This is a genomic window from uncultured Veillonella sp. (assembly GCF_900545795.1).
Taxonomy (GTDB): Bacteria; Bacillota; Negativicutes; order Veillonellales; family Veillonellaceae; genus Veillonella_A.
Genome location: NZ_URAR01000003.1, coordinates 115,344 through 162,716, shown reverse-complemented (window position 1 = coordinate 162,716; position 47,373 = coordinate 115,344). Strand labels below are relative to the sequence as shown.

General features: G+C 39.5%; 37 protein-coding genes, 1 pseudogene and 1 riboswitch (1 of these 39 cut by a window edge). Of the genes and pseudogenes, 32 read left to right on the top strand and 6 right to left on the bottom strand.

Annotation, left to right across the window (positions count from 1 at the left end):
* The 3 genes and pseudogenes from QZR90_RS02935 to QZR90_RS02925 form a co-directional block, all read left to right on the top strand.
* Positions 1–423, top strand: a pseudogene (locus QZR90_RS02935) (glycosyltransferase family 1 protein); the annotation flags it as partial.
* 91 nt (positions 424–514) lie between these two features.
* A complete protein-coding gene (locus tag QZR90_RS02930; RefSeq protein WP_295788576.1) occupies positions 515–1,690 on the top strand; it encodes an O-antigen ligase in 1,176 nt (391 codons plus the stop codon).
* A gap of 100 nt (positions 1,691–1,790) precedes the next feature.
* Positions 1,791–2,543: a glycosyltransferase family 25 protein gene (locus QZR90_RS02925; RefSeq protein ID WP_295788574.1), complete on the top strand. Its 753-nt coding sequence runs from the start codon at positions 1,791–1,793 to the stop codon at positions 2,541–2,543.
* A 151-nt stretch (positions 2,544–2,694) separates the two neighbouring features.
* Here QZR90_RS02925 and QZR90_RS02920 read toward each other — a convergent pair whose 3' ends face one another.
* Positions 2,695–4,260, bottom strand: coding sequence for a polysaccharide biosynthesis protein (locus QZR90_RS02920; RefSeq protein WP_295788572.1), 1,566 nt, complete (start codon positions 4,258–4,260; stop codon positions 2,695–2,697).
* 437 nt (positions 4,261–4,697) lie between these two features.
* Here QZR90_RS02920 and QZR90_RS02915 point away from each other — a divergent pair, with 437 nt between their 5' ends.
* The gene (locus QZR90_RS02915) at positions 4,698–8,072 is read left to right on the top strand and encodes an autotransporter outer membrane beta-barrel domain-containing protein (RefSeq protein ID WP_295788569.1); all 3,375 of its coding nucleotides are present in this window, start codon (positions 4,698–4,700) and stop codon (positions 8,070–8,072) included.
* A gap of 173 nt (positions 8,073–8,245) precedes the next feature.
* Here QZR90_RS02915 and QZR90_RS02910 read toward each other — a convergent pair whose 3' ends face one another.
* The 3 genes from QZR90_RS02910 to QZR90_RS02900 form a co-directional block, all read right to left on the bottom strand.
* Positions 8,246–9,520: an OFA family MFS transporter gene (locus QZR90_RS02910; RefSeq protein ID WP_295788567.1), complete on the bottom strand. Its 1,275-nt coding sequence runs from the start codon at positions 9,518–9,520 to the stop codon at positions 8,246–8,248.
* Between the two features lie 336 nt (positions 9,521–9,856).
* Entirely contained in the window at positions 9,857–10,786 is a 930-nt protein-coding gene (gene fba / locus QZR90_RS02905; RefSeq protein WP_295788565.1) for a class II fructose-1,6-bisphosphate aldolase, read from the bottom strand.
* 202 nt (positions 10,787–10,988) lie between these two features.
* Complete coding sequence (locus QZR90_RS02900) at positions 10,989–11,921, bottom strand: RluA family pseudouridine synthase (RefSeq protein ID WP_295788563.1); 933 nt, start codon at positions 11,919–11,921, stop codon at positions 10,989–10,991.
* A 164-nt stretch (positions 11,922–12,085) separates the two neighbouring features.
* Here QZR90_RS02900 and QZR90_RS02895 point away from each other — a divergent pair, with 164 nt between their 5' ends.
* The 11 genes from QZR90_RS02895 to QZR90_RS02845 all read left to right on the top strand — a co-directional run bounded on the left by QZR90_RS02895 (position 12,086) and on the right by QZR90_RS02845 (position 21,681).
* Positions 12,086–12,580, top strand: a complete 495-nt coding sequence (locus QZR90_RS02895) for a YajQ family cyclic di-GMP-binding protein (RefSeq protein WP_295788560.1) — start codon at positions 12,086–12,088, stop codon at positions 12,578–12,580.
* Positions 12,581–12,820: 240 nt separating this feature from the next.
* Positions 12,821–14,026: a cobalt-precorrin-5B (C(1))-methyltransferase CbiD gene (cbiD, locus tag QZR90_RS02890; protein WP_295788558.1), complete on the top strand. Its 1,206-nt coding sequence runs from the start codon at positions 12,821–12,823 to the stop codon at positions 14,024–14,026.
* Positions 14,008–14,640 (top strand): precorrin-6y C5,15-methyltransferase (decarboxylating) subunit CbiE, encoded by a 633-nt coding sequence (gene cbiE / locus QZR90_RS02885; protein ID WP_307984884.1) that lies wholly within the window; start codon positions 14,008–14,010, stop codon positions 14,638–14,640. The genes cbiD and cbiE overlap by 19 nt, the downstream gene beginning before the upstream one ends.
* Before the next feature lie 107 nt (positions 14,641–14,747).
* Entirely contained in the window at positions 14,748–15,317 is a 570-nt protein-coding gene (gene cbiT / locus QZR90_RS02880) for a precorrin-6Y C5,15-methyltransferase (decarboxylating) subunit CbiT (RefSeq protein ID WP_295788552.1), read from the top strand.
* Between the two features lie 104 nt (positions 15,318–15,421).
* Positions 15,422–16,183 carry a precorrin-4 C(11)-methyltransferase gene (cobM, locus tag QZR90_RS02875; RefSeq protein ID WP_295788588.1) on the top strand — a complete coding sequence of 254 codons (762 nt, stop codon included), beginning with the start codon at positions 15,422–15,424 and terminating at the stop codon, positions 16,181–16,183.
* Between the two features lie 167 nt (positions 16,184–16,350).
* Positions 16,351–17,652 (top strand): cobalt-precorrin 5A hydrolase, encoded by a 1,302-nt coding sequence (locus tag QZR90_RS02870; RefSeq protein ID WP_295788551.1) that lies wholly within the window; start codon positions 16,351–16,353, stop codon positions 17,650–17,652.
* 29 nt (positions 17,653–17,681) lie between these two features.
* On the top strand, positions 17,682–18,371 hold the full coding sequence (gene cobJ, locus QZR90_RS02865) for a precorrin-3B C(17)-methyltransferase (protein WP_307984883.1): 690 nt from the start codon (positions 17,682–17,684) through the stop codon (positions 18,369–18,371).
* Positions 18,368–19,147: a precorrin-6A reductase gene (cobK, locus tag QZR90_RS02860; protein ID WP_295788549.1), complete on the top strand. Its 780-nt coding sequence runs from the start codon at positions 18,368–18,370 to the stop codon at positions 19,145–19,147. Before cobJ ends, cobK begins: the two co-directional genes overlap by 4 nt.
* Positions 19,134–19,799: a precorrin-8X methylmutase gene (locus QZR90_RS02855; protein WP_295788548.1), complete on the top strand. Its 666-nt coding sequence runs from the start codon at positions 19,134–19,136 to the stop codon at positions 19,797–19,799. The genes cobK and QZR90_RS02855 overlap by 14 nt, the downstream gene beginning before the upstream one ends.
* A gap of 47 nt (positions 19,800–19,846) precedes the next feature.
* Complete coding sequence (locus tag QZR90_RS02850; RefSeq protein ID WP_295788586.1) at positions 19,847–20,842, top strand: iron ABC transporter permease; 996 nt, start codon at positions 19,847–19,849, stop codon at positions 20,840–20,842.
* Positions 20,843–20,895: 53 nt separating this feature from the next.
* Positions 20,896–21,681, top strand: coding sequence for an ABC transporter ATP-binding protein (locus QZR90_RS02845; RefSeq protein WP_295788584.1), 786 nt, complete (start codon positions 20,896–20,898; stop codon positions 21,679–21,681).
* Positions 21,682–21,864: 183 nt separating this feature from the next.
* Here the strand turns inward: QZR90_RS02845 and QZR90_RS02840 are convergent, their stop codons facing one another.
* Complete coding sequence (locus QZR90_RS02840) at positions 21,865–22,812, bottom strand: ABC transporter substrate-binding protein (protein WP_295788547.1); 948 nt, start codon at positions 22,810–22,812, stop codon at positions 21,865–21,867.
* Between the two features lie 2 nt (positions 22,813–22,814).
* Positions 22,815–23,837 carry a sirohydrochlorin cobaltochelatase gene (locus QZR90_RS02835; RefSeq protein WP_295788545.1) on the bottom strand — a complete coding sequence of 341 codons (1,023 nt, stop codon included), beginning with the start codon at positions 23,835–23,837 and terminating at the stop codon, positions 22,815–22,817.
* A gap of 147 nt (positions 23,838–23,984) precedes the next feature.
* Positions 23,985–24,197: riboswitch (cobalamin riboswitch) on the bottom strand.
* Positions 24,198–25,007: 810 nt separating this feature from the next.
* On the opposite strand from QZR90_RS02835, the gene QZR90_RS02830 reads away from it, so the two are divergent.
* From QZR90_RS02830 to nrdD, 17 genes are all read left to right on the top strand, one after another.
* Positions 25,008–25,877, top strand: coding sequence for a sirohydrochlorin cobaltochelatase (locus QZR90_RS02830; RefSeq protein ID WP_295788543.1), 870 nt, complete (start codon positions 25,008–25,010; stop codon positions 25,875–25,877).
* Between the two features lie 478 nt (positions 25,878–26,355).
* Positions 26,356–27,222: a sirohydrochlorin cobaltochelatase gene (locus QZR90_RS02825; RefSeq protein ID WP_295788541.1), complete on the top strand. Its 867-nt coding sequence runs from the start codon at positions 26,356–26,358 to the stop codon at positions 27,220–27,222.
* Positions 27,223–27,322: 100 nt separating this feature from the next.
* Positions 27,323–28,030 (top strand): precorrin-2 C(20)-methyltransferase, encoded by a 708-nt coding sequence (cobI, locus tag QZR90_RS02820; RefSeq protein WP_295788538.1) that lies wholly within the window; start codon positions 27,323–27,325, stop codon positions 28,028–28,030.
* Between the two features lie 234 nt (positions 28,031–28,264).
* Positions 28,265–29,719, top strand: a complete 1,455-nt coding sequence (locus QZR90_RS02815) for a cobyrinate a,c-diamide synthase (protein WP_295788582.1) — start codon at positions 28,265–28,267, stop codon at positions 29,717–29,719.
* A 216-nt stretch (positions 29,720–29,935) separates the two neighbouring features.
* Positions 29,936–30,478: a cob(I)yrinic acid a,c-diamide adenosyltransferase gene (cobO, locus tag QZR90_RS02810; protein WP_295788536.1), complete on the top strand. Its 543-nt coding sequence runs from the start codon at positions 29,936–29,938 to the stop codon at positions 30,476–30,478.
* 211 nt (positions 30,479–30,689) lie between these two features.
* A complete protein-coding gene (locus QZR90_RS02805; protein WP_295788534.1) occupies positions 30,690–31,082 on the top strand; it encodes a class II SORL domain-containing protein in 393 nt (130 codons plus the stop codon).
* A gap of 157 nt (positions 31,083–31,239) precedes the next feature.
* Positions 31,240–32,469, top strand: a complete 1,230-nt coding sequence (locus QZR90_RS02800) for an aspartate kinase (protein WP_295788532.1) — start codon at positions 31,240–31,242, stop codon at positions 32,467–32,469.
* Between the two features lie 257 nt (positions 32,470–32,726).
* The gene (locus QZR90_RS02795) at positions 32,727–35,639 is read left to right on the top strand and encodes an insulinase family protein (RefSeq protein ID WP_295788530.1); all 2,913 of its coding nucleotides are present in this window, start codon (positions 32,727–32,729) and stop codon (positions 35,637–35,639) included.
* 180 nt (positions 35,640–35,819) lie between these two features.
* A complete protein-coding gene (locus tag QZR90_RS02790) occupies positions 35,820–36,263 on the top strand; it encodes a hypothetical protein (RefSeq protein ID WP_295788528.1) in 444 nt (147 codons plus the stop codon).
* Positions 36,264–36,405: 142 nt separating this feature from the next.
* The gene (locus QZR90_RS02785) at positions 36,406–37,614 is read left to right on the top strand and encodes a hypothetical protein (protein WP_295788526.1); all 1,209 of its coding nucleotides are present in this window, start codon (positions 36,406–36,408) and stop codon (positions 37,612–37,614) included.
* A gap of 29 nt (positions 37,615–37,643) precedes the next feature.
* Entirely contained in the window at positions 37,644–39,278 is a 1,635-nt protein-coding gene (locus QZR90_RS02780) for an LptA/OstA family protein (protein ID WP_295788524.1), read from the top strand.
* Positions 39,279–39,530: 252 nt separating this feature from the next.
* Positions 39,531–40,415, top strand: coding sequence for a UTP--glucose-1-phosphate uridylyltransferase GalU (gene galU / locus QZR90_RS02775; protein ID WP_295788522.1), 885 nt, complete (start codon positions 39,531–39,533; stop codon positions 40,413–40,415).
* A gap of 336 nt (positions 40,416–40,751) precedes the next feature.
* Positions 40,752–41,636: a hypothetical protein gene (locus QZR90_RS02770; protein WP_295788520.1), complete on the top strand. Its 885-nt coding sequence runs from the start codon at positions 40,752–40,754 to the stop codon at positions 41,634–41,636.
* Between the two features lie 29 nt (positions 41,637–41,665).
* Positions 41,666–42,184 carry a biotin transporter BioY gene (locus tag QZR90_RS02765; protein ID WP_295788518.1) on the top strand — a complete coding sequence of 173 codons (519 nt, stop codon included), beginning with the start codon at positions 41,666–41,668 and terminating at the stop codon, positions 42,182–42,184.
* Between the two features lie 203 nt (positions 42,185–42,387).
* A complete protein-coding gene (locus QZR90_RS02760) occupies positions 42,388–43,740 on the top strand; it encodes a beta-ketoacyl synthase N-terminal-like domain-containing protein (RefSeq protein WP_295788516.1) in 1,353 nt (450 codons plus the stop codon).
* A 43-nt stretch (positions 43,741–43,783) separates the two neighbouring features.
* On the top strand, positions 43,784–45,250 hold the full coding sequence (locus QZR90_RS02755) for an AMP-binding protein (RefSeq protein ID WP_295788514.1): 1,467 nt from the start codon (positions 43,784–43,786) through the stop codon (positions 45,248–45,250).
* A gap of 368 nt (positions 45,251–45,618) precedes the next feature.
* Positions 45,619–47,373 carry the 5' portion of an anaerobic ribonucleoside-triphosphate reductase gene (gene nrdD / locus QZR90_RS02750; RefSeq protein ID WP_295788511.1) on the top strand. It continues 396 nt past the right edge of the window, so 1,755 of the gene's 2,151 nt are visible here — the first part of the coding sequence; its start codon is at positions 45,619–45,621; its stop codon lies beyond the right edge, outside the window.

Below are 47,373 nucleotides of genomic sequence, written 5' to 3'. Positions count from 1 at the left end.
GAGGATGCGCGCGAGTTTGAGGCTATTATAGAAGAATATAAGAATACGCCTAATTTGGAATTTTGGCACAAGAACTTAATCGGGCCCGAGTGGGAGGATGCATTACTCAGTGTGGATGCTATTTTAGCGCCTTATGGAGCGGAGCGGTATCGCTATCACTGGAGTGCTATGCTCTTTAATGCCATTGGGTATTATAAGCCGATTTTACAGTCCCCAGAAATTAATCCAGAAGTAGTGTCTACCTATGATATTGGCGAAGTAGTGGACCTTACGAGTGAAGATATTTTTGCGAAACAATTAGAGCTCTTTGTAAATGGGTTTAAAGATCGCCTACCCCTATATGAGCAGGGCCTCCAAGCAGCGAATGCTGCTTATAGTCAGGCAGAGTTAATTCGTCATATTATTGGTCAGATAGCACGCTAAGATTGGCAAGAATAATGTCGCTGTTTTATTGATTTCAAGTGAAATGTGCACATGCAATGGTTCTACATGCATTTATGCATTGGAGTTAAAAATGATTAACACATATACTATTGGTAGTATAATTTTATATTTAATGGTAGTAGCCCTAGGCAATTCCGCGTCTAACGCGCTGATTAGTAATACCTTTGCTTTGGGGATTCTATTTACTATATATGGTTTAATAAAAGCCAAGGATTTTAAATTATTTAAAGTGTCCCCTCTGATTTATATAGGGATGGGCTTATTTTATGGTTTAATTATTATTGCTTCGTTAGCTTTGAAGGATTATCCTAGTCTCAACATTGCCCTAAATTACCTGTCCTGGGCGTTACCTGGTGTAGTAGTTCTATACATGGTGCGTAAGCTTACGAAGGAACGATCTGTAGAGTTTGGCTTAATTACGTCCACTATTTTTCTAGGAGCGCATTCCCTCTTTGAATATTATGAAATGGGGGAAGTGGGACGCATTGATGGATTTTATGGATCGCCTAATACTTTGGGGACCATGTTTGCTTTAGTTTTGCCATTTTTAGTGGCGTTTTTTATAAAATATATAAAGCAAAGGCACTATCTATATAGTGTTATTACTTTACTTACTATTGGTTTAGGAGGCGTGTCCTTATTTTTAACAGCTTCGCGCGGTGCTATGCTAGGTCTAAGCCTAGGCTGTATGATTACAATCCTTCTTCTATCTTTACGTGCGGCCGTGAAACAACGGCGCTTTGTACCATTTGTACTTTCATTGGTAGTAATGGCTGCAATAGTTTATTTTGGCCCTCAATATCATGATGATTTATCTCGTAATTATGATATGGAACGCGTGTATTTTTGGATTTCAAGCTATCATATGTGGCAGGATTCACCTTGGTTTGGTATTGGTTTAAAAAACTGGGTTACCCAGTATTATGGCCATTATATTTTGCCTGTAGCACATGAGCAAAATGTACCTCATGCACATAGTATGTTTATGTGGTTTTTAGCTACTACTGGCACTGTTGGGACTATCGGTTTTGTAGCCATGACCTTAGGCATATTGAGCCTTCTATGTAAAATCGTATGGCAAAAGCCAGGTAATTTTCTATTTGTAGCTATGCTAGCGTCTTTCTTCGTTTTATATGGTCAAGGCATAGTTGATGCTGGTTTGATCTTAAAGCCTGTAAGTCGCTTATTTTTCCTTTTGTTAGGCATAACCTTAGGGAGTTTACCTCTTCGTGAAAAGAACCCTTAGATAGAACAATAGGGGTAGTAAATAATGACAAATCGTTATACAATAGGTGATGAGATAAGGCGAAGTGTCATAGTGAATTAATTTTAAAATAGGAAATGTCATGTACTATTACTTTATATCTAATAAAAATAATATAGAGCGTAGAGAAAATGTGGCCTATGAGTGTAAGAAAATCGGTGTAGAACCAATCTTTTTTGATGCCATTATGGGGGATGACTTATCTGCTGATGAAATAGGGCAGAATATAAATAAGGATATTATTTTAGGGAAACCTGAAATAGGCTGTGCTTTGAGTCATCTTGAGATAATCAAGCGATTTTTAGCTAGCCAAGAAGAGGTATTGTTTGTTTTTGAAGATGATATAGGCTTTTGTAATGATATTGCATATAAAGACTTTCAAGAAATAGAAGACTTTGTTCGCCATCAAGAAAAGCCAGCGGCGCTTTGTTTATATAAGAGCTCCTATCAGTTTAAACAAGTGAAGTCATTAAGTAATTGTCGCATATATTCCGCTTTTAGTTTTACTTTGGCTCATGCATATGTAATAAATCGTGCGGCTGCTGAAATTATTGTGGAATTGCAGACGCCAATTAATTTTGAAATTGATGTATTCCAGAATTACTATTTACTGAAGGGCTGTCAGTTGTATTCCTTAGACAAAGATTTAGTAGTGCAGAAAAACTGTATTCAGTCCACGATTGGTGAAGAGCGCGCTCGGCGTAATAGAGAGTTTAAAAAACATAAAAAAGGAGTGTTTTTTGCGCTCTATAAATCCTTGTCCTTAAAAGAAAAAATGTTATTTTGGGGACGTAAGATTTCAAAAGAAATATATCGACCATTTAGACCTAAATAGAATTTTAGGGATAAAATAAAAAACACCACCATAACTATCTAGTGCGTTATGGTGGTGTTTTTGTTGTTAATAGAAATAAATAATAAGTTAGAGAATACTATGTAGAGAATAAGTATTTGGAAAATAGTAGTCAGAAAATGGCATGTAGAGCTTATTTATCTCTAAAAAACTTCCCAATCAATGGCATACGCTCTGCATCATGTTTATTAAGCCCTTTTAAGAGGAACATAATAATGACATAAATGATGCCACCGATGAAGGCTGTAATAGCCATAGCGAAGAATTTATACATAATACTTTCCAGTGGTGGATACATGAAATACATGGCCACGCCCATGATAATGGCGCTTACAATATTCTTCCAGAGTAGTGAGAAGTCTAGGAAATAGCCTGTATATTTTTTGATCCAAATTAAGTTAAGTAAGGCGGCGACGCCAATGTCAGCCACAGTGGCCCAAGCGGCCCCCGTAATACCCATCCAAGGAAGGGCCGTTAAATTCCAGTTTAAAATGACCTTACAAATCGCTGCAATCCCCATGTTGATAACAGGTAAGGTTGGTTTACCTAGGCCTTGTAAAATACCGGTAGTAACTTGGTGTAAGCCTAAGAAGAAAATAGCGATGGCTGTAATTTGTGTGGCCCCTGCTGCACGTGGTGCATTGTAAATAACACTCACAACTGGTTCAGCTAATACATAGAGCATCAATGTGAACGGTACGGTAGACATAAAGCTAATGCGCATAGCACCGGCTGTGCGGTAGTATACATTTTGCTTATCGCCCATAGCATTCGCATTAGAAATAGCTGGTACAATGCTAGTTGCCAAGGCTGCCGTAATGATGGTAGCTAAGTTGATGAGTGGCACAGCCATACCTGTAAGATAACCGAAGAGCTCAGTTGCCTCGTTCATGCTAAAGCCGGCAGCAGCTAAACGGCGTGGCACGATAATTAAGTCAAGATTCGATACGATCGGTAACATTAAGCTAGCCAATGAAATTGGTAAAGCCAGTTTAATGAGACGTTTGATAATGGACTTGGCTGATTCCACAGGGCCATCTGGTTGTTTATGCCCATCTTCTGGCGCTGTAGGTAATTTGTAATAGTAGTAGAGTAGGACTAGCAAGGCTCCAAAGGCACCAATGCCGGCCCCCATACTAGCGCCTCCTGCAGCAGCTTCTAAGCCATAAGGTAGAAGCAAGTAGCCAGCACCAAGCATGACGATAACGCGCAAGAGCTGTTCAATAATTTGGCTCACCGCAGTAGGTGTCATCAGTTGCCAACCTTGTAAATAGCCACGGTAACAGGAAATAAGTGTTACAAAGAAAATGGCCGGTGCTAAGGCGATAAGTGCTAGGTAGGCTCGACTGTCGACGATAATGCCAGAACTAATAAGCCAATCCGCACCAAAGTACATGAGAATACTGAAAAATAAGCCTGTGCCAAAGAGAAGATTAAAGGAAAGTTTAAATACTTTGTGAGCTCCTTTGTAATCGTAGCGGGCTAGTTTTTCAGCTGTTACAATTGAAATGGCTATAGGAATACCAGCGCTCGAAAGTTGTAAGGCGAGTAGGTAAATCGGGAACGCCATTTGATAAATCCCAATACCTTCACCACCGAGGACGCGGGAGAGTAAAATCCAGTTTATACTGCCAATTGCTTTTACTACAAAGCCAGCGATTGTTAAAATCAGCGTGCCTTGTAAAAAACGGTTAACCATGTTAAATTTGCTCCTAATCTGTGTGATTAATTTGCTTTGTTGCAATAAAGTTATTCCTGTTTAGAAATAACTATCTCAATATTAAATTTTAACATAGTTTTACAGTCTATGCATTAAGATTTTGAGAAAGGCTCAGGCTTTTGATTATTTATTATATGTTATAAAAATATGAAATAAAAGTGAAATATTTCATGTTGTTTTTAAAAAATCTATCGAAATTTAAAACGGCACGTTGTATAATAATCAAAAGGGATAAAATAAGTTATAATTGAGTAAATTTTTGTTACAAAAATGATAACTCAATTAGGTGTTAGTGAGTGTGCGAGTTTAGTTTGACACAAAGTCGATAATAATAAAAAGTGTTAGGCATTGTTTCTAGCAATATAAAAAAGCTATGTAAAAGACTTTGTGAGCAACTATTCTAGGAGGAGTTTTAAATGAGTAGCAAGAAGTCCAAGTGGCTCAGGGTGTGTATTTTAAGTATGTTAACTTGTACTGTTGTAGGGGGTGCGAATGCAGCCACATATCCATTGTCAGAGAATACGTTAGGCGGTACTTATGAGAATCTTACACAACAGCATTTTCTACGAGTTGATGGAGATCGAGTAATAAAAGCGACAGAGGATATTAATTTTTTATCTTCTACTAAACTTGACAATACTGGAGAAAATGATACTTCGATAGGTATTATTGAAGGATATAGTACGTCTACCGAAGGCACTTTAGAATTAGATATGCAGGGGCATAATTTAAAAACAGGTCCTTATGGCTCATTAGTGCAAATATATAATAATAGAAATAATAAGCATCTAGCTATTACTAATGCTGATAATGTAGATGTTACAATTGGTCGAGGTAATTTAATTTTTATAGATAAGGGGGCAACTAACAGTTCTGTAGCCATTGATGCCAATAATATTATATTTAATAAATCAGATTCTAATAGTACGTATCCAATATTAACGGTAAATGGCAATAATAATATAGATTTACAGGCTCGTGATAGTGTAGTTATGAGCACAGAGGGAAAATATTTTAGTAATTTGATTAATGTTAAAAGTATGGGGGCTGTGAACATAACGGCAGGGAATGATATAAGTTTAAATGAGCAGAATATTAATGCCGGCCCTTTGTTTATATTGGATAGCAATTCGAAAGTAGCATTACAGGCAGGGCGAGATATTGACTACAATAATATGGGGTCTAATCATATTTTGCTAAGTGGGGGAAGTCAGATTACTTCGCAAGCAGGACGAAATTTGACATTCACTAATCTAGATAAAAATGAGTCAATAAATATGATTATTGCTAGAGACGCAAGTAAAGGCTACTTTATTGCTGATAAAGAAATTCGTTTTAATGAATTAAGTTTAGGTCCTTATCCATTGATAGTTTCTAGAGATAATAGTTCTCTTTCTTTTGATAGTGAAGATTTCTTTAGTAATTCACATCAAGTGCTTTCCTCACGTACTAATTCTAATATATTAGTACATACAACTCATAATATTGAGCTTCATACAGAAGGCTTTGATGTAGCCAGTATGTATCCTAATGCTAATCGCAGCATGATAATAGCTAATACCAATGGTACGATTATATTAAGCGCAGATAATGAGATTAATTTTTCTATAGATCGTGGGGATACAGCTGTAAGCTCTAAAAATAGTGGTACATCTACCTTGGAGGCCGCTCACGGGATTAACTTAGTTACAGGTGGCACTACAGATAATCCTCGGGAAGCAACTATATATACAGACAATGGCTTTATTAATTTAACAAGTGGTGATAAACCAACTACACTGACGAACCAAGGCTCTATTGGTGCCTATGCGACTAATGAAGGGCTTATTAATTTCTATAGCCCAACTATAGCTCAGACTGGCGAAGGTGTGGTAGCCATTAATAAAGGTACAGTTAATTTCCAGGAGGACGTAGATTTTACTACGACTAGAACAGGTGCTACAGCTGGTGATGAAGGGGTTGTCAACTTCAACAAGCAAGCTAATATTTACACCACAGGTACCGGTGCTGTGGCCAATACTAAAGGTGTAGTTAACTTTAATGACCATGTACTCATAGACGGAGCTGCTACAGGTGCTACAGCTAGTGATGAAGGTGTTGTCAATTTCAATAAGCAAGCGATAATTAACGCCAGTGATGAAGGCTTAGTGGCTATTAATTTAGGGCGCGTCAATGTAAAAGATGCTTTATATCTTCCAAACTCTGAAACAGTTATGCGCGCCGAGTCTAATGGTGTAATCGATGCGAGCTCCAAGCAGAAAGTTAAACAATTATCAGGTAATATTTTAGCTCACGGCGGGACTGTACTACTTAATTTAGATACAGCTGACTCCTACTTAACCGGCTATACTAGAGCATCAGATATAGGGGCGACTGAAACTACTGAAGGGTCATTGGCGCAGCTAGATGTAAGTTTATCTAATGGGGCCATTTGGAATGTCACTGACCATAGTTCGTTGACGAAGTTGACGAATCATTCGTTAGTGAATTTAGTGGATGCGAATCATAATGGCAAGAGCATTACAACTAAAGAATTGAGTGGCACTGGTACGATGTCCATGAATTTAGATTGGCATACTAACCAGGGCGCTAAAGCTGTATCTGCTCATAGCGATTACATTACAGCTACAGAAAAGGCGAGTGGTACACAAGCTATTGTGACCGATAAAGCTCTTATGCACTTAGAAGATATGGCTGTGACTGATCGCTTATACTTTGCTACCTTGAAAAACAGTGAGGCTACGTTCACCAGTCCTATTACACAACGAAATGTAGATAAAGGTCATTTATATGATTATATTATTGGCATCAATAGTGAAACGATTGGTGACACAACAGATTGGTACTTTGGTAGTGTAGCTTCTGTAGAAAGTCCTTTAGTTGGCGCTACAGCAAAAGCACATGATGGCTTATATGATTTAGCTTTAGACATTGATACATTGAACAAACGCTTTGGTGAAGCTCGTTATGTGCGCTATGAAGAGGAGCCTCGAAAAGACCCACATGGTATTTGGGCTCGCGCCACTCATATGAACTTAGGCCATGATACTTACAATGGACATGCTAATCGCTATGAAATTGGCCGAGATTATTTAATGGAATGTGAAGATGGTGCCTTCGTTCATCGCGGTGGTAGCTTTAACTATTTGAGAGCCACTACTTCTTATGATGGTGGCAGCACGAAGTTCAAACGTTATACAGGGACTTTGTATCACACTTGGTTAGGCAATAAGGATCATTATTTAGACTTAGTAGGCCGTGTAGGTAAAATTCATGCGAAAACAAAGGCTTACTTAGTTGATGGTGAACAATCTAAGGCATCTTTTGGTACTTGGTATCAACAGCTCAGTGCTGAATGGGGCCGTCGCAAAGCCTTAAATGAAGATTGGTATTTTGAACCTCAAGTGCAGTTACAATACACGCACATTAATAGCAAAACCTATACAACCAATGATGGCATTACGAACCATTTAGACCATACCAATAGCTTGATTGGTCGTTTAGGTTTCCGTTTAGGCCACCATATTGATGAAGATACATCCTGGTACTTCAAGGCTGATATCCTTCATGAATTTGCTGGTAACCGTTCCTTCTACTTAACATCTATTAATGGCTTAGAGCGCATTCATTATGATGTGACAAACCATGATACTTGGTATGATATTGGCTTAGGCATCAACTCTGAAATGAGCCATAACCGCAGCATTTGGTTAGAAGTAGAGCGCAAATTTGGAGGCTCTTACTCCAAAGCATGGGAGATTAATGGCGGCATGACTTGGCGATTTGAATAAGATTTGACCAATAGTTGACCAATGGTTGGCTAATAGTTGACTAATAGTTAAAATGAGTTTGCTATAAATTTTAAGAAAATGAAATAAAAAATAGAATAAAAGAATAAAACAAAATAAAAAACAGGCTAACACACTTGATGAACTCTGTGTGTAGCCTGCTTTTTTATTTATATTTATGCTTGTGGTTCTAAGCCATCTACTGTTTCTACAGTATTTTCAGCCGTTACCATTTCAGTATCGTTATGTGCTGTAGAGGCATCGAAGTGACGATCTTTGCTGTAGATTTTTAAGGCCACTGCAATAATGAAGTTTAATACGAATAAGCCACTGAATACATAGAGTGGGCCACTATAGCTAGCCGTGCTTTCGCGAAGGAAGGATACTAGCATAGGACCAGCGATGCCGGCCATGCCCCAAGCGGTGAGGATGCGGCCATGAATGGCACTGAGTTGTTTAGTGCCGAATAAATCGCTTAAGTACGCTGGCATACAAGAGAAGCCACCACCATAGCAAGTAATAATAATGAACACTAAGATTTGGAAAATATAGGCTGTTGATGTAAAGCCTAAGAAGGCAAAGGCTGCAATTTCAATGACGAAGAATAGAATATACGTGGCTGGGCGACCTAAGTAGTCAGAAATTGTAGACCATACAATACGTCCTAGTCCATTTAATAAACCAATAATACCTACCATAGATGCTGCTTCGGTGGCACTCATGCCAACGACTTCTTGGGCCATAGGGGAGGCTACAGCAAGTAAGCCAATGCCGCAAGTAATGTTGATGAAGAAAATCCACCATAAAGCTGGAAATTGCCAAGTGCGTACTGCTTCATGGGTTGTCATCCCGCGATTTAAAAGCGCCGAGGTTTTAGTTGTTTCTGTAGTAGTCGGCGGTTTTAAGTATAGGGCAGATAAGGCCATGATAATAATGTAAGCAGCGCCTAAAATGCGGAAGGTACTTACAAGGTCATATTGGCTTGTTAAATATTGCATTAAAGGACCTGCAATAAGAGCGGCAAAGCCGAATCCCATAATAGCCAGGCCAGTGGCAAAGCCGCGATTGCGAGGGAAGTATTTAACTAGAGTCGATACAGGTGTAATATAACCTACGCCAAGGCCCACACCGCCAATGACGCCATAGAAAATATATAAGAGCATTAAATTATGAGCTTCTAAGGCGAAGGATGTACCAATCATGCCGATACCAAAGAATATGGTGCTGAGTAGACCACTTTTTTTAGGCCCCATTTTTTCTACAAAACTTCCTAATAAACCAGCTGATAAGCCGAGGAATAAAATGGCTAAAGAGAAGGTCCAAGTAGTTTCTTTTAAGGTCCAACCCATTGTGGCCATAATAGGGCGAGTCAGTACACTCCAAGCATATACACTGCCGATACAAATGTGAATACCAATGGCGGCTAAAGCAATAAGCCAACGATTACGCATATTTATCATCCTTTCTAAGGAAAGGGAGATACTCAGCGCCTCTTATATAGGTAGCTTGGCTTAGCTTGGTAGTGAATTTGACTAAAAGCTAGGTCTGTATGTCCATTACAATTTTAAAATAGTACCTATAAAAAGAGACCGCCTGAGCAATCTCCTGCCCAGACGGTCGGCTTATTCGCAATGTACAATACATGTGGTTCATTCCACTAATCCGTCAGCATTATACATCTGTTTAAATTGTGAGCTCATTATATCAATTACATCGAAGAGAGTCAATTTACTCATAATCAATTTAAGCATTACTTTAATTAATAGACGGAATGTACAGCTTTTAAATTATAATTTTCCAGAAGAACCAAGTACATTTTTAATTTTGTGCTGTACCATGGATTTAATAGCAGCACGAGCTGGTCCTAAATATTTACGAGGGTCAAACTCAGAAGGAGCTTCTACGAAGCATTCGCGAATGGATGCTGTCATAGCAAGGCGAAGGTCTGTGTCGATGTTGATTTTACATACAGACATGCTAGCTGCTTTGCGAAGCATATCTTCCGGCACGCCTTTAGCGCCAGGAATATTGCCGCCGAATTGATTACATTTGTCTACGAATTCAGGTAGCACAGTAGAAGCACCATGAAGAACGATAGGGAAGTTAGGTAATAATTTACCTACTTTTTCTAAGCGTTCAAAATCAAGGTAAGGAGTGCCTTTGAATTTGTAAGCACCATGGCTAGTACCAATGGCGATAGCTAAGGAGTCAACGCCGGTGCGCTCTACGAATTCAGCTGCTTGATCTGGGTCAGTGAAAATAGCGTCTTTGTCGCTTACGTTTACATCATCTTCAACGCCAGCAAGACGACCAAGTTCGCCTTCTACTACTACATTATGAGCGTGTGCATACTCTACAACTTGTTTTGTTAATTTTACATTAGTTTCAAAATCATGTTTGGAGCCGTCGATCATAACGGAAGTGAAGCCGCCGTCAATACAAGCTTTACAGATTTCAAAATCGTCGCCGTGGTCTAAATGAAGGGCGATAGGAAGACCGCTGTCTTCAAGAGCTGCTTCAACAAGTTTTACTAAGTAAATATGTTTAGCATATTTACGAGCACCAGCAGATACTTGCAAGATTAAAGGGGATTGCTCTTCTTTCGCTGCGTCAACGATACCTTGTACAATTTCCATATTGTTAACATTGAAGGCACCGATGGCATACCCACCTTCATAGGCTTTTTGGAACATTTCAGTAGTTGATACTAATGGCATAATTTTCCTCCTTGGACATCAGTCCATACATAAAATAGTTGGCAGATTACTTTAGGTATATCTGTCATATTTTAGTTGAAAGTTTACATCAATTTCAGTATAGCAAGAAGCGCCGTAAAGGGCTACTACAATTTATGCATAGCAAGCTGTGGACGGAGTATAATCTTTGAAAATTTTGACTCTATAATTTGCTTAGAATTGTTTAAAAATACATAGTTAGTAAGGGTTTCCAATTCTCAGGAAGCTCTGCTTGAAGTTGCAAAATCTGATTTGTCATAGGGTGGACAAATTGAAGCCCACTGGCGTGTAGTGCTTGTGTAGTAAGTAAATCTAAAGAACCACCGTATAGATCATCGCCTAGTAAAGGATAGCCTAAATAGCTCATGTGCACACGGATTTGGTGCGTTCGCCCTGTGTGAAGTATGAATTTTATATGAGATAATCGCTTGCTAACAGCTAGTCGCGTTATATCGGTGCGAGCCGGTTTGCCATAGATGGAACACTGCCGCTCGATAATGCTGCCAGGCTTGCGACTAATAGGCCAATGGACGCTTAATTTTTCGCAAGGGAAGGGGCCTTCACAAAGTCCTTCATAGGTTTTTTGAATATAAATCCGCTGTTTAGTAAAGGCGTGTTGCACTAAGGCATTTTTGGCTAAGATAACGAGGCCAGAAGTATCTTTGTCGAGACGATGGACGGGGTGAAAGGCAGCCGTTGTTTGACCTGTACGCTGATAGTAATAGATGACGCTATTCGCTAAGGTATGATGGCGCTCCGTCGAAGTGGGGTGCATGAGCCAACCAGTGGGTTTATTGATGACTAAGAGATGGTCATCTTCAAAAACAATGGGTGGCTCCATAGGCCAAGGTTCAAACTGTGGTTCAGCTTGCCAATAAATGGCTAACTCATCGCCGCCTTTTAGCAAGCTGTCCCAATGGGCTCGCTCTTGATTGATAAAAATGATGCCGTCAGTGCGAAGGCGGCGACGCAAGGCTTGTGAAACGCCTTCACGGCGCACCGCGTGATTGACGGACGTGCGAATCACTTCAGGATCGATTGTCAATTGGAGCAATGGTTTTTCTATTATTGATTTATCATCTAAAAATATATTTTTTTCTGTAGAATACGAGTTCATAGTATACCTCATTTTTTTAGTATCATCTCATTGTATCGAAGAGTGATGAAATGCACAAGGATTACCAAATTATAGTGAATTGCTATTTTAACAATATTCAAAATGGAGATAAAAATGGTATAATATACCTATAGTTTTTATTAGTATACTAGGAGGAGTCATACATGGCTAAAGATTGTTCATTTGACGTTGTATCAGAAGTAAATATGCAAGAAGTGGATAATGCAGTAAATCAAGCAAAAAAGGAAATTGGCACACGCTATGATTTCCGCGGTAGTAAATCTGAAATTACTCTTGAAGGAGAAACGATTAAAGTTATCTCTGATGATGAATATAAACTCAATGCCGTTGTGGATGTAATTAAAGGCAAAATGGTAAAGCGTAATGTGGCGCTTAAAAATTTAGATTATGGTAAAGTAGAACCAGCTTCTGGTGCTACAGTGCGTCAAATCATTACCATTAAAAAAGGTATTGATAAAGAAACGGCTAAGAATGTAGTTAAAATGATTAAAAATATGAAGTTAAAAGTGCAAGCGCAAATTATGGAAGATCAAGTGCGCGTAACTGGTAAGGATAAAGATTCTTTGCAAGAAGTAATTCAAATGCTTAAGCAACAGGATTTACCAGTGGAGCTACAATTTGTAAACTTCCGCTCTTAATTGTGTGGGATTGTCAAGACAAATTGTATTTTCATGAGGCTAGAAGAGCAGCGTATATCGCTGCTCTTTGCTTACTTTAGGGCCTGGATTGAGATGTCGCTGAGGGTCATGAAATGAGCTTATGGAATGAGATAGAAATGAGAGTCATGAAGTGAGCTTAAAGTGGGGACTATAAAGTGACTTATGGAATGAGTCAATACAATGAGCGCAAGTAGGATACATGTGTGAAAGGACGAGTCAATGGCACAAAAGGAATTGCGTGGTGGCTATACCACAGGAGCCAGTGCAGCGGCGGGCATGAAGGCGGCCTTACTGGCCTTATTACAGGATGAATATGTAAGCACTGTGTCAGTGTTAAATCCTCAAGGCGTAGCGTTAGAATTGCCCATTAATGATGTGCGCGTGCTGTCACCTCATAGTGCGCAGGCCATTGTCATTAAGGATGGTGGCGATGACCCTGATGTGACTCATGGTGCACAGATTATTACCACGATTGAGCTCACCACAGATGATGGACTTCAGTTTAGAGCTGGTCATGGTGTGGGCACAGTGACTAAATCGGGTCTTGCTTTGGAGCCTGGCGAGCCGGCTATTAACCCAGGGCCACGGACCATGATGGCACAGGTGTATGAAGAATTTCGAGAGACTATTAAAAGTATTAATGAGATTAAGCGTATTAAGGGCAGAGAGACAGCTGAAGGCATTAAAGCGAGTAAAGGCGTAGATATGGTTGAAGGAGGCTATAAAGGTTTACTTGTTACTGTATCGGTGCCAACAGGGCTAGAATTAGCTAAAAAAACATTAAATGGTACATTGGGCATAGAAGGTGGTATTTCCATCATTGGTACCACTGGAATTGTAAAGCCCATGAGCGAAGAAGGGTTTAAAAATTCTTTAATCCCTCATTTACAGGTGATGAAGGCCAGTGGTTATAAAACAGCTGTGCTCGTGCCAGGGCGCATTGGTCGTGACCTAGGGGAGAAGCAATTGGGTATTCCTGCGGAGCAGATGGCTGAGACGAGCAATTTTATTGGCTTTATGTTAGAACAAGCAGTACAAATAGGCTTTAAGCGTATTTTGTTGATTGGCCACATTGGTAAAATTGTAAAATTAGCTTCTGGCAGTTTTCATACGCACAATCGCATGAGCGATGGGCGCATTGAAACCTTAGTGGCTTATGCAGCGTTAGAAGGCGCTTCACAAGCTGTGGCGCAGGAGATAATGGATTGCCAGACTACAGAAGCAGTACATACTATTTTAGAGCGAGAAGGTTTGACAGCGGTGTATCAGCGTGTAGCGGATCGAGCCGCTTTGCGCAGCGCTCGCTATATTAGTGGTGATGCAGACGTGGGCGTTATTATTGCCAATTTAGACGGCACTATCTTAGCTTGTGATGCACAGGCTACGCAGTTTTTACGAGAGGAGGGCTGGCATTGCTCTATGTAGTAGGAATTGGGCCAGGTAATCCTGATTATGTAGTGCCTAGGGGGCTACAATTAATTAAAGAAGCCCCCGTTTTAGTGGGCAGTGAACGGGCCTTAGCTGATTTTGCTCAGCCTCATCAAATTACATATGCCATAAAGGGCTCTTTGTCTGATTTAGTACATTGGATTAAAGAACAATTAGGCGAACACGATGTGGTGGTCTTAGTTAGTGGTGATACAGGTTATTATAGCTTATTGCCTTACTTGAAGAAGACCTTGCCAGATCAGCCCATGGAAGTTATTCCTGGTATTAGTGCGATGATATTTGCTTTTGCAAGGATTCAAGAAGTTTGGCAAGATGCCGATTTATTGAGTTTTCATGGCCGTGTGCCACCAGAAGAGGCACTTCGTTATGAGCCCCATCGCAAATTAGGCTTTTTAACTGATAAAGTTCACAATGGAGCGGCTATTGCTCAAATTTTGCATGACCATGGTTGGCCTAGTGATTGCCGCATAGTTGGTTGTGAACGGCTGAGTTATGAAGATGAACATATTGAGGAATTGACGATTCAAAGTATGAGTCAAACAACGGGATTTGAACATGCTGTAATTATTGCCTTCGCTCATAAAAATTAAGCACCAGTGGTAATTGATGACAAATGGAAATCAAGAGAACATGGCAAAATACATGGCAATTAACAATATATGGCAATATAGTTTACTAGATAGAGGCAGAGAATTGTATGTTTTTTGGAATTAAAGATGAAGAGTTTATTCGCGGCGATGTGCCCATGACGAAGCGTGAGATTCGCATGGCCGTGCTGAGTGAGGCACATATAAAGGAAGATAGTGTAGTTCTCGATGTAGGGGCTGGTACTGGATCTATTTCCATTGAAGCCGCCTTAGGGGCACCACAAGGGCATGTATATGCTATTGAACGCTTTGCGAAAGGCGTAGCCTTAATTGAGCAAAATAAAGAAAAATTTAATGTGAAGAATTTAACTGTGATTGAGGCTAAAGCGCCGGAGGGAATGGATTCCTTACCACCATTAGATGCTGTAATTATTGGTGGTAGTGCTGGTGGCATGGAGGCTATTTTAGATGCCGTAGAAGGGCTATTAAAGCCTGGTGGGCGTTTAGTTGTTACAGCTGTAACAATGGAGACTGGTTACACTATATTAAAAGCCTTAAAAAATCGCCCTTATACATATGAAGGGTATCAAATGAGTGTAAGCCGATTTAAAAAAGCTGGCCCATATCATATGATGGATCCTTTGAGTCCTATTTTTATTGTAGTGGCCGAGAAACAATAAGGAGGTCAGAGATGGAAAATTTATTGCAAGATGCAATTAATAGTACGCAGTTGACTTCTGCCAAGCAAGACACAGAAAAGGCTGAGGACCTAACTGAAATGTCTATGAGTAGTGTGTATTTTGTAGGCGCAGGTCCTGGGGACCCAGAGCTCATTACGAGAAAGGGCTTTCGCCTAGTAAGTACGGCAGATATTGTGATTTATGCAGGATCTTTAGTAAATCCGGAGATTTTAGATGCATGTAAAGAGAGCTGTCATATATACAATAGTGCCACTATGAATTTAGATGAAGTATTAGCTGTTATGAAAGCAGGCGCAGCAGAAGGTAAAATGATAGTTCGTTTACATACTGGTGATCCTGCCATTTATGGGGCTATTCAAGAGCAAATGGATGCTTTAGAAGAGGCAGGTATCTCCTATGAAGTTGTGCCAGGCGTGAGCTCTTTTTTAGCTACGGCAGCTGCATTGAAACAAGAGTATACACTTCCTAATGTGTCACAAACGGTTATTATTACACGTATGGAAGGGCGTACTCCGATGCCACCAAAGGAGAAATTAGCTCTGTTAGCAACTCATGAAGCGACTATGTGTATTTTCCTCAGTGTGCAGATGATGGATAAAGTGGTAGCTGAATTAATTAGTGGTGGCTATGCGCCATCTACACCAGTGGCCATTGTGGTGAAGGCGTCTTGGCCTGACCAGCGCATTATTCGTGGTACATTGGAGAATATTGCTCAAATAGTAGCCAAGGAAGGTGTATTGCGTCAAGCTATGATCGTAGTGAGCAAAGTGTTAGATAGTGATTATGAATTGTCTAAACTATATGATAAAGGTTTTAGTCACATGTACCGGAGCTCCAAAGAATAAGCTGCGAAGATATAAATACGAGAATACGCTACGAAAATAAGTTATGAAAATAAGTTATGAAAATATAAATACGTAAATAAGCTAGGAAGATATAATTATGTGAAAGCTTTCAGGCGTGAAAGTATAAAGTGTAAAGTATATATTGTAAAGTATGGGAGGTGAGCTAGGTGAAGACAGCCATCATTTCAGTTACTCGTAGTGGTGCTGAATTAGGGCAAAAAGTGAAGCAACAATTACTGCGATTGGCCTCAGCGGAGGATTATATTCACAGTTATGAAAAAGAAGGCCGTGAGAGCCATGGAAAAATATGCCAAGTTGGTACAAGCAAAGACCATACAAGTAGGGCAGATTTAAGCCAAGATTGTATGGATCAAGACAATTCACTTAAGGCACATATAAGTAATGGCCCTATTGGTAAAGATAATGCAGTCAAGGCATATATGAATGAAGACTATATCAGTCAAACAAGGGCTAACATTAGTGATAATATTAGTGATAAAAATGGCGTGACAACATTTAGCAGTTTATCCTCATTAATGAAAGACTTGATGGGGCAATATGATCGTTTGTTGTTTATTATGGCGACGGGCATTGTGGTGCGCATGATAGCCCCTTATATTAAACATAAATCAGTAGACCCTGCTGTAGTTGTAATGGATGAGCAAGGTCAGTTTGCTATTAGCCTACTGTCCGGTCATCTAGGAGGCGCCAATGAGTGGACTGCTGAGCTAGCTCAATTAGTTAGTGCCACACCAGTCATCACTACAGCGACTGACGTCAATGGTTTACCGGCTCCCGATGTATTGGCTAGAAAACTGTCAGCTGCTGTAGAGGATTTTTCTGTATTAAAAGAAGTAAATGCGGCCATTGTAGCAAAAGAAATAGTGCCATACTATTTAGATGATACTTTATATTTCTCTAGTTATTATAAAAAGCTGGCAAAAGAAATGGGGATTGCGGTACAGTGTTTTAACCCATTGACCGTTACTGGTCGGGCTGCTTGCGGCAATCTTGATGCGGCACAGGTTGTTATTACTGATTTAGTTATCCCTAGGGGACCGCGCACTTTAGTATTGCGCCCTAAATCAATAACTTTAGGCATTGGCTGTCGCCGAGGCACTTCGGCTGACTATATTAAAGCAGCTATATTAGATGCATTGGAGAGCATTGGACGGAGTCTTTACAGTGTTCAAAGTATAGGCTCCGTTACGGTCAAATCTGATGAAATTGGATTATTACAAGCAGCTAGGGAATTGAATATACCGATTCATTTTCACACCCCAGAAGCGATAGAATACATTATTGAGTCCCAAGGACTGGAAGAGTCCAAATTTGTAAAAGAAACGATAGGAGTAGGCAACGTATGCGAGACAACAGCACTATTAGAAGCGAAGAGTCAAACATTATTACTAAAGAAAACCAAGTATCAGGGCATAACCATAGCCATTGCACAGGTTCAATCCAAGTAATTGGCATTGGCCCAGGCAATGAAGAGTTTATGACACCTCAAGCGAAGGAGGCTATTTTAGCAGCTGATCGCGTAGTAGGGTACTTAACCTATTTGGATTTAATCAAAGATTTGATTAAAGATAAAGAGACCGTTGGTACAGCTATGATGCAGGAAGTGGACCGCTGTCAACAAGCTGTTGATTTAGCTAAAGAGGGGCATCGCGTAGTCGTTGTGTCTAGTGGTGATTCTGGCATTTATGGTATGGCCGGTCTAGTGATGGAGCTTGCTAATAAAGTGCCTGCAGCGGAGCGGCCTGCAGTGGAGATTATTCCAGGCTTAAGTGCTGTTAATGTGGCGGCAGCTGTATTAGGAGCACCGTTGATGCATGATTTTGCAGTTATTTCCCTTAGCGATTTAATGACTCCTTGGGACCTTATTAAAAAGCGCGCAGCTTTGAGTGCTGAAGGGGATATGGTTATCGCTTTATACAATCCACGGAGCAAGAAGCGCATTACTCATTTAGATGAAGTGCGCGACATAGTACTTCGCTTTAGAGATCCTAAAACGCCTGTAGGCATTGTGCAAAAGGCAGGTCGTGCAGGGCAGCATATGGTTATTTCAGATTTGGAGAATTTTACTAAAGAAGAAGTGGACATGCAGACCTTGGTAATTATTGGCAATAGTCAAACCTATGTGGAGAATGGCCGTATGATTACGCCACGAGGCTATAAATTATGATTTGGGTCATTGCAGGTACATTAGATGGTCGTACCTTAGCAGTTGATGTACAAACATACACGAAAGAACCTGTGTTAGTATCTGTAGTCAGCCAATATGGGGCGCAATTAGCCGCTCATGAGGGCATTGAAGTTCATACAGGACGGCTTGATAAGGAGGCTATGAAAGAGCTCATTGAAGAGAAAGATATTCGATTACTCATCGATGCGAGTCATCCGTATGCAGCTATTGTAACGGCGACGGCACGAGAGGCCGCAGATGAGATGAAAATACCTTTTGTTCGTTTTGAGCGCCAAGAGATTCCCTTACCGACGTATGATAAGTTATATCACGTACCTAATGAAGCAGAAGCGGCACAATTAGCAGGCACTTTAGGAGAGCGCATTTACTTAACTACAGGGAGTAAAACGATGCATGTATTTGCATCGGCTCCGGCACTGCAGGATAAAGAGGTATGGACTCGCGTTCTACCTACGGTGGAAGTATTGCAAATGATGGAAGACTTAGGCATTTCACCAAAGCGTATTATTGGCATGCAAGGGCCTTTTAGTTATGACATGAATCGCATTATGTTTGCCGATACAAAGGCTGATGTAGTGGTGATGAAGAATTCAGGCCTTGTAGGTGGTTCAGATACAAAGCTACAAGCGGCTATGGATTTAGGTTTGGCCGTGGTAGTAATTGATCGCCCTAAGCCAGCAGAAGGCGCTCGAACTATAACTGAAATTAATGAATTTTATACACTATGGGAGGAACTAAAGAATGGATTACATTAAAAATCCCAAGGCAATTGAAGATAAAAGTATGGAGCTAATTTATCCGTATGTAAAGGATTTAAATTTAACGGATGATGAAATTCGCGTATATTCTCGTACCATTCATGCATCAGGGGATGTGGAATATGCGCAGCTTGTTCGCACGAGCCCAGATGCTGTAGCCAAGGGCATTGAAGCTATTGAGCGCGGTGCGCATATATATTGCGATGTAGAGATGGTGCGCACGGGCATCAATAAAGCTGCGTTGGCCTTGCGCGGCAGTGAAGCACATTGCTTAATTAAGGATGAAAAGGTCGCTGAAATGGCTAAAGAATTAGGCGTAACACGGTCTATTGCAGCGATGAGAACCTTTGGCAAATCCTTAGAAGGGCAAATTGTGGCTATCGGCAATGCGCCAACAGCACTGTATGAAGTATTGCGCCTTGCCCTAGAAGAAGGGGTTAAGCCAGCGCTTATTATCGGTATTCCCGTAGGCTTTGTAGGGGCCGCAGAATCTAAGGACTATTTAATTGAAGTGTCCCCAGTACCTTATATTACAGTTAAGGGCAATAAAGGGGGCAGCTCGATTGCTGCCTCCGTAGTCAATGCCTTACTTTATACTGGTGTAAAGCGAGATGGTATGCTATTTGTAAAGGGGAAGGATGAGAAGTAATGACTTCATCATCAAAAAAGGACTCAGTTGGGACCGGCCAATCTGAATTGCTTACGGCAAAAGGCCGTAAGGTTAAGCGCTTAGCTTGGGTTATTGTATTTTTATCGCTGGCCATTATTTGTTCCATTTTATCGCTTATGTATGGTGCTGCTGATATTCCTTTGCATAAAATTTGGCACACCCTATGGAGCTCACAATTAGTGGATACAGAGGATATGGTGATTTGGAACATTCGCTTTCCTCGCAATATTGTGGCTGCTTTAGTGGGTGCTAACTTAGCTGTGGCTGGGGCTATTCTGCAAGCAGTTATGAAAAATCCCCTGGCAGATCCGCAGATTGTAGGGGTCTCTTCAGGGGCTGGTTTAGCTGGCGTCATAGTGTTCATATTATTTCCTAGTTGGGAGTATTTGGTCCCTTTAGTTGCCTTTGTAGGTGCTCTAGGAGCCGCTTTGATGGTCTATGCATTGGCATGGAAGAATGGAATTCGTCCTACCCGTATTATTTTAGCTGGCGTAGCAGTGGCGGCCTTTTTAGGTTCGGGCATTTCTGCTTTACTGGTATTTTATGGTGATCGCGTACAAGGGGCACTCTTGTGGATGGTAGGGGGCTTTTCAGCTCGAAGCTGGCCCCATGTATACATGCTGGTCCCTTATACGATAGGTGGACTTCTCTTAGCTTTTTTAGGGGCGAAGCGATTGACCATTTTAAGTTTAGGCGATGAAACGGCCAAGGGCTTAGGTCTTCCTGTAGAGCAAACACGCTTTCTTATGACTGCTGTAGCGGCTTTACTGGCTGCTAGTGCAGTCAGTGTGGCAGGTTTAGTGGGCTTTGTAGGGTTAGTCATTCCTCATGTGGCACGAATGATTATTGGCAATGATTACGCGTATTTGTTGCCTGGCTCAGCTTTTTTAGGCGCTACAGTGCTAGTGGCCTGTGATACTTTAGGACGGGTTGCCTTTACTCCTATTGAAGTGCCTGTAGGTATTATTATGGCCTTTTTAGGTGCGCCTTTCTTCTTGTATTTATTGAGGAGGGATGCGTAATGAAATCTAGTTTTGAGTCCACTGTAGAGAGCTTTGATGTGGCTAAAACCGATATTCCTGGTGCTATTACAGTGCAAGATGTGACTATAAATTTTGGTGAAAAGCAAGTATTAAATTCCATTTCCTGGACCATTCCTAAAGGGCGTATTACTACTTTAGTAGGGCCTAATGGATGCGGGAAAAGCACTCTTCTAAAATGCATTATGGGCAGTATTAAACCCCTTAAAGGGCAAATCAGTATAGATGGGCAGTCTTTAGAAGCGTATACGGCGAAGAGTTTAGCTAAGGTGGTGGCATTTTTGCCACAGTCTCCAGAAGTTCCACAAGATATGGTGGTTGAGGAATTAGTCCATTGTGGACGCTTTCCTCATCAAAATTGGTGGCGCAGTACAGCTAAGGAAGACCGTGAAGCAGTGGAAGCTGCCTTAGAAGCTACGAAAACTTTACATCTAAAAGATCAGTTGATTAGCTCTCTCTCCGGAGGTGAACGGCAACGCGTATGGATTGCCATGGCCTTAGCGCAACAAAGTGATATTTTATTGTTAGATGAGCCAACGACCTATTTAGATATTAATCACCAATTAGAGATTTTAGAATTACTAAAGCGCTTGAATGAGGAACAAGATTTGACCGTGGTCATGGTACTTCACGAATTAAATCAAGCTGCAGCTTACTCTCATGAGGTGGGGGTACTATATGATGGAAGCCTCGTATCAGTAGGTGCGCCGCAGCAGGTATTTACTACAGAGCTATTAGAAACTGTATTTTCTGTTAAAGCGTCCATTGAAACTAATGATAAGGCACCATATATAAAGTTTGAAGGATTATTAAAGGATTAAAATTTTATTTCTCTAATAAGATTAGATTTTAAAGGCTCTAATAAGATTAGCTTTCTAGGGATCTACTGAGACTAACCTAAAGTCGGCTAGCTTTGAAAGATTATGAAATATCGGCGTTAATACTAAATAAAAAGGAGTTCTCCCTCTGCGGAGAACTCCTTTTGTGTATGTGCCATACTTCTTTTAAAATGTAACTTCTTTATCGTACGCTAATTTAACGAGCTCCGCCATGGCTTCTGGTGTATGGAGACCAGGATTGAGCAAGAAGCGATTCGATGGCAAGTAGAAGACTTTGTGATTGCGCACTGCTTTTAAGTTTTGCCAAGCAGGATTATTAGTCATTTCTTTTTCCATGGTTTTAGTAATATCTTCTTTTTTGCCCATAGTAGAAATGAAAATAATATCTGGGTCATCTACGGCCAATTTTTCTAGAGAGTAGGGAATGGTCTTAGCGGTTTTATCATAATCACCTTGAAGGACTATATTATTCATGCCTAATTCTTTGACCATAGAGGCCGTAATGGCTAAGTCTGTCTCCGCTGTAACAGCTTTTGCTGTAGCGCGGAGAACTGCCACTTTAGCAGGTTCCTGCTGTTGTGCCACAGATTTAACCGTGTCGATTTTTTTATTGTAATCAGCTACAACGGCTTGTGCTTTTGCTTCATTATGGGTTAGTTCGCCTAAGAAGAGTAGGAGCGGCGCATTATCCTTAATACCATCATAGTTAATGAGGATATAAGGGAGCCCATTGCTCTTTAGTTGGCCTTCGTATTTGCCATGCTGATTGCCTAGGCCTAAGACTAAATCAGGTTTTAAACCTAACAAGGTTTCCATGTTAATATTGGCTGTAGTGCCAATCGATGGTAAGTCTTTAAATGTATCTGGCACTGGCTCTGTGCTATCTACTCGATCGATGGATTGACCACCTACCGCATCTAATAGATAGAGTACGGAATTACTAAGTGTGGCAATTCGTTGCGGATTAGTTGGCACCGTGTATTGTTGGTCTTTATATGTAATAGTGCGCGTTGCATTATCTGTAGTGGAGCTAGTTTTGCTACAGCCCACTAAGGCGATGATTGCTAGCAGAGTTAAGCAAGTGGCGAGGAAAATGCGAGTTAATTGTTTCATTATTAATCCTCAGCAGTTTCTTCTAGGGCTTGCCAAGCTTCATCAGCGCGCTCTGTATAAATGTGGCGAATGTTTTGATTTTCACCTAGGCCATGTAAATACGTATCAACGGTAAAGCCCGCATCAAGTAATTGTGATTTATGGGAATCTGGCTCATCACCGGCCATGTCATTTGTGGCATGGTCACCAGCTACCATCATGAATGGCATAAGTGTTACATGGTTGATTCCCTTTGCTTTGAGGATAGGGATGATATTTTCTAAACGAGGTGTCCCTTCTACTGTGTAAATATAGGTATTTTTTAGACCTGCAGACTCTATACGGTCTTGAATCACTGAATAATAGGCGTTAGAAGGATCTGGTGTGCCATGTGCCATGATGAGAACTGCATCACTAGGGCCTTGTTTAGGGAATTGCGATGCTACGGCTTGAACTACTTCGGCTACATCATCGTCTTGGTCTTCTTGCCCCATCCAATACATAAGTGGAGTACCCATGGTCATAGTTTTGAAATTATGTTTATACCCATTGAATACAGCTGCTTTGTAATTATATTCAATGCCAGGGATTACATCTAATGTAGCAAGTGCTACGCGGTTATAGCCTTCTGCTTTTAATTGGTCAAGCGCTTCTTCTGGGGTAGGGAAGGTAAGGCCTTCATTAGCTTTGATGCGGTCAATAATAATATGTGAGGTAAAGGCGGTGACAACTTTTACATTAGGATGTTGGTCCTGGATTTCTTTTACTGTAGCGCTAATTGTTTTATCGCGTGTATCCTTGAAGGTTGTGCCAAAGCTCATAACCACAATGGCATCCTTATTTGGCTGCGCTGCTAGTGTTGGGTCAGTGGTATGATATGTTTTTACTCCTAGTTGAGTCGCTTCTAGAAGAGCCGGTGTTGCTGTTTTTACTTCAGAGCTTAAGGTGTACGCGGCGCTAACCTCGTTACCTACGAGGCTCATGCCAGTTAAAGCGGCTACGGCTAGTGTAGTAGCTAATGTTTTTTTCCATACCTGTGTTTTCATAATTATGTCCTCCCTATATAAAAAGAACCTTCACCCAAGGACGGTGGAGGTGAAGGCAAGCAAAATAAGTCCTTTATTGGCACAGTCTATGAACCAACTAAAAGAACTATACATCGACATTGATCTACCTCGCCATCGCTCGTGGGTTTACGGTAATCCATTTTAGGCAGTTCTTCTGGCTCGAGTTCGTCGTGATCATCACCTTCCCAGAGACTTGGAACCTAGCAATTGGTTAGCTGTGGTTAGTAGTCATGATTCCAGTGGCATTTGATGGCACTCCCTCATACAGCGGCGGGACCGCGTCAGCGTTTACTGAACTTCTCTATTAAGTATTACTACACCTAAAATGGTCATATTAAGTTAAATTCATCATAGCAAAAGGCTAAACTATATGTCAAATGAAAGCATAGTATAAATAAAGGTCATAGAGTATATGAAGCTGTATATTTTAATTGGTAATGAATAGATTATAGGCTTACTTAATATCCCTATTGGAGAATAAAGCGATGCATTCTTGTTGGTGATGAATTAGATGCTGTTTAGCGTATACTAGTGGGGGATGAATTAGAAAAGGATTACTACTGCTAGAATAATTATTGAAAATAATTGTTAGTAAAAATAGAAAATACAGGGTATAATTTCATAAAATAGGCTAAGATTTAGTGTTTATTTAAAGAAATAGATGCATAAATTTTTTGTAAACAAGAATAAATATTCAAATGTTTGAATAGAAATACATTTGTATTCTTAAGTAATAATAAGAACTGATTGGAGCTTTTTTCTCACTAGGACCGAAGTGAAGAAGAAAAATATAAGTCTGTTTCTAATTTAATATACTTTGTCTTAACTGAGCCTTTTGGACTGTAGAATACCCTTGTGAAGTATTTGTATCGATTTTAATCGAACTGAATCGTCAAACTTAGATTTACTTTCTTAAGAGATGATGAAATTTTAAAATTATCAATGATAATCAACGATAAAATACAAAATGAGAAAAGTTCTCATTGACTTTAATTGAAAATTAACGTATTATTATACCAACGAAAGAAGATGGAGCATATATAAGAGTTCTAATTAATAAAGAGAATTATGACCATTTTCTATAACTTTAAGGTATTCCCATCGAGAGCGATGGTTAATATAGGTATATTAGTATCGGAGGATTATTCAATGAGTACGAAGGGTATCATTTTAGCAACATTTGGTTCAATTTATGGAGAAGCCGTAGAAAAGTCTGTAGGCTCCATGGAAGCAAAAATTAAAAAAGCCTATCCAGATGCAATCGTGCGCCGTGTATTTTTAGCTGATGCATTGATTGAAAAATGGAATGATAAATATGAAGTACCAGTGCAATCACTTAATGCAGCACTGAATGATTTAAAAGATAAAGGTGTAAACGATGTGTTTGTATTGCCATTTGCTTTAGTGGCTGATCAATGCTATCAGAAGATGCGCAAGGCCATTGCAGCGTTTAACTATGGCAGTGATCGCAATGCAATGCGCATTCACGTAGGCAAACCTTTATTGAGCTCTTTAGGTGTTAAAAACTATGCTGACGATTATGTAGCAACCATTGATGCCATTATGAAGCATGTTAATATTCGTGCTTTAAATAAATCTGTATTGCTTATGGCTAATGGTCAAAATCAATTAGAATTTAGTGCGTTGCAGTTAAAATGTTTATATGGCAATGGTCAAAATGTGGCTGTATTCACCTCTAATGGATTCCCTAATTTTAAACAAGCGTTGACTTTGTTAGAGCGTCTTGACCATAAAGAAGTTCTTGTGGTGCCTCTCGCTTTAATTGGGTCGGAGCATTTGATGGACTTCTTAGGTGGTGATCGTTCTGATTCAGTAGCTACATTACTAACTGAAGAAGGTTATGGGGTAGCCATTTGGAATGAAGGCCTTGGAGAAAATCCATTTATTCAAGAATTGTTCCTCAAACATTTGGCACAGTCAGTGCGTATGATTGAGCGCAAACAACAGGCAGTGAATCAAGAGCGTAGTGCAGCTAAAGCTAATCATTTAGCAGTATAATAATTTTGTCATTGTAGTGTAGATTTGATATACAGTAGTAATATATAAATAAAAGCGGTCCTTTTTGAGGACCGTTTTTTGTAGTTATAATGAGATGAGTTTTGTTAGTTGTAATGGGATGTGGATTGCCAGTTCTACTATGATGTGTTTTTTAGTTACTATGAGATATGTTCTTTGCAGTTATATTGAAATGTAAAGTATAATAAGTAGTAACGCTTAATAATTTGTATTGTACGTATGTAGCAAGTTGTGAAGTATACAGATAATACATTGTATAGTTCATAGAGAATGAATTGTATAGTTTATAGGATATACATTGTATTAAATACTACTGTAATTAGACATAAAATACGCTGAGTGGCGTCCTTTACGCAGATAATAAATTGTATTAATAATACTGTCATAAGGTTATAAGTTATACTAGATATTAAAGTGTAGTAAAATTATATATTAGTTAATAGATATGAAGGAGACTTTTATGAAGCAGGCCATTTTACTCGTTGCATTTGGCACTACTGTAGAGCATGCTAGAAAGCGTCAAATTGATGCGGTTGTAGAATATATACGCAATCAGTATCAGGCGTACGAAGTGAGATTAGCTTTTACGTCCCGTATTATTGTAAAGCGATTGCGTGACCGTGGCGAGGTAATCAACACTGAAATCAGTGCTTTGGAGGCACTCATTGCAGATGGCTTTGAGGAGATTATTGTACAGCCTTTGCATTTTACTGGTGGAGAAGAGTTTGATAAATTAAAGCAAAATATATTGGCCTATGAAGGTCAGGGCAGTCTTAAAAGTCTTCGTGTAGGTCGCCCTTTATTATATTTTATGGGGCAAGAAGAACGGCCAGATGATTATGATATACTCATAGATGAATTTATTCGTCCGTGGCTGGCTGAGCAAAATCTTAAGGATGATGAAGGCCTTGTGTTTATCGGCCATGGTGGTCTTAATGTGGGTAATGCCTGCTATGGTGTATTGCAATTAAAACTATGGCAGCAAGAGTTACGTCATGTGCGTATTGCGGCTTTAGAAAATTATCCTATGTTAGATGATGTTGTTATACCTTGGGCGTGGCCTAATGAGCAGGTGCCTAAGCGGATTCATCTACATCCCTTACTATTAGTTGCTGGAGATCATGCATTGAATGATATTTTTGGCGATGATGAAGATAGTGTAGAACAGCAATTGAAAGCTTATGGATATGAAGTGGTGCGCCATGAAAAGGGTTTAGGCGAATATGAATGGATACAGAAAATATATGCGGCTCATTTGGCTGATGCCATCGAAAAACGCTATGAAGGGCGCTCAAAACATCGTCCAGCGATACCAAATATAAAGTAAGTGATACGAAACATAAAGTAAGAAATATTAATTGTAAAGTGATGGAAGATAATATAGTTTAGACTTAATAACATAAGGCTTATATGTAAAGGAGTATATAATGAAGGGTAAATTGTACGGAATTGGTGTTGGTCCAGGTGATTCAGAATTATTAACTGTAAAGGGCGCGCGTCTTATTGGTGAAGCGGATGTGATTATTACCCCTAAAACAGAAAAGAAAGATGGGTCGGTGGCACTTAATATAGCGAAGCCTTATATTCAGGACCATACTGAAATTGTACCAGTAGTATTCCCTATGGTTTTGAATGATTCAGAGCAACAAGAAGGATGGGAAGAGGCGCGCCGCATTATTGGTGGGCTTCTCGATGAAGGCAAACAAGTTGTATTTTTAACTTTAGGTGATCCTATGTTTTATAGCACCTATATGTATGTATATCGTTTGGTAGAGCAAGCGGGGTACGAAATTGAAACAGTGCCTGGTGTAACGGCGTATTGTGCGATTGGTGCTCGCTTAGGGTATCCTATTGTAGAAAAAGAAGAAGTATTGGCTATTGTGCCAGCTACAGCGCCAAAGGATAAAATTGACAAAGTTCTTTCAGTGGCAGATGATACGGTAATTATGAAAGTATATCGTAATTTTGGTGAAGTACAGGATACGTTAAAGAAATATGATATGGCTGATAATGCAGTTATGATTAGCCGCTGTGGCCTCGATGGAGAAGAGATTTATGAAAATGTTGCGTCCTTGCCACGAGATTTAAAATTAAACTATTTATCTACTATTTTAACTAAGCGCAAAAATCGTTAATTATATAGATTAAGGTAAAAGTATTTAATTTAGTTTGAGTACGCAGACCATTAATTAAGAGTTAAGTGTGCATCTTATTAAGTAAGTGTTTAGTTTAAAAGCATTACTTACCATTTTATTATTGTTTATTTTTAGGCTCTGTATTTTGTAGTCTAAGGAGTGATGTGATTGGATTCATTAGACGCTAAAAAAATATTAAAAGCAGCACCAGATGCATTGATTCGAAAAGCTACAATGGCTGATGAAGATAATGTAGGTCAAATCTCTTGTCCTCGTGTTGTTATAGCTGGCACTAATTCAGGTGTTGGCAAGACTACGATTGTGGCAGGTATATTGCGATGCTTAGCTAATGAAGGGCTACAAGTGCAGGCCTTTAAAGTGGGGCCGGATTATATTGATCCAGGCTTTCATAAGGAAGCCAGTGGTCGCGATTGCTACAATTTGGATACCTGGCTGGTACCGGCTCATAAATTAAGTGGTTTCTTTGCAAAGACGAGTGAGTCCGCTCACATTGCTATCATTGAAGGTGTTATGGGCCTCTATGATGGGGGACGAGATGGTGTAAGCTCTACGGCAGATATTGCTAAGCGCTTACACGCACCAGTGGTACTCGTCATTGATTGTAAAGCTATGGGTGAAAGCGCGGCTGCTATTGCTAAAGGCTTTCGTGATTATGATAAAGACCTATTGTTTAGTGGCGTCATATTAAATCGCATTGGTAGTGCTAATCATGAAGCTATGATACGTCAGGCTTTAGAGCGATTAGATATTCCTGTGCTAGGTGTTATTCGCCGTGATGAGCGCATGAAATCGCCTGAACGTCATTTAGGTCTAACGCCTGTTACGGAGCTAGATGTGAGCACTACTTTAGAGGTCATCAGTGAATGCATGGCAGAGAGTATAGACTTTCCAGCTTTGCTAGACGTCGCACAATCGGCAAAGCCCTTAGTTAAAGACCTTGCTATTGAAAGTGAGGCGGACATATCAGCAACAGTAGCTCCACATGAGTTAGCTGTGGACAAAGTCGCGCCTAATTTGATAGCGTCTGTTCGAATTGGTATTGCTCATGATGAAGCTTTTTCTTTTTACTATCCTGCCAGCTTAGAGGCATTGGAAGCACGAGGTGCGGAGCTCGTTTATTTTAGTCCCTTGCGGGATAAGACCTTGCCTAATGTGCAAGCCTTAGTTTTTGGCGGTGGTTTTCCTGAAATGTTCTTATCCCAGTTGAGCCAAAATGAAGCTATGAAGCAGGCGATTTGCGAGGCTTCCGCCAATCAAATGCCTATTTATGCTGAATGTGGTGGACTCATGTACTTAACAGAAGCTGTAGTAGATTTTGAAAAACAGGAGCTCCCTATGGTAGGGCTTGTGCCAGCTATTTGCGCTATGCAAGATACTTTGCAACGAGTGGGCTATGTAGAAGCTACAGCTTTGCAAGATACTATATTAGGTCCTAAGGGCATGACTTTGCGAGGCCATGAATTTCATTTCTCCACTATGGAATTAAGCATAAACGAATTAGAGTTTCCTTGGGCCTTTCAATTTGAAGGAGGACGGCAACGTCAAATCTATACAGGTGGTTATAGCAAGGGCTCTTTATTAGCTTCTTATTTGCATATTAATTTTGCCGGCAATGATGAGGCGGTGGAGAGCTTTTTAAGTGCTGCAAGACAGTATGTAGGCAAGTAAGTGTATGCAAAAGTTAAAATTAAATGATATAGACTAAATAGATACATATATGAAACAAGCTATAGATGAAGCAAGTTAAAGAGAAAGCATGGTGTAGATGAGTATGCTATAGAAACATGCTTTAGAAGTAGGTTATAAATTAAACTATTAAAAATAGAATGCTATAAATTATAAATAGAATACTATAGATAGATGTTAGATTGTATGAGGTAGAGTATGGACGGATTAATTTTAGTCAACACAGGGCCAGGTAAGGGTAAGACTACGGCAGCTCTAGGTACTGCTATTCGAGCAGCTGGGCAGGGGCTACGGGTGTTGATTTTACAATTTATAAAAGGCTCCATGAGATATGGTGAACTCAACAGCATTGAAGCGCTTCAGAAAGCAGGGCTTGCCATTGAGTTGCGCCAAATGGGCAAGGGCTTTGTATACCATAAACAAAAGGGAAGTCCTGAGGAAATAAAAGCCCATGAAGAGGCGGCCGCAGCTGGATGGACGCAAGTGGAAGAAGAAGTTCGCTCTGGCCAATGGGATTTAATTGTCTTAGATGAGATTAACTATGCCATCGATTTTGGGCTTGTAGACTTAGCTAAAGTAGTGGATCTGTTAAAATCAAAACCTGAAGGGCTACATCTAATTTTGACAGGCCGTAATGCAAAACCTGAAATTATTGAATTAGCCCATACAGTGACAGAAATGGAACCTATTAAGCATGCCTATGAGCAAGGCATTAAAGCAGTAAAAGGCATTGAGTTTTAAGTGTTAATTCAGACTGTTTGCATTTTATGAATTATATCGAATATTATAGAATTGATGCTTGAAAAAATATGTATACATGCGTATAATTGAATTGTAGATAAATGATTATCATTAGTGACCAATAGTATTAATGGGTTATAGGTAATCATTATGTATTAAGACTATAAGAGAGTTCTTATAGATTGTTTGTATCTCCAAGGGGGTTATAATCATGGCATTAAGTAACTATGTAAAAACTGCAGACTTCAAAAATGAGAAACACGTTCCTGTAATTACTGCACCTGATACAGCAGCAGTAGGTGAAAAAGTTCGCATCGAATTAGCAGTGGGCAAAGATATTGCACATCCTAATACTACTGAACATCACATTGCATGGATTAAATTATACTATGTAGAAGAAGGCACAACTCTTCCTTACGAAGTAGCTCGCTTAGAGTTCAATGTACATGGCGAAGCTGGTGCAGGCGCTAACGAAGGCCCTGTATTTGCTGAAGCAGAAGGCGTTGTTGTAGCAAGCTTCAAAAAATCTGGTAAATTAATTGCTACTTCTTACTGCAATATCCATGGTTTATGGGAATCTGAAAAAGATATCGTAGTAAAATAATTAATACGAACTAAAGCCGAGCGCAAGCTCGGCTTTTTCTTTGCTTTTTGCTTTACAGATGAGTCCAATATATGGTAAAGTACTTTTATATATTTTTATACGCTTTGAATTGTATGTATAGTTATTTAGTTATTTTGAGAAGTAAAGAGGGATTGCTGTGGCCTTAATTGTTAAAAAATTTGGCGGTAGTTCAGTAGCTACGCCAGAAAAAATCTACAACATAGTCAATCGCGTGTTGCGCGATAAAAAAGAAGACGACCGCATAGTAGTGGTTGTTTCGGCCATGGGTGACACTACCGATGATTTAGTATGTTTAGCTAAACAAATTACCTCTCGTCCTTATGGGCGTGAAATGGATCGTTTGTTGTCTACAGGCGAACAGATTACTATTTCTTTAATGTCTATGGCATTTATGGAAAAAGGACAGCCGGCTGTATCTATGACTGGCGCACAAGCTGGTATTGTGAGCAGTGACAATTATGGTAAAGGGCGCATTTTAGATATTGACCCTAGCCGTGTTTTTGCTGCCTTAGATGAAGGCAATATTGTAGTCGTGGCTGGTTTCCAAGGGATTACTGATTTTGGCGATATTACGACATTAGGTCGTGGTGGTTCTGATACAACTGCAGTAGCTTTAGCGGGGGCAATGAAGGCTGATGTGTGTGAAATCTTTACCGACGTGGAAGGCGTATATTCTACAGATCCACGAATTGCACCGAATGCACTTAAATTACCAGAGATTACATATGGTGAAATGTTAGAAATGGCTCGCTTAGGCGCTGGTGTTATGCAACCTCGAGCAGTTGAAATGGGCGTACGTTATGGCGTGCCTATTCATGTACGTTCTACATTTAGTGATAATGAAGGGACAATTATTCGGGAGGATTATACTATGGAAGAGAATAAACGCACTGTAATTGGTGTAGCAGATGATACAAATGTAGCTAAAGTGTCTTTAATTGGCGTTGAAAATAAACCAGGCGTGGCACATACTATTTTCCAAAGCCTTGCGGATAAGAATGTGGATGTAGATATGATTGTACAGAGCATTCGCACTGTTGAAGATCAAGTGACTGATATTGTATTCACTATTACGCGTGACGATGTAGTATTAGCGCGCGATGTTATTGAAGAATTAAAGAAAAATCTTCAAATGGAAGACTACAGTATCAATGAAAGCATGGCTAAAGTATCTATCGTAGTGGCTGGCATGCTAGGTCAACCAGGGATTGCGGCGCAAATGTTTGGCATTTTCAGCGAAGAAGATATTAACATTGAAATTATTTCTACTTCTGAAATTAGTGTAGCTTGTCTAATCGATGAAGCGCGTGTTAAAGATGCTATCCGTGCTATTCATGACAATTTAGTGGTGAATAATCGCGGCTAAGAATAGGCTTAGTAAGGCATTGTAAATTATTTAAAATATATAAAACTCACTTTATTCTTAATGTGTTAAAGCAGTTGGATAAAGTGAGTTTTTTGTGTTTTCATAATGAAAAAATCTATCACTTGTGATACTATTAAAGAGTAACCTATTTATTGGGTAGGTATTTCTACACTAATAAAAGGTATATAAAAGACTGTAAAAAGAATTATTATAAAATGAATTACATTTGAGTATATATGTTAAAAGGAGCGTTATATATGAAACAAAATGAAATATATTCTGGCTTTCGTGTGGAACGAATCGAGCCAGTTCAAGAACTTAATAGTAATGCCTATTTACTAAAGCATGAAAAATCAGGAGCTCGCCTCTTATATATTGATGCGGAGGATCAAAATAAAGTATTTTCCGTATCATTTCGCACGCCACCAAAGGATAGCACCGGGGTTGCTCATATTTTAGAGCATTCCGTATTGTGTGGTTCGCGTAAGTTCCCTTTAAAAGAGCCTTTTGTGGAACTTGTTAAAGGGTCTCTTAATACATTTTTAAATGCCATGACCTATCCAGACAAAACCATGTACCCTGTGGCTTCTAAAAATGATAAAGATTTCCATAATTTAATGGATGTATATTTAGATGCTGTATTTTATCCACGCGTAGCTACGGATAAAGAAATTGTTATGCAAGAAGGCTGGCATTATGAGCTAGACTCTGCTGATGATGAATTGACTTATAAAGGTGTTGTTTATAATGAAATGAAGGGTGTATATTCTTCAGCCGATTCCATTTTAGACACTCATATGATGGCTGAACTGTTCCCAGATACAACTTATGGCGTTGACTCTGGCGGCAATCCAGACCATATTACTGATTTGACTTATGAAGGCTTCCAACAGTTCTATCAACAATATTATCATCCATCTAATAGTTATATGTTCTTATATGGCACGATGAATATTGAAGAGCAACTGAAATTTATTGATGAAGAGTATTTAGCTAATTTTGATGCTATTACAGTAGATTCTGAAATTGCAGTTCAAGCTCCATTTGAAGAAGGCAAAGTGGCTTCCTATGCCTACGGTATTGGCTCAGAAGATGATCCTGCAGGCAAGACTATGCATGCCCTTACTTATGTAATGCCAGACATGGACGTGGAGAAGAGCTTAGCCTTTGATATTTTAACTCATGCTTTATTGACTTCACCGGCCGCGCCATTAAAAGAAGTATTGGTAAAAGCAGGCATTGGTAGCGACATCAGTGGCTACTTCTTAGACAGCTTGCGTCAGCCAATTTGGAATATTACTGTAAGTGGTTCTGAAATGAAGGAACAAAAGCGCCTACAAGAGCTAGTAGAGGCTGAATTGTCTCGCATGGTCGATACAGGGCTTGATAAAACTTTATTAGAAGCATCTTTAAATATTACTGAATTTGCTCTTCGTGAAGCTGATTTTGGTGGTCGTCCAATTGGTCTTGCTTATAGTATTCGCGTTATGGATCAATGGATTTATGACAAAGATCCAGTAGCGGTACTTCGTTATGATGCGGCATTAGCAGCGATTCGCGAAGGTCTTAAGACAAACTATTTTGAAGAGTTAATTCGTCAGTGCATTTTAGAAAATAATCATAAAGCCTTAGTGTCCATTTATCCAGAAAAAGGCTTGCAAGAAGCTAAAGAAGCAGCTGAGCGTGAAAAGTTAGCCGCTGTAAAAGCTAGTATGAGTGCTGCTGAAATTGAAACAATTGTGGAGGAAACTAAGAAGCTTAAAGAGCGTCAAGCGACAGCGGATACAGAAGAAGCATTAGCGACAATTCCGCTTTTAGAATTATCTGATTTATCGCCTAAAGTAGAGCATATTGAGCGACACGATGAAGAGGTAGACGCAGCGCGTTTACATTTTGTGCCAACTAATGCGAAGGGCATTAACTATACAGCATTTTACTTCAAGCTCAATAGTTTAACTGAAGATGAGTTATTTTATGCCAATGTAATCAGTGATATTTTAGCTCGCGTTAATACAGAAACGCGCTCTTATGAAGAGGTAGCTAAAGATATTAACTTAAATCTAGGCGGTTTTAGTACTGATGTAGTGGGACTTCCTAAGTATAATGAACGTCAAGCCTTTGTACCTATGCTTGTAGTAAGAGCTAAAGCTTTACATAGCAAACTCTTTGATGTAACACGTATTATTTCTGAGCTGTTAACGGCTACTTCTTATAAGGATCAAAGTCGTTTAGTAGAGCTCTTAAGTGAGCTTAAGACGGTTTGGGAAACAGAAGCGTTCCGCCGCGGTCATACAATTGTTTCTAATCGCGTTATGGCACAGGTGTCTGATATTGGTAAGTTCCGCGATTTAACCGGTCTTTCCTATTTTAAACAATTAGCGGATACCCTAAAAGATAAAGCGGCTTTAGCTGAAATGGGAGATAAATTAACTGCTGTAGCAAAGAAAATTTTCCGCGCTAATAATGTGGACATCATGTTTGTGGGGGAAGCCCATGAATATGAAGTGTTCAAAGCACAAATGGCAGAAGCTTTGCCAGCATGGCCTCATGAAACCTATGCTGAAAATCAGCTACAATTAACTCAAACGTATGAAAATGAAGGCATTGTTACAGCTGGTAAAGTTCAATATGTTGCTCAGGGTGGTAACTTTAAAGACCATGGCTTTAAATATGTAGGGGCAATGGGCGTATTGGAAACGATTCTGCGCTATGAATACTTGTGGACACGCATCCGTGTACAAGGTGGTGCCTATGGTGCTTTTGCTAATTTCTACAACAATGGCAACATGGTACTTTGCTCTTATCGCGATCCTAATTTGACAGAAACACTCAATGTGTATAAAGAATTGGCTGACTTCCTTCGTAAGTTTGAAATTTCAGATCGTGAAATGAGAAAATACATTATTGGTACCATGAGTAATTTAGATATTCCGATGACACCAGCGCTTCGTGGTCCACGAGCTATGGGCTTGTACTTTGGCGAAAATAATGAAGGGGCTGCTGAGAAATTTAGAGAAGCCGTGATTGTAACACGCCCAGAAGATATTCGCGCTTTAGCTGATGTAGTAGAAGCTGTTATGGGCGATGCGCATATTAGTGTTATGGGGAATGAGCAAAAAATTAAAAATGCAAGTTCTGTTCTTGGTCAAGTGAATACCTTGCCACAATAAAGGACAAAATTGTCGATTTATGGTATAATTTAATGAATGAGCAAAGGCCCTAGGCGTGAGCTTAGGGCTTGCTTATTCTATGTGTTGAATTGCTCTTGGCATTGAACTTTAGTATTACAATTACTATGAAGTGAATTGAGAAGTAAAGTCCAAGGAGCCTATTAAAAGGAGGAAATACATATGAAAAAGAAATTATTAGCAACAGCTCTTGTAGCGTCTCTTACATTTTCCAGCGGCATGGTAGCCACTACACAAGCTTTCAATTTAGGTAGCTTTTTAGGTGGTGCGTTAAAAGTTGGTGGCGTTGGTATTGTGGTGGATAAATTTGGTGGTCAAATCAATGACTTCTTAAATAAAATTTTAAGTCAAAACAATTTAAGTACAACCTATACAACTAAAGTAGTTCCTATCGTGAGTGTAGGTACTAGCGGTTATATCGGGGCAGCTCAAGTAACTGGCCCAGCATCTGAAGTAGAACGCGTAGAAGCAGTAGCACAATTAGAAGCTAGCTTTAACAATGTAGCGCGTATTAAAGGTTTAGTGCCAATTGATAGCAAAAATCCTACATCCGCTACTCGTATTCAAGGTGTAGGCGTATCTGCTATTATTGATATTAAAATCTAATGTATAGTTAAGATATGTAGTTAAGAAATCTGACTAGATATAGAAATCAAGTAAGTTTTACATAGAGAGCTCGTTATAGCCTGAAGCTAACTTAGTATATAGTTAGCTTTAGGCTTGTGATTCTAATAGCCGTGGAGGAAATATGAAAAAACAAGTCGTACTGTTAGCTGTGGCAGCATTGTTTTCAGGACAAGTTTGGGCTGCACCAGAGACTGTATTAGAAAAAACAGATGCTTTGGAAACTTCTATTTATGGTTCTGCTCAAGTAGGAGCTTTAGTAGATCGAGTAAATCAGATTAGCCAAACTGTATATGGTAAACAAACTGAAGGCACTATTACCTCCCGCGTAGAGTCCTTATATAGTTCTATTGCTGGCGATGGTCAAGGCAAAATATCAGTTGAGCAAAAACTAGCTATGCAGGAATGGTCTTATCAAAATAAGGTGGGCGCTGGTTCGCTAGTATCCCGTGTGGAACAATTAGAGCGCAGTGTTAATGGGCGCATCGAAACTGGCTCATTAGAAGCGCGCATTCAAAATCTAAGCAAAACGATTAATGGCAAGCCTTTAAAGCTGACTTCACAAGTAGGGACTATTAATAGCTCTGAAGTGTTTGCAGTGACTTTAGATACACCTATTTCTACAAAAACTAATAAAGTAGGTGATACCTTTGAATTCACTGTTGCTGAAGACATTATGGATGGCAATGTCCTCTTAGTTCCTGCTGGAACGACTGGCAAAGGTCATGTGTCTGAGATTAAATCAGCCTCTTCCTTTGGCCGCAATGGTAAATTGGACTTTGTATTTGACACAGTGCCAACTATTAATGGTGAATCCTTTGTAGCAATACAAGGTGAAGAAGCCAAGGAAAAGACTAAACAAGAATTAAAAGCTGCTGGTGCATCTGTGGCAGGTGCTGTATTGCTTGGGCCAGTAGGTCTTGTGGGGGGCTTCTTTATAAAAGGTAAGAATGTTGAGTTACCTGCAGGTTCTACTATTTATGTACAGCCGCAAGAAGTAGTAACTGTACAAGGCGTAGTCGTTGGTGGCGATGGCTTACCTCATGGTACGAGCGGTTCTATTACGGAGTCTAATTACGATGAGTATGAATTAGGAAATCCAGATGAACCAGTTACATTAGTGCCTGCTGATGAGACAAGCACTAGTGCTACTGATGAACACGAAGAAGTAGTAGAAGAGCATGTAGACGATACTTCTAGTGAGGCCGTAGAAGAAGATACAACTCATGAAGAAGTAGAAGAGGACACTGTTGAAGACGAAGATCAGGCAGAAGAATCTACTCATGTAGCTACAGCACCATCTCAACCAATTGTAGTGGTAAAACGAAATTAAAAATATTACATAAATGAGGTAATTAGTAAATGGTAAGGAAGAAAGCGAAATATGCTTTAAGTGCGGCCTTAGTTTTGATGCCATTGGTGGCAGTGCATGCAGCCGATACTAACACAGAGGATGCAGTTGATGCAGCCAGTCAGAATACTACTGGTGCATCGGCATTAGCTTTACATACAACAACGCCTACAACTGTTAGAGTCGTAGATTATACAGAAGAGGATGCAGCTGTAGAATATAGTCAAAATACGGCTGTAACGATGAATACAAAGGATGATTTAATAAACCCTCCTATTAAAGTAGTTCGTCGCGGTACACCAAAACCTACTGAAGATCCAGCGACTTTGCCGGTGCGCGTTGATGCAGATAGTATGTATTATAGTGATTTAACTGGCAATGTAGTCGCTGTAGGTACTGTAGAAGCTCGCCAGGGCAATCGTGAGCTATATACTGATAAATTATTAGGCAATAGCAAGACGCAAGACTATACAACAGAAGGTCCATTTCGCTTTTTAGAGGATAAGGGACAAACCAAGGATCTTACAGGGGCTAATTTACAATTTAATAGCGGCACTAATGCAATGGTAGCACCTGATGTTATAGGCTTTGCAGCGCCTTATTATGTAAAGGCTAAAAAAGCCGAATTTGATGGAAATACAGGGCTTATAACTGATGGCTGGGTTACAACTAAACATGCTATGGCTTACAAAGGTGTACCAGATTATCGTATTGAAGGTAGTACTATTGAAGTATATCCTGGTGATAAAGCCATTATTAATGATGCTAGGTTCTTCATTAAAAATGGTAAGATAATGAGCATGCCACGCTATGTAGTATCCTTGCGTAAAGATGAGTCTAAGCTAAATGTTTTTAGCTTTATTCCTCGTCCTACGTATAATAGTGATGATGGCTTTGGCTTAAAAGGCAGCATTGAATATCCAATAGGTGAACATGGAGAGCTTTTCTTCAAATATCAATGGATGACTAAGGAAGGCTTTAAGCCAAGTTATGGTTATCGTCATTACTTCCCTTGGGGCGGTATGCGCTTTGGCGTAAGTCGTGAATCAGCGACTCTTAATGCCCGTACTGTATGGGTTGAAAAGCGCCCTGAATTCTCCGTCTATACTAATACATATCATATTGGTAGCACCCCATTTACTGTGCGTGGTGAAGGTAATATAGGCTATTGGAAAGAAGACTATATTAAGGGCAGTCATTATATGTTTAAAGGCGAGTTAAGCCATGATGCGATTCGCCCAACTAAGAATACAAGCTTACGCTTCCATTTAGGTTATCAACGAGATCATTATGGTTATAATGATTTAACGCGTAGCATGCCTTATTGGGGTGTCAGTGCAAACTGGAAAGTTAATGACAAAATTCGAGTATGGTCTAGTTATAAGCAACATAATATTGATGCGAAATCTAATTCGCCATATCCATTTGACCGAATTGACATTCGTCGCAATTGGACAACAGGTTTCTCTGTGCAAGTAAGTCGCTTAGATAGACTTAGCGTTATTTTAAAACGCGATGTTCAAACGGGCGAGCTTCGTTATGTAGACTATACTTGGTACCGTGATATGCACTCCTTTGAAGGTTGGTTGACATATCAGTCGAAACAGAAGAAATGGAGCTATACAATTGTAGCAAAAGACTTTTAATTTATAGCGTGTTTTAGAATTTAGAGTATTTTAGAATATAGCGCAATAACCTGTCATATTTAGGTATGACAGGTTTCTCTTATGTGCTGCTGCATGGATATAGAGTCTCTTATTCAGTCAAAATTGTGAATAATAAGTGATATATAAGATGTAAAATTATGAGTCATGACTTATATGGGCTATGAGAAATGGTCTTTAGGTGAGAGATCGCAAGGGGATTTTTGATTTATTTTGGTTAAGTGAGGTCTTATTATGAAAACTGTAAGAAAAGCTGTAATTCCGGCGGCCGGTTTTGGTACGCGATTTTTGCCAGCCACTAAGGCACAACCAAAGGAAATGCTCCCCATTGTTGATACACCAGCCATTCAATACATTGTAGAAGAAGCCTTAGCTTCTGGCATTGAAGAAATTCTTATTATTACAGGGCGCAATAAGCGAGCTATTGAAGACCATTTTGATACGAGCGTGGAATTAGAACAACTATTGCAGCAACAAGGGAAGCAACAACAGCTTAATATGGTACGGTCTTTGGCGAATATTCGCGTTCATTTTATCCGCCAAAAGGCGCCTAGAGGCTTAGGTGATGCAGTGCTTTGTGCTAAAGCATTTATAGGCAATGAACCATTTGCCGTGCTTCTTGGTGATGATGTGGTATATAATCCTGAATATCCTTGCTTGAAGCAATTGATTGATTGTTATAATGAACGTGGTGGCACTATCTTAGGGGCACAGTATGTGCCACAGGATAAGGTAAGTTCTTATGGTATTGTAGCGGGCAAGCCTATTAATTCTAATTTATATGAAGTGGAAGGTTTAGTTGAAAAACCAAGTCGCGATTTAGCTCCGTCTAATTTGGCGGTATTAGGGCGCTATGTATTGGAGCCTGAAATTTTTGAATTATTAGAGCATACGCCACAGGGAGCTGGCAATGAAATTCAGCTTACTGATGCCTTAGCACGACTTTCTGGCAAAGTATATGCTTTAAGCTATGAAGGTAAGCGTTATGATATTGGCGATCGCTTGGGTTATTTACAAGCGACTGTGGAGTATGGTTTACAATCACCATTATGCGGTGAAGATTTTAAAGAGTACTTGCTAAATTTGGCTAATAGTTTAGAGCAAGATAAAGAAAATTAAGCTAAAGTAATATAAGTAATATAAGTGTAAAAGTAATAAAAGTGTAAAAGTAATAAAAGTGTAAAAGTGTAAAAGTGTAAAACTCCCTATGAGCTAGGAAAAGTTCATAGGGAGTTTTTTATATGGATATAGTGTATCGCTTTGATTGTGATAAAACAGGATGAGCTGCAGTACTGCTTGTGCCCCAAGTTATAAATCCATTTAGCTATTGATGCATGGATGGTTAACATATAGTTAACTAATGAATTTAGTTGGGTTGACAAAAGAGCCTAGCTTATATATAATCAAAACAGATTGTAAGGGATTTTATAGGTAGGCGCCAGTAGGGAGGCTAAGATGGACGGTCCAGTAATAATGCAGTACACGCAAAATACTTTGCGTACACTGTTTAAAACGCTCATCAAGTCCTATCCGGATTGCCCCAAGGACGTTGTCATTGGTAAATTAACTTGGCAATGGCTGGCGCCCTCTTGTGGATGTGACGAAGAAGCACGAAATAGTGAATCCCTGGGTAAATGTAGCGAGGCTGTTGGGCTAAGTAAAGAGTATGCTTTAGATGATAGTGCTACTATTACTGCTAAGACTAATACTAATACTAATACAAATACTAATACTAATACTGTGATTGCTAATACTACTGCTTTTTCTTACGAACAGTCTATTCCTAAATCAGTTGACTATAATAAGAAGGCATTTTGGCTCACCATGCAGGCCTGTAATATGCAATTAAGTGAATTAGTACAACGTATACAGAGAGATACAAGTGATTATAAAACTTCACTGTCTGTAGAGTGTAAGAGCATGTCTAGTGCGAGTGGTGAAGGAATAAAACCTCTAGTCATTTCAAAAGAAGAGATATTGGACTTTGTTTTTGCTGTGGAGGATGAAAATCTTATCCATCGTAATGCGCCCTATGTAGTACCGGGCTGCTTATTGTTGGAGAAGTTATTATTGCAGTGTATACCGCAAGTCTTATGTAAAAAAGCAGATTTTCAAGGGATTAGGGATTTTCAAGGAATTACGGTTTTTCAAGAGGTTACAGAGTTTCAAGCGACTACAGACTTAAGTCAGACTACTATACAGAAAGTCGATATGAAATTTAGAGCACCTGTACATGCCAATGAAGAGCTGGTATTTGAACTGGACGAAACAGATCGAAATATTTCAGCTAAAGTAGAAAATAAAATAGTATTTACAGCTAAGCTTACATGGAAATCTTAGCATTTATTATTATAAAGGAAGTGTAGATTTTGAATACTCGAACAATTACTAAAATGGCCTTGCTAGTAGCCCTTTGTGGGATTGCAGCATTTTTATCCTTTCCATTGCCTTTAGTGCCAGGCATGGTAACGGCCTTGACGATCGTATTTTGTTTAATCGGTTTGATGTTACCACCTAAAGAAGCATTTATTACATTGTGCTTATATGTATTATTAGGCGCTATTGGTCTTCCTGTATATACAGGTGGTGCTAGTGGCATGGCTAAATTGTTTGGACCTACTGGGGGATTCATTTGGAGTTTTCCTATTGCTTATACATTATTGAGTATTTTTAAGGGGCCAAATAAAGTATTGTCTTACTTTATTCGCGCTACTATTATTACAATTCCAATTACTCATTTAATGGGCATGGCAGGGGGCATGATTTATAGTAATTTATCTTTCATGCAAGCATTTTGGAGTTTTTCCGCTCCATTTATTCCTTTAGACATTGTAAAATGTTTTATTGCTGCGTGGATTGCAGTGGCGATGAAACGGGCTGGTATTTAGGTTGATTTACAACGTATTACTAGTATTTGAAATGATTTAAAGTGTATTGTTAATCTTGGCCTTGAGTCTAAGATTATTGCGAGTATTCATATTGTTTAAGGTATATTACAAGTATTAGTATTGATTTAAGGCATATTGAAAGTATTGACTTAAAGAGTATTTTAGAGAATATTTTGAGAATAACATATATAAGAGGGTATGGAATGGTAAAACAAGTAAATTCTTTTCCCAATGTATATATAATGGGCGGCCTTAGGACGCCCATTGGTGTTTATAAGGGACAATATAAAATGATACGGCCAGAATTTTTAGGTGCTGCCGTATTAAATGAACTGCATCGCCAAGGTTATAAGGCAGAGGAAATTATCTGTGGTAATGCAGTCGGCACGGGTGGGAATATAGGGCGGCTTATGTCTTTGTACTCCGCTTATGGCGAAGCAGTACCCAGTTATACTGTAGACATGCAATGTGCTTCATCAGCCATGGCTATAGGGCAAGGATTTCGCGCTATTCGCAGCGGACTAGTAGAGAATCTTATAGCTGGCGGTATGGAGAGTTGCTCTTTGCAGCCAATGCGCGTATATAGTCCTGAGGATAGTCGCTTTAAGCAGATGCCGTATAATGCAGACCATGAGAAGGCAAATGGGCAATATATGGTGGCACAATTTTCGCCACATACTCTTTCGCCTGCAACGATGTTAGAAGGGGCCCATGCTACAGCTTGTAAACATAGTATGACTAAAGAGGAATTAGATTTTTGGACCTTGCGAAGTCATTCTCTAGCTGTAGAAGCTAAGGAGAAACAGCTTCTGGAGAAGTATATTGTGCCTAACTCTATTTTAAAAGTCGAATTAGGTTCAATCATGGAACAGGCGACGGCTAAATTAGTGGAGCATAAGACGAATCAATTAGTGGAGCATAAGACGGCTAAATTAGTCGCGAACATGGATCATAAGACAGCTGGATTTGTCCCTCCTATGGACTATGAGAAGGCTGGATTAGAAGATGTTATGAGATATGAATTGAGTCGCTCTGATTTTAAGGATGAAAGTATTAAGTCTCGCATGTCTCAGCGATTGTTAGATCGAATGCCACCTATTTTACATAGAGACTCTTTGCTTACGGCAGCCAATACTTGTTACACTCATGATGGCGCTGCCTTTGTAGGTTTAACTACAGAGCCACAAGAATTTAAAATTGTAGATATTTTACCTTGGGCGGGAGCACCACAATTAAGTCCAGAAGGGGCGTGGCAGAGTACGGAGGCTATTTTGAAACGAAATCACTTGACCATGGACGATATGGATGCAGTGGAATGGAATGAAGCATTTGCAGTCATTGATGTACTTTTCGAACGAGCATATAAAGAACATGTGCACAAATACAATCAATTGGGCGGAGCTTTAGCGTATGGTCATGCTTATGGTGCTTCAGGGGCTGTGAATTTATTGCATTTGATGGCTGCTTTGAAGCATTGTGATGGCCATTATGGTGTGACCGCTATAGCTGGTGCTGGTGGCACGGGCGTAGCCATGCTAATTGAACGGCAGGTATAGGCGTAGTTGTTTTCGTTTTCCTTGACTAGAGGAGGTTGTACTTTTGGGAACAGAGCATGAATTATTTCAACGATTGGAATTATATAGTCGCACACAGCCTCAAAAGGCCGCACTAGTCATTGAAGATGAAGTGATAAGCTATAAAGCTTTATGGGATGAAATTACCAGGGCTTGGGACGTGAAAGATAATATTAAAACTAATGAAGCTACTAAGACTGATAATGACACTAATTTTAAAACTGCCACTAATTCTGAAACTACCATATCAAATGGAGTGAGATATTCCGTAGTAGAACTCATCCAAACGTATAATATAAAATCACAATTAGTTGCTTGGTTACGGGCTATTTATGAAGGGCGTAGACCAATTATTTGCCATGCTGATTTAAATGAAAAGCGCCGTGGTGAGCTATTGACTCGTTATAAATTAGAGTCAGTTGATTATAGTCTAGTAGATAAGGGCTGTGAAATGGCGGAGGAGGAAGCTCTGATTAGTGAGACTAGCTCATTTTATATATCTAAATTAGCCATTCCAGAGCAGGCCTCTTTTGGTGTGCTTACATCAGGTACCACCGGTCTGCCTAAGGTGCTTTGGCGTAGTCTAAGGAGTTGGGTGGATTTTTTTGACGAGCAAAATCGCGTGTTTAAAGTGCAAACTGAGAGCATCTTATTTATCCATGGGAGCATGAGTTTTACAGGTAATTTGAATAGTCTATTAGCCATGCTCTATGCTGGTGGCACCACGATTGTGGCGGGAGTGTTACGACCTAAGCGATGGTACCAATTATTAGTGCAATGGGGCGTTACTCACATGTATGTGTTGCCGACGAAACTTCGCATGCTGTTACCTTGTTTAAAAGACAATGTATCTACACTTCAGCTTATTTTTACGGGATCACAATTATTAGATTATAAACTAGTATTAAATTTAAAAAAGAAACAGCCACAAACCGAATGTATTTTATATTATGGGGCCAGTGAGTTAAATTATATTACGTATTGCACCTTTGATGAGTGGCTTGAAGAGCCTAATACAGTAGGATATGCTTTTAAAGGAGTCTCGGTGAGTTTAGATGAAAAGTCCTGCATTAAAGTAGATACGCCATATGGTATTGAAGGTATAGATCGACCGTTCTCTGTAGGCGATGTGGGTGAATTTTCAGCTACAGGGCGTTTATATTTTAAAGGCCGCGCCGATGCGATTATTAATCGTGGGGGCTATAAATTATCTCTTCCTTATTTAGAATCAGAACTATTATGCGTTGATGGCATAGATGATGTAGTAGTGCTAGCTGTGGACGATGACTTGCGTGGAGCACAGCCTGTAGCCTTTATAGTGCCTACTGAAGGGGCTTTGGCTGAAACAATTAGTCGAGCCATTCATAAACGTTTCTTACCAAAGGAATGTCCAAAGCATATATTCTGGCTTAAAGAGTTACCACTGACGAATGCGTCAAAAATTGATTTAGGGGCTTTACGTGCTCTCTATGAGGAACGCGCAGAAAAATGACAAACCAGTCATTAATTGGTAGAGCCGCTTATTAGAACGCAAATAGACGCATGAAAATCGGGAAAATAAAGTAGAGCGAGAAGACTTTCGCGGAGAGGTGCCAAACCTCATTTTTCCTTATGCCTATTATATATAGTATAAAATATTGAAATGCGCTACAAGATATTGTATAATTAACAAGAACTTAATTATACAATATCTTTTTTATAAGTGTAAAAATAAAAGAGCTAGTAGGGACTGGCATATAAGAGCTAGTGACTCTTAGTAGTCACTTAATTTTTTTCTGTTCTTTTCAGGAGAATAGTTATTTACGCTTTGGTTATATACTATATATTGTATAAAATGAAGAAACTATAGGAGGCATAGCTGTGTTAGAGGTAATTAAACGGGATGGCCAAAAGGTACCATTTGATAAAACAAAAATCGCAATAGCAATTGAAAAAGCCATGAATAGCAGTACTGGTTTATATGAAGCAGGTCTTGCTGATCGTATTGCTAATGAAATTGAAGAATACGCCCATAAGATTGATAAAGCATTAACTATTTATGCTATTGAAGATCAAGTGTACTACAAACTGTTAGAATACCATAATCCAGCGACTGCTCGAGCCTATGAAAATTATAAAGCCGTACAGAGTTTTAAGCGCAAAGTGAATACGACTGACGAAGATGTATTTGGCTTGTTAGACCGCAGTAATGTGGCAATTTTAGACGAAAACTCTAATAAAGATGCAGCTATTGTATCAACGCAACGCGATTTGATTGCTGGGGAAGTGAGCAAGGATATTGCACGTCGTAAATTAATTCCTGCTGATATTGTGCAGGCTCATGATAGCGGTGCTATTCATTTCCATGATATGGACTATATTATTCAGCCTATGTTCAATTGCTGCTTAATTAATTTGAATGACATGCTTACGAATGGCACTGTCATTAATGGCAAGAAAATTGATACGCCTAAATCTTTCCAAGTGGCGTGTACTGTAACGACTCAGATTATTGCGCAAGTGGCATCAGGGCAATATGGTGGGCAAAGTATCAATGGCATCGACCGCATTTTAGCTCCATTTGTGCGTAAATCTTACGATAAAATTTTAGCTAATGTACTGGAAGAGCAAGTTGAAATCTATGGCATCAAACCAGATATGGAAAAGGCCAAAGAAATTGCTTGGAAGCGTACGCGCAAGGAAGTCAAAGATGGCATTCAAACGATTCAATATCAAATCAACACATTGATGACAACTAATGGACAGGCTCCATTTGTTACTTTGTTTATGCATTTTGACCCTAATAGTGAATACGCTAAGGAAGCGGCACTCATTGACGAAGAGATTTTAAAACAACGCATTATTGGCGTTAAAAATGAAGCCAATGTATATATTACGCCAGCTTTTCCTAAATTAATTTACGTGCTCGATGAACACAATATTCATCCAGATGCACCGTACTATTATTTAACTGAATTAGCTGCTCAATGCACGGCTAAACGCATGTATCCAGACTATATTTCTGCGAAGAAAATGAAGGAAAATTACGAAGGCAATGTATTTAGTCCTATGGGCTGTCGCGCTTTCTTGTCTCCTTGGAAAAATGAGCAAGGCCACTATGTATTTGATGGCCGCTTCAATATGGGCGTAGTTAGCTTGAATTTACCTCAAATTGGCATTTTAGCACGTCATAGTGAACAGCGTTTCTTTGAAATTTTAGATAAACGTTTAGACTTAGTAGAGAAAGCTTTATTGCTTCGTTATGATTTATTGAAAAATGTAACCAGTGATGTGTCGCCAATTCATTGGCAACATGGGGCTATTGCACGTCTTAAAAAAGGTGAGCCTATTGGCAAATTCTTAAAAGGGGGCTATGCGACTATTTCCATGGGCTATATTGGCATGTATGAAGCCACTAAATTAATCACCGGTGAGTCAAATACTGGAGAAAAGGGCCGCCTTTTTGCTATGAAGGTTATGGAGCGCTTAAATGCAGCGATTCAGACTTGGAAAGAGCGTCATAATATGGGCTTTGCTCTTTATGGTACGCCAGCAGAGAGCTTGACGAATCGCTTTAGCTCGATTGACCGGGCACGTTTTGGTGAAATTGAAGACATTACAGATAAAGGCTATTAC

Bases quoted from the DNA above. Each gene is read 5' to 3' on its own strand.
- QZR90_RS02795 (WP_295788530.1), top strand. From the start codon at position 32,727: ATGAAACAAAATGAAATATATTCTGGCTTTCGTGTGGAACGAATCGAG.
- QZR90_RS02815 (WP_295788582.1), top strand. From the start codon at position 28,265: ATGGCTGATGAAGATAATGTAGGTCAAATCTCTTGTCCTCGTGTTGTT.
- cbiD (WP_295788558.1), top strand. From the start codon at position 12,821: ATGGCACAAAAGGAATTGCGTGGTGGCTATACCACAGGAGCCAGTGCA.
- QZR90_RS02805 (WP_295788534.1), top strand. From the start codon at position 30,690: ATGGCATTAAGTAACTATGTAAAAACTGCAGACTTCAAAAATGAGAAA.
- QZR90_RS02785 (WP_295788526.1), top strand. From the start codon at position 36,406: ATGAAAAAACAAGTCGTACTGTTAGCTGTGGCAGCATTGTTTTCAGGA.
- QZR90_RS02895 (WP_295788560.1), top strand. From the start codon at position 12,086: ATGGCTAAAGATTGTTCATTTGACGTTGTATCAGAAGTAAATATGCAA.
- cobJ (WP_307984883.1), top strand. From the start codon at position 17,682: ATGACACCTCAAGCGAAGGAGGCTATTTTAGCAGCTGATCGCGTAGTA.
- QZR90_RS02920 (WP_295788572.1), bottom strand. From the start codon at position 4,260: ATGGTTAACCGTTTTTTACAAGGCACGCTGATTTTAACAATCGCTGGC.
- QZR90_RS02835 (WP_295788545.1), bottom strand. From the start codon at position 23,837: ATGAAAACACAGGTATGGAAAAAAACATTAGCTACTACACTAGCCGTA.
- galU (WP_295788522.1), top strand. From the start codon at position 39,531: ATGAAAACTGTAAGAAAAGCTGTAATTCCGGCGGCCGGTTTTGGTACG.
- QZR90_RS02910 (WP_295788567.1), bottom strand. From the start codon at position 9,520: ATGCGTAATCGTTGGCTTATTGCTTTAGCCGCCATTGGTATTCACATT.
- QZR90_RS02915 (WP_295788569.1), top strand. From the start codon at position 4,698: ATGAGTAGCAAGAAGTCCAAGTGGCTCAGGGTGTGTATTTTAAGTATG.
- QZR90_RS02840 (WP_295788547.1), bottom strand. From the start codon at position 22,812: ATGAAACAATTAACTCGCATTTTCCTCGCCACTTGCTTAACTCTGCTA.
- cobO (WP_295788536.1), top strand. From the start codon at position 29,936: ATGGACGGATTAATTTTAGTCAACACAGGGCCAGGTAAGGGTAAGACT.
- QZR90_RS02780 (WP_295788524.1), top strand. From the start codon at position 37,644: ATGGTAAGGAAGAAAGCGAAATATGCTTTAAGTGCGGCCTTAGTTTTG.
- QZR90_RS02830 (WP_295788543.1), top strand. From the start codon at position 25,008: ATGAGTACGAAGGGTATCATTTTAGCAACATTTGGTTCAATTTATGGA.
- cbiT (WP_295788552.1), top strand. From the start codon at position 14,748: ATGTTTTTTGGAATTAAAGATGAAGAGTTTATTCGCGGCGATGTGCCC.
- QZR90_RS02770 (WP_295788520.1), top strand. From the start codon at position 40,752: ATGGACGGTCCAGTAATAATGCAGTACACGCAAAATACTTTGCGTACA.
- QZR90_RS02790 (WP_295788528.1), top strand. From the start codon at position 35,820: ATGAAAAAGAAATTATTAGCAACAGCTCTTGTAGCGTCTCTTACATTT.
- QZR90_RS02900 (WP_295788563.1), bottom strand. From the start codon at position 11,921: ATGAACTCGTATTCTACAGAAAAAAATATATTTTTAGATGATAAATCA.
- cobI (WP_295788538.1), top strand. From the start codon at position 27,323: ATGAAGGGTAAATTGTACGGAATTGGTGTTGGTCCAGGTGATTCAGAA.
- cobK (WP_295788549.1), top strand. From the start codon at position 18,368: ATGATTTGGGTCATTGCAGGTACATTAGATGGTCGTACCTTAGCAGTT.
- QZR90_RS02925 (WP_295788574.1), top strand. From the start codon at position 1,791: ATGTACTATTACTTTATATCTAATAAAAATAATATAGAGCGTAGAGAA.
- QZR90_RS02825 (WP_295788541.1), top strand. From the start codon at position 26,356: ATGAAGCAGGCCATTTTACTCGTTGCATTTGGCACTACTGTAGAGCAT.
- fba (WP_295788565.1), bottom strand. From the start codon at position 10,786: ATGCCATTAGTATCAACTACTGAAATGTTCCAAAAAGCCTATGAAGGT.
- QZR90_RS02930 (WP_295788576.1), top strand. From the start codon at position 515: ATGATTAACACATATACTATTGGTAGTATAATTTTATATTTAATGGTA.
- QZR90_RS02855 (WP_295788548.1), top strand. From the start codon at position 19,134: ATGGATTACATTAAAAATCCCAAGGCAATTGAAGATAAAAGTATGGAG.
- cobM (WP_295788588.1), top strand. From the start codon at position 15,422: ATGAGTAGTGTGTATTTTGTAGGCGCAGGTCCTGGGGACCCAGAGCTC.
- QZR90_RS02760 (WP_295788516.1), top strand. From the start codon at position 42,388: ATGGTAAAACAAGTAAATTCTTTTCCCAATGTATATATAATGGGCGGC.